Below are 46,568 nucleotides of genomic sequence, written 5' to 3'. Positions count from 1 at the left end.
CTCCTTCTGCTGAGTTTACGCTCGTATTTTGGCACTTAGATGCCGTCAACGTTGGAGCGTCCATCTCATTATCCGTGGCCGATTGCCCCTGGCACCGGTGCCTTGCTCGGCAGCCCAAGATGCGCGCTTATACCCTTCATACTTCGAGCTGCAGGTGCGTTGGCTTTCCTCGCTCACCCCAGTCACTTACTGGAGTAAGCTCCTGGGGATTCGCTGCGTTGCCGCCTTCCTGCAACTCGAATTATTTTGGGTGTAGCCTTATAGCCTCATTCATTGATTTTATGAAAAGCAATGTCATTGGTGAGTGGAGCACGGGTGTTGAAGCCATTGAAGGCGACAAAAAACGACCGAGTTATAGCGACCGAAACCCTCTCGGTCAGGGCAAAGAACGTTGCCGAAACAATACCCTGCCACCGCAGGCATAAAAAAACCCCCCCACCGGCCGACTAATAACCATCTATACTGAAAGGATATTTATTTTGTTGCGTCTGCACTGACATCAAGCCTGCTTCGGCCTGATCCCCACTGCATTGCACCTTGCTATCAGTTTACATATCTGCACAATGACGCGCTTTTCAGGCGGCCAGAGACGCCAGCCTGATAATAATAAAAAAGCATAGGAAGCCAATATGAGTATAACTCGTCGTGATTTTCTCAATGGAGTAGCGATAACCATCGCCGCCGGGCTAACGCCGATGCAGGCGCTGCGCGCTGCACCGCAAACAGCCCGGCAAACGCTGTACTACCCGCCGGCATTAACCGGCTTGCGTGGCAACCACCCCGGCTCGTTCGAACATGCGCACCAGCTTGGCCGCGATGGCCGGCAGTTTGACTTCGGCGCGGTGCCCGCAACCGAAGAGTTTGATTTAGTGGTGGTGGGGGCCGGGATCAGCGGCTTGGCCGCCGCCTGCTTCTGGCAACAGATGAAAGGCACGCAGCAGCGTATCCTGATCATCGACAACCATGATGACTTCGGCGGCCATGCCAAGCGCAACGAATTCGGCAGCGACAAGAATATGATACTGGGTTACGGCGGCAGCGAATCGCTCCAGTCACCCCGTTCCAACTTTAGCCCGGTGGCCATCGGGTTGTTGAAAACGCTCGGCGTCAGTATCGACGGGCTGGAAAACACCTTCGACAAAACCTTTTACCCCGATCTGAATCTGAGCCGCGGCGTTTATTTCGATCGCAAAAACTTTGGCGTGGATAAAGTGGTCAGCGGCGATCCGGGCCGCATGGTGGCGGATGACATCCCGCGCGATCGGCTCAACGGCCGTTCTTATCAGGCGTTTATCGGTGATTTCCCGCTGCCGGAAAGCGATCGTCAGGCCCTGATTGCGCTGCACATGGTGGAGAAGGACTATCTGCCGGGGCTAAGCGTAGACGAAAAGGTGAAGTGGCTGGATAGCCACAGCTATGAACAGTTCCTGCGTGAAAAGGTGGGGCTGAGCGAAATGGCAATACGCTATTTCCAGCAGACGACCAGCGATTTTCAGGCGGTGGGCATTGATGCCACCTCCTGCAGCGATGCGCGGATTTGCGATTTGCCTGGGTTAGACGGCATGAACCTGCCGCCGTTGGATGCCGAATCACAGGCGGATTTGGACGATCCTTACGTGTTTCACTTTCCGGACGGCAACGCAACGCTGGCACGTCTGATGGTGCGCCATCTGATCCCGGCCGTGGCGCCTGCCGGCAAAGACATGAACGATATCGTGTTGGCCCGGTTTGATTATGCCCAGCTCGATCGCCCCGAATCGCTGGTGAAGCTTCGCTTGAACAGCACCGGCTTGCATGCGGCCAACGTGGGCGATCGGGTGGAAGTCACCTATATGACCGGCGAGAAAATGACCAAAGTGAGTGCCGGGCAGGTGGTGATGGCCGGCTACAACATGATGATCCCGTACCTGGTGCCGGAGATGTCGCCGGCGCAACAGGAAGCGCTGAAGCAAAACGTGAAGGCACCGCTGGTGTACAGCAAAGTGGTGATCCGCAACTGGCGGCCATTCCTCAAACTTGGCGTACACGAAGTGTATTCGCCCACCGCGCCGTATTGCCGCGTGAAGCTGGATTACCCGGTGAGCATGGGCGGCTACGCCCACCCGCACGATCCCGACAGCCCAATCGGTCTGCATATGGTGTATGTGCCGGTATTGCCGGGCAGCGGCCTGAGCCCGCGCGAGCAGTCGCGCAAAGGGCGGGCGTTACTGCTGGGCACGCCGTTTGAGGTGCATGAAAATATGATCCGGGAACAGCTGCAGGGCATGCTGGGCGCCGCCGGCTTTGATCACCAGCGTGATATTCAGGCGATCACCGTCAACCGCTGGTCCCACGGCTATTCCTATTTCCTCAACGGCCTGTTCGACGATGAAGACGAAGCGCAGCAGATTATCGCCACGGCCCGCCGGCCGATCGGCAAAATCGCGATTGCCAACTCCGATGCGGACTGGAGCCCATATGCCAATTCGGCGATCGATCAGGCATGGCGTGCGGTGAATGAATTGGCTTACGGCAAGATTGCCGCCAGGGAAGGGGTATAACGATGCGTAAATATTATCTTGGCCTGCTGTTGGCCTTGGCCGGCACCGTTAACGCCATGCCTGCCGGTGAATACGTGGCGAAAGCGGGCGACTGCACCGCCTGCCACACCAGCGAGAATGGCGCACCGCTTGCCGGCGGCCGGCGTTTTTCCACGCCGATCGGCGATATCTATGCCACCAATATTACCCCGGACAAGCAGCACGGCATTGGCGCCTATTCGTTTGAGGATTTCGACCGTGCGATGCGCCAGGGGATCGCCAAAGACGGGCATCATCTCTACCCGGCGATGCCATATACCGCCTATGCCAGGATGAGCGCCGCAGACATGCATGCGCTCTACGACTACCTGATGCATGATGTGGATCCCAACTCCACCGCCAACCGCCGCAGCGACATCCCCTGGCCGCTGTCGATGCGTTGGCCGCTGGCCGCCTGGAACCTTTTGTTCCACGATGACACGCCTTACCAACCGGATGCCCGGCAGAGCGCTGAATGGAACCGCGGAGCTTATCTGGTACAAGGGCTTGGCCACTGCGGCAGTTGCCATACGCCGCGCGGTTTGGCGATGCAGGAAAAGGCGCTGGATAACGCCTCGCCGCTGTATTTGAGCGGGGCGGAACTGGATGGCTGGTATGCAACCGGGCTGCGTGGTCTGGAGCCGGGCGCCGTGGCGGCATTGTTGAAAACCGGCCGCAGCCAGCATGCGGCGGTAGCTGGCCCAATGGCCGAGGTGGTCACGCACAGTACCCAGTACCTGAACGATGCGGATCTGCAGAGCATTGGGCTGTATCTGCATAGCCTGGCATCGGCGGCGCCAGTGGTTCAATCGGCGGGCGCCGCGGACGGTTCATCCGGCAAACAGACCTACGCCATGTACTGCTCTACTTGCCACGGCAATCAGGGCGAGGGCACCGACAACGCCATTCCCGCCCTGGCGGGCAACCCCAGCGTAACGGCAAGCAACCCACTGACGGCCCTGCGCGTGGTGTTGGAAGGGGCGCAGACGCCCATTACCGAACATGGCGCGGCGCTCAGCATGCCCGGTTATGCCTGGGCACTGGACGATCGTCAGGTGGCTGATTTGATGAACTATCTGCGCGGCAGTTGGGGCAACCAGGCGGCGCCGGTCACTGCCGGGCAGGTGAAGGAGACGCGCAAACTGGCCGGGCAGTAAGCGCCTGTAAACACGAGCCACTTCCACCATTGGGAAGCGGTTCGTGAGAATTACAGGATCTTATGCGGGCCAAAGCATTCGTAATGAAGGCGTTCCGCCGCCACTCCCCGCTCCAGCAATTGTTGCGCGATAAATTGCATAAATGCCACCGGCCCGCAGAAGTAGAATTGCATCTGTGGATCGGCCAGCGCGCTGCCTAATTGATCGAGCGCCATCAACCCACGGTGCTGGTAGTCCTGGCCAGCGACATCGTTCGCCCCCGGTTCACGGTACCAAACGTGGCGGCTCAGGTTTGGCATCTGGCCGGCAATCGCCGCCACTTCATCAGCAAAGGCGTGTACCGCGCCATTTTCCGCCGCATGCAGCCAATACACCGGCGCCGTGTGCCGTTGGTTATGCAGGGTGTGAAGCATGCTGAGCATCGGCGTTTGGCCAACGCCGGCCGAAATCAGCGCAATCGGCGTGCCGGGCTGCTCATCAAGGAAAAAATCACCGTGCGGCGCGGCCAGTTCAATCACATCGCCTGGTTGGCTATGCTGGTGCAGAAAGCCAGAGACGGCGCCGTGATCCTCACGTTTTACCGCGATGCGATAATACTTGCCGTTAGGGGCGGTGGTCAGTGAATACTGGCGGATCTCCTGTTGCGGCAGGCTAGGGTGGCGCAGGTAGACCGCCAGATATTGCCCCGGTTGGTAGTCTGCCACGCGGCGGCCGTCAACCGGCGCCAGCGTCAGGCTGCAGATCGCTTCGCTTTGCATCTGCTTGCTGACAATACGGAACGGCCGCAGGCCGCGCCAGCCGCCGTCGGCCCCGGCGCTTTCATCGTAGATTTGCCCTTCGCGCTGGATAAAAACGTTGGCCAGCACGCCATATGCTTTACCCCAGGCATCCAGCACCTGTTGGCCAGGGCTGAACATTTCATCCAGCGTCGCCAGCAAGTGTTGGCCGACAATCTGATATTGCTCCGGCTGAATATTGAAGCTGGCGTGCTTCTGGGCGATGCGCTCCACCGCCGGCAGCAACGCCGCCAGATTTTCCAGGTTGCTGGCATAGGCACAGATGGCATCGAACAATGCCTGGCGCTGATCGCCATTGCGTTGGTTGCTCATGTTGAAAATGTCTTTCAACTCGGGGTTATGGCTGAACATACGATCGTAGAAATGGGCGGTTAGCTTCGGCCCGGTTGCAGCCAGCAGGGGAATAGTGGATTGAACGGTGGCGATGGTTTGGCTATCTAGCATGGTGACGCTCCTTAAGGGATATACCTTTCATTCTTCCTGGCCGCAGCTACGTTGGCTCTGTTACCCGTCCTAGGGGGCAGGCGCTCACGCGGTTCAAAACGCATTGGCATGTTGTTCTGCGGCCCGAATGTATGGGGTAGGATTCCTGGTTGATTTAAATATTGTATTTTAAATGCATCTTATTGGGTGCGGCCGTGTTTGTAAATACCCCCAGAATCGTTATGGAGGTGCCAGGGCATGCAGAACATGAAAAACACGCATTCACGATATGAGGAAAAGTCCGTTGCCGGAATGGCGAATTTGGTGGGTGAAATCCTTGCGGGGCCTAAAGCCAATCGTTTGCGTAAAAACCTCTGTCAAGGCCTATCTTCAACGGGGGAAAACAGTTTACACTGTTAGCCAGAACCCAACCTGGGTAGGTATACCCTTCCTCTTTCTTGTTGCAGCGGTGTTGGCCCCGCGCCTTCATCCACAGTCACCTGGGTTAAACCGGCGCCTGAGGATTGATGCGTTTGCCGGCAGGCAACAACACAGAGTTGATGGGTATATTTTTGGTGATTTTTTTAGTTAGCTGATTGAAGTCAGGAGATGCCGGATGTTAAAGCGTGAAATGAACATTGCCGATTACGATGCCGAACTGTGGCGAGCAATGGAGCAGGAAGTGGTGCGTCAGGAAGAGCACATTGAGCTGATTGCTTCTGAAAACTACACCAGTCCGCGCGTTATGCAGGCACAGGGTTCCCAGTTGACCAACAAATACGCGGAAGGCTATCCAGGCAAGCGTTACTATGGCGGTTGCGAATACGTTGATATCGTTGAACAACTGGCGATTGATCGCGCAAAAGCGCTGTTCGGCGCAGATTATGCCAACGTTCAGCCGCACTCCGGCTCCCAGGCTAACTTTGCCGTCTATACCGCGCTGCTGCAGCCGGGCGACACCATCCTGGGCATGAGCCTGGCGCACGGCGGCCACCTGACCCACGGTTCCCCGGTCAACCTGTCCGGTAAACTGTACAACGTGATTTCTTACGGCATCGACGATAAAGGTCAGATTGACTATAACGAGCTGGCTGAACTGGCGAAAACCCATAAGCCAAAAATGATCGTGGGCGGTTTCTCTGCCTATTCCGGCGTGGTTGACTGGGCAAAAATGCGTGAAATCGCTGACAGCATCGGCGCTTACCTGTTTGTGGACATGGCCCACGTGGCCGGCCTGGTGGCAGCAGACGTTTACCCTAACCCGGTTCCCCATGCCCACATCGTGACCACCACCACCCACAAAACCCTGGCTGGCCCACGCGGTGGCCTGATCCTGGCGAAGGGTGGCGATGAAGATCTGTACAAAAAACTGAACTCCGCCGTGTTCCCTGGCGGCCAGGGCGGCCCGCTGATGCATGTGATCGCCGGTAAAGCGGTGGCGCTGAAAGAAGCCATGGAGCCAGAGTTTAAAGTTTACCAGCAGCAGGTTGCCAAAAACGCCAAGGCGATGGTTGAAGTGTTCCTGGAACGTGGTTACAACGTCGTTTCCGGCGGGACGCATAACCACCTGTTCCTGCTGGATCTGGTTGATAAAAACCTGACCGGTAAAGAAGCCGATGCCGCACTGGGCCGCGCTAACATCACGGTGAACAAAAACAGCGTGCCAAACGATCCGAAAAGCCCGTTCGTCACCTCCGGCGTGCGTATCGGTACGCCTTCCGTAACGCGCCGCGGCTTTAAAGAAGCGGACGTGCGTGAACTGGCCGGTTGGATCTGCGACGTGCTGGACAACATCAATGATGAAGCCACGATTGAACGCACCAAGAAGAAAGTGCTGGAAATCTGTGCGCGCCTGCCGGTTTATGCCTAAACATGGGCATCGCAGCGTCTGCTGACGCTGCGCAAAGACGGCGGTAAACGAACGGAGAATGCCTTTTGGCTATTCTCCGTTTTTTTATGCCAGAGCCGCCGCCCGGCGGGCAACATGAGCCTTGCGGGCTGGGGGGGCCTCTGTCAAAGTATTGCCCTTACACCGGAGGGTTCATGGTCCTGCAATCAACGCGTTGGCTCGCGCTCAGTTATTTCACCTACTTTTTTTCCTATGGCATTTTCTTGCCTTTCTGGGGCGTGTGGCTCAAGGGCGAAGGCCTGGCGCCGGACACCATCGGTATTCTGCTGGGCGCCGGCCTGGTGGCGCGTTTTCTGGGCAGCCTGCTGATTGCGCCGCGGGTGAAAGAGCCCACGCATTTGGTTAGCGCATTGCGCCTGCTGGCCCTGTTGGCGCTGGCCTTTGCGGTGGGGTTCTGTTTTGGTGACGGCTGGGCCTGGCTGATGCTGGTGATTGCCGGGTTTAACCTGTTTTTCTCGCCGCTGGTGCCGCTCACCGATGCCCTGTCGGCCACCTGGCAAAAGCAGATCGCCATGGATTATGGCCGGGTGCGGCTGTGGGGATCGCTGGCGTTTGTGATTGGCTCGGCGCTGACCGGCAAGCTGGTTTCGGTGTGGGGGCACAACGCCATTCTGTTTAGCCTGATCGCTAGCCTGTGCGTCATGCTGCTCGGCATGTTGCTCAAACCTAGCGTCATGCCGAAAGGGGAGGCGCGCGGCCCGGCGGGATCCACGCGCAGCTGGCGTGCTCTATTGACGCAGGGGCCGGTCTGGCGTTTCTTGCTTTGCGTTACCCTGTTGCAGGGCGCGCACGCCGGCTATTACAGCTTTGCCTCGATTTATTGGCAGGATGCCGGCTATTCTGCCGCAACCATCGGCTACCTGTGGTCACTGGGGGTGGTGGCGGAAATCGTCATTTTTGCCAGCAGCAATGTGCTGTTCCGCCGCTGGTGCGCCAGCCACCTGCTGTTGCTTTCCGCCTGCTGCGGCATTGTGCGCTGGAGCCTGATGGCGTCCTCAACCGAGCTGAGCTTGCTGGTGCTGATCCAGGTGCTGCACTGCGGGACGTTTACCGTCTGCCACCTGGCGGCGATGCGCTTTATCAGCGCCTATAAGGGCATCGAGGTGATTCGCCTGCAGGCGGTGTATTCCGGGTTGGCGATGGGCGGCGGCATTGCGGTGATGACGGTGCTTGCCGGCTTCCTGTTTGAACACTGGGGTGGTGGATTGTTCTGGGTGATGGCGGCGCTGGCGCTGCCTGCGTTGTTCATTCGCCCGGCGGTGGTGCGTTAAGTTGGGGCATCGCGCTGTGCCTGCGGCGTTTAACCGCCGTTTAGCCTCTGTTTATGTTGTTTTACACCAAGAGCGAATATGCTTTGATCATGAAGATACGTGGTTTACTGGCCGGATTATTCATGCTGTTCTGCGGTGGCGTTGCCGCCCATCCGCACAGTTTTATTGATATCAACACCACCTTGGTGGTGAAAGGCGGCAAGCTCCAGGGGCTGAAAATGGTATGGGTGATGGATGAGATTACGTCTGCCGATCTGCTCTACGATGCACAAAATGCCAAAAGCGATTCCGAAATTTGGAAAAAGCTGGCGGCAGAGGTGATGGCCAATGTGCTCGGCCAGCACTACTTTACCGACATCTATCGCGACGGCAAACCGGTGAAATACCTGAACCTGCCACCGGAATACCATCTTTCACGCCAGGGCAACCAGGCGGTGCTGGAATTTATCCTGCCGTTGGCCACGCCGCAACCGCTGGCCGGCAAGCCGTTTGAAATTTCCACCTACGATCCCACCTACTTTGTCGATATGAGCTACAAAGACGAGAAAGCGATCCATCTGCCGCCAGAAATCGCCCAGCAGTGCAAGTTTACGCTGAAGACGCCAAAGCCGGACGCCTCACTGCAGGCGTATGCGCTGTCTTTGGATAAAAACGACTCCCCCGGCGAAGATATGGCGCTGGGGCAACAATTTGCACAACGGATAACGCTGCAATGTCAATAAACCTTAGCCAGCCGCCTGCCCGCCAACGCCATTGGGCTTTCAGCCTGTGGCCGTTGGCGCTGTTCCTGCTGCTGTTGGCCGCCGGCGCGCAGATTGCGTGGCATTTCTGGCCGCAGATCGTGATGCAAAGCGTGATATGGCAGAAAAGCCTGCACCAGGAGATGGCTGGGCTGATGCAGCAGGTCAAGGCCGCGCCACGGCAGGCCGGGATAACGCTGCTGTTGTTCAGCCTGGGCTATGGCGTGCTGCATGCGCTGGGGCCGGGGCACGGCAAAGTGGTGATCGCCACCTATCTGGCGACGCACCCAGCACGGTTGAAAAGCAGCCTGAAACTGACTTTTATTTCTTCACTGGTTCAGGGATTGGTGGCCATCGGGCTGGTCACGCTGGTGCTGGTGGTATTACAGCTTTCTTCCCGCCAATTGCACCAGAGCAGCTTCTGGATGGAGAAGGGTAGTTTCCTGCTGGTGATTTTGTTGGGTGTAATGCTGAGCTGGCGGGCGTTGAAGCGGCTTTACCACACCATTAAGGCGCTAAAGCCGGCGCCGGGGCTGCAGATCAACCGTTTGCAACCGCTGCCGACGGGCCATGTGCACAGCGCCGACTGCGGCTGCGGCCACCGCCATATGCCCAATGATGCCGAACTGCAGGCGGGCGGTGACTGGCGCACCCAGGCCGCCATCGTATTGGCCATGGGGTTGCGGCCCTGTTCCGGCGCTATTTTGGTGCTGTTGTTTGCCAAAGTGCTCGGCGTGTATGTCTGGGGAGTAATTTCCGCGTTGGCGATGGCGTTGGGCACGTCGTTAACCATTTCTTTGCTGGCGCTGCTGGTGCATTACAGCCGCCAGATGGCGGAGCGCATTAGCCGCACGCGGGCGCCGGCCGCCTGGCGCTCGGTCGCCTGGGGGGCGTTGGCGCTGGCCGGCGGGCTGATCCTGCTGTTCGCCGGGGTGTTGCTTTATCTGAGTGCCCAGCCGGAGCTTGGCGGCGGCATCCGCCCGTTTTCCCGCTGAGCGCCAGTGCAGTACGCACCATAAAAAATGCCAGTCGGCGTGAGCGGACTGGCATAAATAAGGAGCTGCAACGGGCGGATTAGCGTTTTAGCGCTTCGCTTAACTCTTCACGCATGGTCGACAGCAGCCCTTTCACTACGCGCGGGTTGCCAGCCACCACATTGCCAGAGCTGAAATGGTTGTGGCCGCCAACAAAGTCGGTCACTACGCCGCCGGATTCACGCACCAGCAGTTCACCGGCGGCAAAATCCCATGGCTTCAGGCCAATTTCAAAGAAACCGTCAACGCGGCCGGCGGCAACATAGGCCAGATCCAGCGCGGCGGAGCCGGTGCGGCGGAAGTCTGCGCACTGGGTGAACAGTTTGCCCACCAGGTTGATGTAGGCCGGCGCATGCTGCTTGGCCTTGAACGGGAAGCCGGTCGCCAGGATGGTGCCATCCAGATCTTTGGCGTGGGTGCCGCGCAGGCGGTAACCGTTGAGCTGTGCGCCCTGGCCGCGGGTAGCGGTAAAGAGTTCGTTGCGCATGGGATCGTACACGACGGCGACTTCAGTGCGGCCTTTAATGCGTACGGCAATAGAAACGGAGAAATGAGGAAAACGTTTGATGAAGTTTGACGTGCCATCCAGTGGATCGATCACCCATTGTACATCCTGGTCTTCGCCAGCCAGTTCGCCGCGTTCTTCCGTAATAATGGTGTGCTGCGGGTAGGATTTGCGAATGACGTCGATGATCAGATGCTCTGCATCGCGATCGACGTTGGTGACGAAGTCGTTAGTCCCTTTCTGGCTCGCTTCTACAGCGTCCGGGGTTTCATAATTTTTGGCAATCAGGTTACCGGCCTTGCGCGCAGCGCGCACGGCGATAGTCAGCATCGGATGCATGGGTATCTTCCACTAGGATGTTAAAGAACAGGAAACGGCGCAGAGTATAGCAGGTGTTCGGCAAAATACCTATGCCTGTGTTAAGATGCTGCGATTTTCCGCTACGTTCAGAGTTTGTATGCTGCATAATATCCGCATTGTTCTGGTAGAAACCTCCCATACCGGCAACATGGGCTCCACAGCCAGAGCCATGAAAACCATGGGGTTGACCAACCTCTATCTGGTTAATCCCTTAGTCAAACCCGATTCCCAGGCGATTGCCCTGGCCGCCGGCGCCAGCGACGTGATCGGCCATGCCACCATTGTTGACAGTTTCGATCAGGCCATCGCCGGTTGTGGGTTGGTGGTGGGCACCAGTGCGCGTTCACGCACGCTGCCCTGGCCGATGCTGGAGCCGCGCGAGTGTGGCGTGCGCGCCGTGCAGGAAAGTGAACAGGCGCCGGTGGCGCTGGTCTTCGGCCGCGAACGCGTGGGCCTGACCAACGATGAGCTACAAAAGTGCCACTACCACGTCGCCATTCCCGCCAACCCGGAATACAGCTCGCTGAACCTGGCGATGGCGGTGCAGATCCTGGCGTACGAAGTACGCGTTGCTTACCTGGATCGCCAGCAGCAGGGCGCCGCGCCGCAGGAAGCCTCGCCTTATCCGTTGGTGGACGATCTGGAACGCTTTTATCAGCATCTGGAGCAGACGCTGCAAAAAACCGGCTTTATCCGCCCCGCTCACCCAGGGCAGGTGATGAACCGTTTGCGCCGTTTATTTGCCCGCGCGCGGCCAGAAGCCCAGGAGCTGAACATCCTGCGCGGCATGCTGACTTCGATTGAAAAACAGGATAAACATCAAGGAAATTAATTTAACGCGGCTTAACAAGAAAGGGTAATGGTATTTATTTTCAACGGGTTATAACATGCATTTGAAATGCTACCGTTAGGAAAAAACTCAAAAATGCTAATACTTGAGTAAATTACTCGGTTAAATAGTTGACTGATTTACTCGGGAATGTCAGACTCCGGCTATGTTTCACCAACAGGTAACCATTTAGCTATGAGACTGACATCCAAAGGCCGTTATGCCGTAACCGCAATGCTCGATGTGGCATTACATTCCCAGGACGGGCCAGTTCCTCTGGCGGATATTTCTGAGCGCCAGGGTATTTCGCTCTCCTATCTGGAACAACTCTTCTCGCGCCTGCGTAAAAATGGCTTGGTGGCCAGCGTACGTGGGCCAGGCGGTGGTTATCTGCTGGGCAAAGACGCTGGCGAAATTGCCGTCGGCGCCGTGATTACCGCCGTCGATGAATCCGTCGATGCTACCCGTTGCCAGGGCAAAGAAGGCTGCCAGGGCGGCGATCGCTGCCTGACGCATACCCTGTGGCGCGATCTGAGCGAGCGCATCAGCGGGTTCCTCAACAGCATTACGTTGGCTGAACTGGTCAACAATCAGGAAGTTCTTGATGTCGCGGATCGTCAAAACAACGATACGCGCCGCACGGCGACCAGCCGTTCGCAAGAAACGATCAACGTTAATCTGCGCGCATAAGCAGATAGCGGCAAGTTATTTTGTTTTTGGAAGTGATGTACGGAGCATAAGAGTAATGAAATTACCGATCTATCTGGATTACTCAGCAACGACGCCGGTTGATCCACGCGTTGCTGAGAAGATGATGCAGTTTTTGACCCTGGACGGCACCTTCGGTAACCCTGCTTCCCGCTCCCACCGTTTCGGGTGGCAGGCCGAAGAAGCCGTCGATATCGCACGTAATCAAATTGCAGAACTCGTCGGGGCCGATCCACGCGAGATCGTGTTCACCTCCGGCGCCACGGAATCCGACAACCTAGCGATCAAAGGTGCTGCCAATTTCTACCAGAAAAAGGGCAAGCACATCATCACCTGTAAAACCGAACACAAAGCCGTACTGGACACTTGCCGCCAATTGGAGCGTGAAGGGTTCGAAGTCACTTATCTGGCGCCGCAGAGCAATGGCATTATTGATCTGCAGGCGTTGGAAGCGGCGCTGCGTGATGACACCATTTTGGTTTCCATCATGCACGTGAACAACGAAATCGGCGTGGTGCAGGATATCGCGGCTATCGGCGAAATGTGCCGCGCGCGCGGGATTATTTACCATGTCGACGCCACGCAAAGCGTGGGCAAACTGCCGATCGATCTGAGCAAGCTGAAAGTGGATCTGATGTCTTTCTCCGGCCATAAAATCTATGGGCCAAAAGGCATCGGCGCGCTGTACGTGCGCCGCAAACCGCGGATCCGCATTGAAGCGCAGATGCACGGCGGTGGGCACGAACGCGGCATGCGTTCCGGTACCCTGCCGGTGCACCAGATCGTCGGTATGGGCGAAGCCTACCGCATCGCCAAAGAAGAAATGACCACCGAAATGGAACGCTTGCGCGCCCTGCGCGATCGTCTGTGGAACGGTGTGAAAGATTTAGAAGAAGTTTACCTGAACGGCGATCTGCAACAGGGCGCTCCCAACATCCTGAATGTCAGCTTCAACTATGTTGAAGGTGAATCGCTGATCATGGCGCTGAAAGACTTGGCCGTTTCCTCCGGTTCCGCCTGCACCTCCGCCAGCCTGGAGCCTTCCTATGTGCTGCGTGCGCTGGGCATGAATGATGAACTCGCCCATAGCTCGATCCGTTTCTCTCTGGGGCGTTTCACCACCGAAGAAGAGATCGATTACGCCATTCAACTGGTGCGTAAATCCATCGGCCGTCTGCGCGATCTTTCCCCGCTGTGGGAAATGTTCAAGCAGGGCGTGGATATCAACAGCATTGAATGGGCACACCATTAAGTTCTCAGGATTTTAGGAGCAAAGGTCATGGCTTACAGCGAAAAAGTAATCGATCACTATGAAAACCCGCGTAACGTCGGTTCGTTCGACAATGCCGATCCTTCCGTGGGCAGCGGTATGGTGGGCGCACCGGCCTGCGGCGACGTAATGAAGCTGCAGATTAAGGTGAACCAGGCGGGCATCATTGAAGACGCGCGTTTCAAAACCTACGGTTGCGGTTCTGCTATCGCTTCCAGCTCGCTGGTCACCGAATGGATGAAAGGCAAGTCTCTTGAACAGGCCGAAGCGATCAAAAACACGCAGATCGCCGAAGAGCTGGAGCTGCCGCCGGTTAAAATCCACTGCTCGATTCTGGCGGAAGACGCCATCAAAGCAGCGATCGCCGACTACAAGAGCAAAAGCAGCGCCAAGTAGTTATTGTTGAATGATATCCCACGTTTTCAACGCTTGCCGCGGCGGTTGTATGCAATCGCCCGGCCGGGGTTGTGAACGCGGGAGGGTAAGTGTGAGGTTGTCATGTCGATTACGATGAGCGACAGCGCGGCGCAGCGGGTTCAGGCATTTTTGGCTCACCGTGGCAAAGGCCTTGGCCTGCGCCTTGGGGTGCGAACTTCCGGCTGCTCCGGGATGGCATACGTGCTGGAATTCGTTGACGAAGTTAACGGCGACGACGTGGTGTTTGAAGACAAGGGCGTTAAGGTGATCATTGACGGCAAAAGCCTGGTGTACCTTGATGGCACGGAGCTTGATTTCGTTAAGGAAGGCCTGAACGAAGGCTTCAAGTTCAATAACCCGAACGTTTCAAACGAGTGCGGCTGCGGCGAAAGTTTCAACGTCTGACGGCCAGTATCGTGTTCCACCGCAACCCGCTTGCGGTTTAATGACAAGCCCCCGGCGCAAGCGGGGGGGCCTCAAACCACCAGAGCACGCTATGGATTACTTTACTTTATTCGGGCTGCCGGTTCGCTATGCGCTGGACGGTAGCCTGCTTGCATCCCGTTTTCAGGATATGCAGCGCCAATTTCACCCCGACCGCAACGCCCTTCAGCCGGAGCGCGAACGCCTGATGGCGCTCACGCAGGCGGCGACCATCAACGAAGCCTATCAAACCCTGCGGCACCCGTTAAAACGCGCAGAGTATATGTTATCGTTGCACGGTTTTGATCTGAGCAATGAGCAACATACCCTGCGTGATACCGCGTTTCTGATGGAGCAGTTGGAACTGCGCGAAGCGCTGGACGCCATTGAACAGCAAGCGGATGAAAATGCGCTCGCCCGGTTTGCCGCGCAGTTGGCCGCGATGATCAAACAGCGCAGCGCAACGATGGTGGAACAGTTGGACGGCCAGCAGTGGCCCGTGGCCGCCGATACCGTCCGTAAACTGCGTTTTCTGGATAAGCTTCAGCAACAGGTTGAACAACTCGAAGAAAAATTGCTGGGTTTTGAATAACATACTCTAGACAATCCGCAGCCTGAGCGCGGCCGATGCACAGGCGACTTAACGGATGACGCGTATTACATTTTGCTTGTGGAAGCCTCAATATGGCCTTATTACAAATTAGTGAGCCCGGCCTGAGTTCAGCACCGCACCAGCGCCGTTTAGCTGCCGGTATAGACTTGGGCACCACCAATTCGCTGGTTGCCACCGTGCGCAGCGGGCAGGCTGAAACCCTGGCCGATGCCCAAGGGCAACACCTTTTGCCTTCCGTCGTGCACTACCAAGCCGGCGGCCACAACGTCGGCTGGGCGGCGCGCGCGCAAGCGGCGCAGGATCCGGCCAACACTATCAGTTCGATCAAGCGCATGATGGGCCGTTCATTGGCCGATGTTAGCGCCCGTTATCCCAATCTGCCGTACTCCTTTCAGGCCAGTGACAACGGTTTGCCGCTGATCGCCACCGCCGGCGGGCTGGTTAACCCGGTCAGCGTTTCGGCCGACATTCTCAAGGTGCTTGGCGCACAGGCGCAGGCGGCGTTGGCGGGGGAGCTTGACGGCGTTGTGATCACGGTGCCCGCCTATTTCGACGACGCGCAGCGCCAGGGCACCAAAGACGCCGCGCGCCTGGCCGGCCTGCAGGTGCTGCGTTTACTGAATGAACCGACCGCAGCGGCGATCGCCTACGGCCTGGATTCCGGCCATGAAGGGGTGATCGCCGTTTACGATTTGGGCGGTGGCACCTTTGATATTTCCATTCTGCGGCTGAGCCGCGGCGTATTTGAAGTGTTGGCGACCGGCGGCGACTCCGCGCTGGGCGGCGATGACTTTGATCACCTGCTGGCCGATTGGCTGCGTGAGCAAGCCGGCATCGCCGATCGCAGCGATCACGGCATACAGCGCCAGTTGTTGGACGCGGCCATCCAGGCAAAAATCGCCCTGAGCGAAGCCGATGTCGCCACAGTCACCGTTGCCGGCTGGCAGGGCAGCGTGACCCGCCAGCAGTTTGAGGCGCTGATCGCAACGCTGGTGAAACGCACGCTGGTGGCTTGCCGCCGCGCGCTAAAAGACGCTGGCGTTGCCACTGACGACGTGTTGCAAGTGGTGTTGGTCGGCGGCTCCACCCGCGTGCCGCTGGTGCGCGAACGGGTGGGTGAATTTTTTGGCCGCACGCCGCTGACATCGATCGATCCCGATAAAGTGGTCGCCATTGGTGCGGCAATCCAGGCCGATATTTTAGTGGGCAACAAGCCCGACAGCGATATGCTGCTGCTGGATGTGATCCCACTGTCGCTTGGGCTGGAAACCATGGGCGGGCTGGTGGAGAAAGTGATCCCGCGCAATACCACCATCCCGGTGGCGCGCGCGCAGGAGTTCACCACCTTCAAAGATGGCCAGAGCGCCATGATGATCCATGTCCTGCAGGGCGAGCGCGAACTGGTGCAGGATTGCCGTTCGCTGGCGCGTTTTACCCTGCGCGGCTTGCCGCCGCTGCCGGCGGGGGGGGCGCATATTCGCGTGACCTTCCAGGTGGACGCCGACGGCCTGCTGAGCGTCAGCGCGATGGAAAAATCCACCGGCGTGGCCGCTTCTATTCAGGTGAAGCCGTCTTACGGCCTTTCCGACACGGAAATTGCCGGCATGATCCAGGATTCCATGGCCAATGCGCAAAGCGACATCGGCGCACGCCGGCTGGCGGAACAGCGGGTGGAGGCCGCACGGGTGCTGGAAAGCCTGCACGGGGCATTGGCGAGCGACGCCGCGCTATTGAGCGAAGCCGAAAGCCAGGCGATCGCTACAGCGCAGCAAAGCCTGCAGCAAGCGGCGCAGGGCAGCGATCCCGCCGCGATCGAAGCCGCAATAAAAACACTTGATGCAACAACGCAAAATTTTGCCGCGCGCCGCATGGATGCTTCCATTCGCCGGGCGTTGGCCGGTCATTCTGTGGATGAGGTTTAACCATGGCTAAAATTGTTTTCCTGCCCCATCAGGATCTGTGCCCGGAGGGCGCCGTGCTGGAGGCGATGGAAGGGGAGTCTATCCTGAACGTCGCGCTGCGCAACGGGATCGAAATTGAGCACGCCTGCGAGAAATCCTGCGCCTGCACCACCTGCCACTGTATCGTGCGTGAAGGTTTTGATTCGCTGGAAGAAAGCAGCGAACTGGAAGACGACATGCTGGATAAAGCCTGGGGGCTGGAGCCGGAAAGCCGCCTGAGCTGCCAGGCATGTGTTGCCGATGAAGATCTGGTGGTGGAGATTCCACGCTATACCATTAACCATGCGCGCGAGCATTAAAACACGCCGCCTGACGGCGCGTTTTGCTTAATCAGGAGATCACGATGGGATTAAAATGGACCGACAGCCGCGAAATTGGCGAAGCGCTGTACGATAACTATCCGGACACCGATCCGAAAACCGTCCGTTTTACCGATATGCACCAGTGGATTTGCGATCTCGACGAGTTCGATGACGATCCACAGGCTTCCAATGAGAAAATACTGGAAGCCATTCTGCTGGTCTGGTTAGATGAAGCGGAGTGAATAGCGCGGGCTGCCTGGGGCGGCCCATTTATTTTGTATCCGACACGATAACAAAACTCCCCCATTGTTCCCCTGGCCGCAACGGCGAAGCGGGGAAAATGCAAGGGACAGCAAAACCGGAGTAAGGCTATGACAACCGATATTATGCAGGTCACGCTCTCTCATACCCCCGCCGATGCGCGCTGGGGCGAAAAAGCGCTGTTGAGCACCAATAGCGAAGGCATGGTTATCCACCTGACCGGCGCCGACGAACTGGCCGCCATCCAACGTGCGGGCCATAAAGTTGACGGCCAGGGCGTAAAAAAAGTGAAGCTGACCGGCGAGGGCTGGGGGCTGGAGCAAAGCTGGGCGTTTTGGCAAGGTTTCCGCGGGCCGAAGGGCCAGCGCAGCATTGAATGGGCCGAACTGCCGCAGAATGCGCGCCAGGAACTGGATCGGCGCCTGAAGATCGTCGACTGGGTGCGTGACACCATCAACCTGCCGGCAGAGCAATTGGGGCCAGAGCAACTGGCAACCCGTGCGGTGGATTTGTTGTGCGATGTTGGCGGCGATGCTGTCTCCTACCGGATCACCAAAGGTGAAGATCTGCGTTCGCAGGAGTATGCCGGCCTGCATACGGTAGGCCGCGGTTCCGATCGCGCGCCGGTGCTGCTGGCGCTGGATTTCAACCCGACCGGTGATGCGCAGGCCCCGGTCTTTGCCTGTCTGGTGGGTAAAGGCATCACCTTTGACAGCGGCGGTTACAGCCTGAAGCCCAGCGGCTTTATGGATTCGATGAAATCGGACATGGGCGGTGCCGCCACCGTCACCGGTGCGTTGGCGCTGGCCGTTTCGCGTGGGCTGAACAAGCGCGTGAAGCTCTATCTGTGCTGCGCCGACAATATGGTGAGTGGCAATGCGTTCAAGCTGGGCGATATCATCCGCTACCGCAACGGTAAAACCGTTGAAGTGATGAACACCGATGCCGAAGGGCGCCTGGTGTTGGCCGATGGCCTGATTGACGCTTCTGAGCAAAACCCAGGGCTGATTATCGACTGCGCCACCCTGACCGGTGCGGCGAAAACGGCGCTTGGCAACGACTATCACGCCTTGTTCAGCTTCGACGATGCATTGGCGCAGGAACTGCTGGCCAGTGCCCAGGCGGAGAATGAACCGTTCTGGCGCCTGCCGCTGGCCGAGTTCCACCGTAGCCAGTTGCCGTCTAACTTTGCCGAACTGAACAACGTGGCGGCGCCGGCCTACAGCGCCGGGGCCAGCACGGCGGCGGCTTTCCTGTCGCACTTCGTGAAAAACTACCGCCAGGGGTGGCTGCACATTGACTGTTCGGCCACTTACCGCAAAGGGGCGGTGGAACAATGGTCGGCCGGCGCCACTGGCTTGGGCGTGCGCACCCTGGCCAACCTGCTGCTGAACAAAGCTAACTAAACGGCGGCCTGGCCATCACGTTGACGGGGGCTCGGCGCAGGCCGGGCTCTTTGGCTGTGTTGATATTGGAGTAAGCAATGAGCGCCACCCATAACGATAGCGCGCCCGGTGAAAACGAACTGGAGCGTTTGTTGAAACTGGCGGCCACGGAATCGGCCTATCGGCCGGCCTTTTTCCAGACGCTGCTGGACGCTACGGTCTATATTCTCGGCGATCGTGAACAACTGCCGGAGGTGGGCGAAATCGCGCTGAATGCCGACACGCCGGTGAATATCCAGCATTGGGAAAAGCAGGGCGGCGGCAGCGTGATTCCGTTTTTCTCCTCGCTGGAAGCCTTGCGCCGGGCGGTCGAGACCGAACAGCCGTTTATCGCCATGCCGGCACGCGTGCTGTTTGAGCTGACCGAAGGGGCGGAGCTGTTTCTCAACCCTAAAGCGGAATACGGCAAAGAGTTCTACCCGGAAGAAGTGGCGATGCTGTTGGCCACCGGCGGCGTCGCCAAGCCGGTCGAGCACTATGTTGATCCGGAGACCCAGATCCTGCTGGGCCAGCCGGAGGTTTACCCTTCGGCGCTGGTCGATGCGTTGACCACGCTGTTCAGCCAGCGCAAACCGGTGCGCCGCGCGTTTTTGGCGCTGATGCACGATCGCGCGGTGGATGAGCGGCCTAATCTGCTGGTGGGGCTGGAGATTGACGGCGATACAACGGATATTGAGGCGTTAATCAATGAAGCGGGCAGCGTCGCCAGCGAAATCGTGCCTGACGATGAACCGGTGGATTTTTGCCTGGTGTCGGAGAAAGAACGTGGCGTCAGCCACTATCTGATCGGCCATACCCAGCCTTTTTATCAGCGCCGCTGGGGCAGTTGGTTGCGCAATATCATCCCTTCCACCGATAAAACCCAGTAATTTTTTTCCCCGGGATGCCGCCGCAGGCGGCGTCTTATCTGGCCTGCGCCGTTGAACGCTGGTGATTTAATGCGGCGCATTGCGCAAAGTCGGCGCAAAATATTTCGCCGCCCGCCGGCCTGCACGCTATTATTCTCCGCATATCTACCCAAAATAACTCGCGTTGCAGGCCGTGCGCCGCAGAGGCGTGGCTCAGCTATGGGCCGCGTAACTCCGGCAACGCACCGGCGAAGTGAGGTGTGGCGGGTATTCCGCGTTTTCGCCATCAGGACAGCGCTTATCGTGCCAGGGAGTTAAACGATGAAATTATGCCGTCGCCGGGCATTTGCATCAGGCAAATCGCTTTTGCAGGGCATCTTATTGGCGGGTGGGTTATGGCTGCTCGCCGCCTGTGATAATAATCCGCCTGCTATATCCGCCGCTACGGGGCAACCCACGGCCGCCGCCCCGGCGAAAACACCGGGTGCCGATGCACTGGCGGCGCTGGCACGGCGCGACGCCGGCAAACCGCTCAAACTGCTGGACGCGGCCGAACTACAGCTGGATGGCGCCAGCGCCATGGTGCTGACCTTCTCTATCCCGCTGGATCCAAACCAGGATTTTATGGCGCGCGTGCACCTGGTGGACAGCGCCAGCGGCAAAATTGACGGCGTTTGGGAGCTTGCCGATAACTTAACGGAGCTGCGCCTGCGGCATCTGCCGCCGAACCGCAAGCTGGTGCTGACCGTCGAGGGCGGCTTGAAAGCGCTCAACGGCGCCGAGTTAGGCGACCAACAGCAGCAAACCCTGACGACCCGCGACATTACGCCCAGCGTCGGCTTTGCCAGCAAAGGCTCTCTGTTGCCGACCAAGCTGGCTGCCGGGCTACCGGTCATGGCGCTTAACGTCGACAGCGTCGACGTGAATTTCTTTCGCATTAAAGCGGCTTCACTGCCCGCGTTTTTGGCCAATTGGGAATACCGTAGCGCGCTTTCCAGTTGGGAATCCGAAGATCTGCTGAAAATGGCGGATCTGGTCTATAGCGGGCGCTTTGATCTCAACCCCGCGCGCAATACCCGCGAGCGGCTGCTGTTGCCGCTGGCCGGCATCGAAAAACTGCAGCAGCCGGGGGTTTATCTGGCGGTGATGCAGCAGGCTGGGCACTACGGTTATAGTAATCCGGCTACCCTGTTTACCCTGAGCGACATTGGCGTTTCTCTACACAGCTACCACGATCGTCTTGATGTCTTCACTCAACGGTTGGAAAGCGGCGGGGCTCTGGAAGGGGTTGAACTGAGCGTGCTGGATGAAAAAGGCCGGGCGCTGGCGCAGGCGAGCACGGATCGCCAGGGCCATGCCCAACTGGAAAAAAGCGCCAAGGCACGGCTGCTTCTGGCGACCCAGCAGGGGCAAACCAGCATGATCGATCTGTCTGCGCCGGCGCTCGATCTGGCCGAGTTTGATATTGCGGGCCCGGCGGGCTATAGCAAACAGTTCTTTGCCTTTGGGCCGCGCGATATTTACCGGCCGGGTGAGACGCTGGTGGTCAACGGCCTGCTGCGCGATGCCGATGGTAAACCGCTGCCGGCCCAGCCGGTTAAGGTCGAGATCGTCAAACCTGACGATCAGGTGGCGCGCAGCTTTGTCTGGCAGCCACAAAACGGCCTGTATCAATACCAATATCCCATCGATCAAAACGCGCCGACCGGCACCTGGTCGCTGCGTTTCAATGTCGGTGACAATCAGCCGCGGTTATATCACTTCCGGGTGGAAGACTTTTTGCCGGAGCGCATGGCGCTGGCTATCAGTGCGCAGCCGCAGCCGTTGCGCCCGGATGAACCGTTGGCGTTTAGCGTCAGCGGCCATTACCTCTATGGCGCGCCCGCCGCCGGCAACGCGTTGCAGGGGCAGCTTTTTCTGCGGCCGCTGCGCGAAGCCGTCAGCAGCCTGCCGGGTTATGAGTTTGGCTCCGTCACGGAAGAAAACCTAGTGCGCAATATGGACGAGTTTGATCAGGCGCTGGATGCCGCCGGTAAGGCGCAGATAGCGTTAGACAGCACCTGGGGCGGGGTAAAATCCCCGCTGAAGGCGGTTATCCAGGCCAGCCTGCTGGAATCCGGCGGCCGCCCGGTAACGCGCCGGGCCGAGCAGGCCATCTGGCCCGCGGCAGCGCTGCCGGGTATCCGCCCGCTGTTCAGCAAACAGCCGGTGTATGACTACCGCACCGACAGCCAGCAAATGCAGGCGATGGTGGATGAAAATAGCCAGGCGGGCTTTGATATCGTGTATGCCAACATCGCCGGTGAAAGGCTAGCGGCCCACGGGCTGAAGGCGCGCCTGGTCCGTGAGCGGCGCGATTATTATTGGCAGTGGTCGGAAAGCGAAGGCTGGCAATCGCTGTACGATAAAAAGGATCTGCCGCTGGCGGAGCAAACCGTGGATATCGCCGCCAACGGCAGCGCCAGGGTCAGCTTCCCGGTTGAGTGGGGGGCGTATCGCCTGGAAGTGGTGGATCCGCAAAGCCACATGTTGAGCAGTGTGCGTTTCTGGGCCGGCTACCGTTGGCAAGACAACACCGGCGGCAGCGGCGTGGTGCGCCCGGACCAGGTGAAGTTGAAGCTGGATAAACCGGCCTACGCGCCGGGTGAAAAAGCCCGCGTGCGTATAGAAGCGCCGGCGGCAGGCAAAGGTTATCTGCTGGTCGAATCCAGCGATGGCCCATTGTGGTGGCAGGAACTGGACGTGCCGGAAAACGGCGCCGAGGTTGAGGTGCCGGTCAATCAGGCGTGGGCCCGTCACGATCTTTATCTGAGCGCCCTGGTGATCCGCCCCGGCGATAAGCAACAGCAGGCGCTGCCGAAACGGGCTGTCGGGCTGCTGCACCTGCCGCTGGCGGGGGCCGATCGCAAGTTGGCGCTGGCGCTGGATGCGCCGGCGCAAATACGGCCGAATAAAACGTTAACGGTAAAGGTTAAAGCGGCGCGCGGTAGCGGCGAGTTGCCAAAACAGATCAACGTGCTGCTTTCCGCCGTTGACAGCGGCATCCTGAATATCACCGGCTACGCAACGCCGGATCCGTATCAGGCGTTCTTTGGCCGCAAGCGTTACGGCGCCGATCAATACGACGTTTACGGGCAACTGATCGAAGGCAAAGGGCGGTTGGCCAGCCTGCGCTATGGCGGCGATGGCGACGATGAAGATCCGCTGGCGCGCGGCGGCAAAAAGCCGATTAGCACGGTGACGATCGTGGCGCAACAGGCGCAACCCGTGGCGCTGGATGCCAACGGCGAAGGCCAAATCACGCTTGCGATTCCAGATTTTAACGGTGAACTGCGCCTGATGGCGCAGGCATGGAGCGATGAAGACTTCGGCAGAGCGGAAGGGAAAGTGATTGTGGCCGCACCGCTGGTGGCGGAGCTGGCAACGCCGCGCTTTCTGGCCGGCGGCGACAGCACGCAGTTGGCGTTGGATCTCAGCAACCTGACCGGCCAGCCGCAGGCCCTGCAAGTGAAGCTGGCGGCCAGTGGTTTGCTTAGCCTGCAGGGCGCCGGTGAACAGCAGGTTCAACTGGCCGCGGGCGAACGTAAAACGTTGCGGGTGCCGGTACAGGCGCTGGCGGGCTTCGGCCAGGGGGATGTGGCGCTGACCGTTAGCGGGTTAAATCTGCCGGGAGAGGACGTCGCGGATTATCAGCACCATTGGCCGATCGGCGTGCGCCCGGCTTATCCTGGCCAAACCCGCCACTTTTCGGCTGTGATGCGCCCCGGCGATAGCTGGGCATTGCCGCCGGAAGCCTATAGCGGGCTGGTGGTCTCCACGCTGGAAGGGCAGTGGGTATTGAGCAGCCGCCCGCCGATCAATCTGGCGCGTTACGTCCAAGAACTGTATGCCTATCCGTACGGCTGCCTGGAACAGACGACCAGCGGCCTGTTCCCTTCGCTGTATACCAACCGTGCGCAGCTTACCGCGCTGGGCATTAAAACTGGCAGTGATGAATCGCGCCGCCAAAGTATTGACGCCGGTATTGAGCATTTGCTCAGTATGCAGCGCTATAACGGCGGCTTTGGTTTATGGAGCCGCGAAAGCCAGGAGGAATTCTGGCTGACCGCCTACGCCACCGATTTCTTGGTTCGGGCCGGCGAGCAGGGCTACAGCGTGCCGGCGGATGCGCTGGCCAAGGCGAATGAACGTTTGCAGCGTTACCTGCAGGATAGCAACCAGATTGATGTGGCTTACAGTTCATTCCCGGATCATACCCGCCTGGCGGTGCAGGCTTATGCCGGGTTGGTTCTGGCGCGGCAGCAGAAAGCCCCGCTGGGGGCGCTGCGCCAACTGTATGAACGCCGTGCGGACGCACGCTCCGGCCTGCCGCTGGTGCAGATGGGCATTGCTCTGAAATTGATGGGCGATATGCCGCGTGCCAACCAGGCGCTCGAACAGGGGCTGGCGATCCAACGTAATGCCCGGGATTATCTGCTGGCCGATTACGGCAGCCCGCTGCGTGATGATGCGCTGATATTGGCGCTGCTGGCTGAAAACGACCTGCTGCCACCAACGCGCGATCGGCTGCTGTTGTCGCTGAGCGAACGCCTTGTCGGCCAGGAATACCTATCCACACAGGAAAGCAACGCGTTGTTCCTGGCAACTCGTAACCTGATCGGCAATACGCAAACGCACTGGCAGGCCCAGACGACCGAAGGCGACACGCTGGCGGGCGATCGGCCATGGGGGCAAACGCTGCCGGCAGATAAGCTGGTGGCCGGCATCCACCTGACCAATACCGGCGACGGTACGCTGTATGGCTTGCTTGATGTGGTGGGGTATCCGCAGCAGGCGCCGTTGCCCCATAGCAATGTGTTGAACATTGAGCGCGAGTTCCTGGGGCTTGATGGCAAGCCGTTGGCGCTTGATGCGTTGAAAAGCGGCCAACTGGTGGTGGTGCATTTAGACATCTCGGCCACCACTCACGTGCCGGATGCGCTAGTGGTTGACCTGTTGCCGGCCGGCCTGGAGCTGGAAAACCAAAACCTGGCCGACAGCAGCGCCAGCCTGGAAGAAAGCGCCAGCAACTTGGCGGAGCTGTTGCAGGATATGCAGCAGGCGGAAATCCGCCACCAGGAGTTCCGTGACGATCGCTACGTAGCGGCGGTGGATATTGACGGTTACCGGCATACAACGCTGGTCTATCTGGCCCGTGCGGTGACGCCCGGCGTTTACCGGATCCCGGCGCCGCAGGTGGAATCGATGTACGTGCCCAACTGGCGCGCGGTGGGGGAAACCCCGCAGCGGCTTGAGATTGGCCGCTAGGCTGGCCGCCCACGGCGGCGATGCTGCGCGCAGCGGGGCGTGAGGGTGCCATGAGCCGCCTGATCCGCTATCTGCGCCGCCGTTGGCCGCGGTGGCTGTTAGCTGTTTGCCTGCCACTGTTGTTGCTGTGGTGGGCGGATCGGCAGTGGCCGCTGCCGCTGGCGGAAGCGCAGATGGCGCGCGTCGTGACCGCAGAAGACGGCACCCCATTGTGGCGTTATGCCGACAGCGACGGGGTGTGGCGTTATCCGGTTACCCTGGCGGACGTTTCCCCCTATTATCTGCAAGCGTTGCTGACCTATGAGGATCGCTGGTTTTATCGCCACCCAGGGGTGAACCCGTTATCGCTGTTGCGGGCCGCCTGGCAGGATTTACTGGGCGGGCAGGTTATTTCTGGCGGCAGTACCCTGTCTATGCAGGTGGCGCGGCTCATCGATCCGCACCCCCGAACCCTTGGCGGCAAGCTGCACCAGGTTTGGCGCACGGCGCAGTTGGAATGGCACCTCTCGAAGGCGCAGATTCTGGAGATCTACCTGAACCGTGCGCCTTTCGGCGGCACGCTGCAAGGCGTGGGTGCGGCCAGTTGGGCTTACCTGGGAAAACCGCCGTCTGCGCTGACGCCGGGAGAGGCGGCCCTGCTGGCGGTATTACCGCAGGCGCCAAGCCGCCTGCGGCCTGATCGTTATCCGCTGCGGGCGCAGGCGGCCCGTGACAAAGTGCTGGCTCGGTTGGCCTATTACCACGTTTGGCCGCAACGGCAGGTGGCGGAAATCCGCCAGGAAGCCGTGTGGCTGGCGCCACGCCAGGTGCCGCAGTTGGCGCCGCTGCTGGCGCGCCGGATGTTGCAAGGCCAAAACCAACAGGTGATAACCACCACGTTGGATGCCACCTTGCAGCAGCGGCTGGAGGACTTGGCGCGCGTGTGGAAAAGCCAACTGCCGGAGAAAACCTCGGCCGGCGTGTTGGTGGTCGATCACACCAGCATGAAAGTGCGGGCTTATCTGGGCTCGCTTGACTTCAACGATGACAGCCGTTTTGGCCATGTGGACATGGTGGCCGCCTGGCGCTCGCCCGGTTCAACACTAAAACCGTTGCTGTATGGCTTGGCGCTGGATGACGGTTTAATCCACGCTGAATCCCTGTTGCAGGACGTGCCCCGGCGTTTCGGCGACTATCGGCCCGGCAATTTTGATACCGGGTTCCATGGCCCGGTCAGCGCCAGCGAAGCGCTGGCCCGTTCCCTTAATTTGCCGGCGGTGCAGCTACTGGAGGCCTACGGGCCGAAGCGTTTCGCCGCTAACTTGCGCAATGCGGGCATTGAACTGCGCCTGCCGCCGCATGCCGAGCCTAACCTGGCGGTGATCCTCGGCGGTGCAGGCGCCCGGCTGGATCAACTGGTGGCCGGCTTTAGCGCGCTGGCGCGCCAGGGGAAGGCCGCGCCGCTGCGCTTTACCCCAAACCAGGCGTTGCGCAATCGCCCGTTGTTGTCGCCGGGGGCGGCCTGGATCGTGCGCCGTATTTTGGCCGGGCAGGCCCGGCCGCTGCCGGATGACGCTTTATCCAACCGCGTGCCGCTGGCGTGGAAAACTGGCACTAGCTATGGCTACCGCGATGCCTGGGCGTTGGGCGTGAATGCCCGATACACCATTGGCATTTGGGTGGGGCGGCCGGATGGCACCCCGGTCGCTGGCCAGTTCGGCTTTGCCACGGCGGTGCCGATGCTGCATCAGGTCAATAACCTATTATTGGCCTCACTGCGCCAAAGCGGGCAGGGGATCCCGTTGGATCCGCGGCCGGCGAGCGTGAGCCGCGCGGTGATCTGTTGGCCGGGTGGGCAGCCGTTGCCGGCCGGCGACAGCAACTGCCGCCAGCGCCGGCTAGGCTGGGTGCTGGATGGCACCATGCCGCCTACGTTGCCCGCGCCGGGGCAGGAAAGCGCACAGGGTAGCCAGCCGCTGGTTTGGCTGAATGCCAACGGCGAGCGGGTTGCGGCGGATTGCCCAGGCGCCATGCCGCGCCGGGTGATGCTGTGGCCGTTGCCGCTTGAGCCCTGGCTGCCGCCGCAAGAGCGCCGGGCGCAGCGGTTGCCGCCGATAAGCAGCCAGTGCCCGCCGTTGCAACAGCAGGCGGTGGCGCCGCTCCTGTTGCTTGGGGTGAACGACGGCGCGATTCTGCGCCGTTTGCCGGGCCAGCATGCGGTCGCGCTGCGGGTGTCGGCGCAGGGCGGCAGTGGGCAACGCTGGTGGTTTCTTAACGGCCAACTGGTGGGCGAAGGCGATAGCCTGTTGCAAACGCTGGCGCAGCCGGGCCGCTATCAACTCAGCGTGTTGGATGAAGGCGGGCAGGTGGCGCTGAAAGCGTTCCGCCTGGAATAGCCGGCGGCGCTCGCCCATTTATGGCGATTTGGGTATAGAATGGGATTCACGCGTTGATTATGAGGAATAACGCTAACATTTTTTTAATGGAATGTTGATTTTCCCGTAGGCAAGCGTTAATGACACACATATAATCTGCGCCACTTGGAAGGCTGGCTCAGTTATGCCCCAAATACGTCAAGCTGCAGGAAGGGCAATACGCCTGCTTTGACCGATAAGGGGGATATTTGCGCCCGACCTGTTTTGGAAGTTAGACAGAGGCCATTATGACCGTAGAACGTACCTTCTCCATCGTAAAACCGAACGCCGTTGCTAATAACGATATCGGCGCTATCTATGCACGTTTCGAGCGCGCGGGCTTTAAAATCATCGCCGCTAAAATGCTCAAATTGACCCGTGAGCAGGCGGAAGGCTTCTATGCCGAGCACAAAGGCCGCCCATTCTTTGATGGCCTGGTTGAATTCATGACCTCTGGCCCGATCATGGTGCAGGTGCTGGAAGCGGAAAACGCCATCCAACGTAACCGCGACATCATGGGCGCGACTAACCCGGCAAACGCACTGGCCGGCACCCTGCGTGCTGACTACGCGGACAGCTTCACCGCCAATGCCGTACACGGTTCCGACTCTCCAGAGTCTGCGGCGCGTGAAATCGCTTACTTCTTTGACGAAAGCGAAATCTGCCCGCGTTGATAGCTTGTTCACCTGTGCTGCAGGGCGCTGTTTATCGGATGAAACAATAAAAATGCCCCGATAGCCTTTCAGACATGGAAACGCGCTACTAAAATTTGTACAATGCCGCGCCCCGGATAAGACGCCTTGTCCGGGGCCTGCTTTTCTACTCCCGGTTGCTGCATTGCCTGGGCAAACCTGGGGCGTGCCGCGGTGTAAACGCAGGCTAAATTGCAAACTTATTCTCTTCTTTTCGCGCCATAACGTGTAATAACGAGGCCATAGATCATCATGTTAGAACCCATCGCATCTGAGCATATCGTGTCTGAAAATAATTCGCTGACAAATCAAACCGTTAAAACGGAAAAACCGGCCGCGGCCAAAATTAACCTGCTGGATTTAAACCGTCAGCAAATGCGCGAGTTTTTCGCTGAAATGGGCGAAAAACCCTTCCGCGCCGATCAGGTCATGAAATGGATCTATCATTACTGCTGCGATGATTTCGAGCAGATGACCGATATCAACAAAGTTTTGCGGCAGAAGCTGCAAAACATCGCCGAGATCCGCGCGCCTGAAGTGGCTGAAGAACAACGCTCTTCCGACGGCACCATCAAATGGGCGATCAAGGTCGGCGATCAACAGGTTGAAACCGTCTATATCCCCGAAGCGGACCGTGCGACGCTGTGCGTCTCTTCCCAGGTGGGCTGTGCGCTGGAATGCCGTTTTTGCTCCACGGCGCAGCAGGGTTTCAACCGCAACCTGCGGGTTTCTGAAATTATCGGCCAGGTGTGGCGCGCGGCGAAAATCATCGGCGCCCAGAAAGTCACCGGCCAGCGCCCAATCACCAACGTGGTGATGATGGGCATGGGCGAGCCACTGCTTAATCTGACCAACGTAGTGCCGGCGATGGAAATCATGCTTGATGATTTCGGCTTCGGCCTGTCCAAACGCCGCGTAACGCTGTCGACTTCCGGCGTAGTGCCGGCGTTGGACAAGCTCGGCGATATGATCGATGTCGCGCTGGCGATTTCGCTGCATGCGCCAAATGATACGATCCGCGATGAGATCGTGCCGATCAACCGCAAATACAACATCGACACCTTCCTCTCCGCAGTGCGCCGCTATCTGGCTAAATCCAATGCCAACCAAGGGCGTGTGACGGTGGAGTATGTGATGCTGGATCACGTGAACGACAGCACCGACGACGCGCACCAATTGGCGGAGGTCTTGAAAGATACGCCATGCAAGATCAACCTGATCCCATGGAACCCGTTCCCGGGCGCACCATATGGCCGCAGCTCCAACAGCCGCGTAGACCGTTTCTCCAAGGTATTGATGGAATACGGCTTTACGACTATTGTTCGTAAAACCCGTGGCGACGATATCGATGCCGCCTGTGGGCAATTGGCCGGTGAAGTGATCGACCGCACCAAACGCACGCTGAAAAAGAAAATGGCCGGGGAACCTATCAACGTGCGGGCGGTCTGAACGCTGTAGTGTGATTTTGTTTTATCTAACAGCTAGTTATGCGTACAACTAATCCATAGCTAAATCAGATAAGGAATGAACACGGCATGAAGCTGAGACTGTGGGGTGTGGTGTTAGCGGCTGGCCTGCTGGCCGGTTGTTCAAGTTCGGGGCCAGAAAGCGCAAGCCAGCAAAACGGCTCGGCGGAAACGCGTTTGCAACTGGGCCTGGCCTATCTGAACCAGGGGGATCCGGCTGCGGCCAAGCCTAACCTGGAAAAGGCGCTACACGCGGCCCCACAGGATTACCGTACCCAATTGGGTATGGCGCTTTATTATCAGCGGGTGCAGGATAACGCCGCCGCCCAGCAGCATTACCAGCAGGCGCGCAAACTTGCACCAAACAATGGTACCGTGCTGAATAATTACGGTGCGTTTCTTTGCAGTTTAGGGCAGTATGTAGCGGCACAGCAGCAGTTTAGCGCCGCTGCGCGGGCTACAGATTACGGCCAGGTGGCTGACAGCCAGGAAAATGCAGGTTATTGTTTCTTAAAGGCTGGGCAGTTTGACGAAGCGCGCACGCTATTAACCCGCGCGCTGAAGGCCGATCCTGACAAAGGCGCGCCGTTGCTGGCGGAAGCCGAAAAACAATTTGGAGAAGGGAAGCGCGCACAGTCGCAACTTTTATTGAATGTTTATCAGCATGTTCTGCCGGCCAGCGCCAGCAGCTTATGGTTACAGATTCGTTTCGCCGCGTTAGCCGGCCGCCAGGACAGCGTCCAACGCTATGGCAGGCAGCTTGCGCGAAGTTTTCCACAATCCAAACAGTACCAGCAGTTCTTAGCTAATGAATACTGAAGCTTCCCAAGATAAAGCCGTATCGATGACGACAGGCGAGCGCCTGCGTCAAGCCCGTGAGCAACTCGGGATGAGCCAACAGGTGGTTGCAGAACGCCTGTGCCTAAAAATGTCCACCGTTCGTGATATTGAAGAAGACAATATTTCCGCCGATCTTGCCTCAACCTTTGTGCGTGGCTACATCCGTTCTTATGCCAAGCTGGTGCACGTGCCGGAAGAAGAACTGTTGCCGATGTTGGCCAAGCAGGCGCCGCTGAAAGCGGCAAAAGTGGCGCCCATGCAGAGTTTTTCTTTGGGCAAGCGCCGCAAAAAACGCGATGGCTGGTTGATGAGTTTCACCTGGCTGATTGGGTTTGTGGTGGTGGGGTTGACCGGCGCCTGGTGGTGGCAAAACCATAAGGCGCAGCAGGACGAAATCGCCACGATGGCGGTGCAATCCTCGGCGCAGCTTTCACAGGGGGAAGGGCAGTCAATACCGTTGAACGATGACAATGCGGATACCAGCACGCCGCCTGCCGATGACGGCAGCAGCAATGCGCAACCGCCAGCATCGGACAACGGCACCGCGCAGGCCCAGGCGCCGGCGGCAACGGCCCAACAGCCGGCGGTGGTTGCTCCCAGCCAGGCAACGATCCCTGCGCCAGCTGCCCCCGCGGCCCCTGAACCCGCTGCACCCGTTGCCGAGAGCGGCGTCGCAGCCGATCTGAACGCATTGGTGATGGATTTCAGCGCCGATTGCTGGCTGCAGGTGACGGACGCCAGTGGTAAAACGCTGTTCAGCGGCATTCAGAAAAGCGGTGGTAAACTGAGCTTGAACGGCACCGCGCCCTATAAGCTGACCATTGGCGCCCCGGCGGCAGTACAAATTCAGTATCAAGGTAAACCGGTGGATCTGAGCCGGTTTATTAAGTCAAACCGTGTTGCCCGCCTGACCGTAGCCGCGCAGTAAGTGCGCGGTTGCTTTTGCTTGTCAGAGCGGCAATGGAGAGTAAGTAATGCATAACCAAGCACCCATTAACCGCCGCAAATCAACACGTATTTACGTCGGCAAGGTGCCTATCGGTGATGGCGCCCCCATCGCCGTACAATCAATGACCAACACCCGCACTACCGACGTTGAAGCGACGGTAAACCAGATCAAGGCGCTTGAGCGTGTGGGGGTTGATATTGTCCGCGTTTCCGTTCCCACCATGGATGCCGCCGAGGCGTTCAAACTGATCAAACAGCAGGTCAACGTGCCGCTGGTTGCCGATATTCACTTTGATTACCGTATTGCTCTGCAGGTTGCCGAGTATGGGGTTGATTGCCTGCGCATCAACCCGGGCAACATCGGTAACGAATCCCGTATTCGTTCGGTGGTGGATTGCGCGCGCGACAAAAACATACCTATCCGTATCGGCGTTAACGGCGGTTCGCTGGAAAAGGATCTGCAGGAAAAATACGGTGAGCCAACGCCGGAAGCCTTGCTGGAATCGGCAATGCGCCATGTGGATATCCTGGATCGGCTGAACTTCGATCAGTTCAAGGTCAGCGTCAAGGCTTCGGACGTATTCCTGGCGGTGCAATCCTACCGCCTGCTGGCCGCGCGGATCGATCAACCGTTGCACCTCGGCATTACCGAAGCCGGCGGCGCGCGCAGCGGCGCGGTCAAATCGGCGATTGGCCTGGGGCTGTTGTTGTCGGAAGGTATCGGTGACACACTGCGTATCTCGCTGGCGGCGAACCCGGTAGAAGAGGTGAAAGTGGGGTTTGATATCCTCAAATCACTGCGTATCCGGGCGCGCGGCATCAACTTTATTGCCTGCCCAACCTGTTCGCGCCAGGAGTTTGACGTGATCGGCACGGTCAACGCGCTGGAGCAGCGCCTGGAAGACATCATCACGCCGATGGATATCTCCATCATCGGCTGCGTGGTCAACGGGCCGGGCGAAGCGCTGGTTTCCACCATGGGGGTGACCGGCGGCCATAAAAAAAGCGGCTTCTACGAAGACGGTGTGCGGCAGAAAGAGCGTTTTGACAACGAAGCGATGATCGATCAGTTGGAAGCGAAGATCCGCGCCAAGGCTGCGATGCTGGATGAAAAAAACCGCATTATTACCGTCAACCTGATGGAAAAGTAAGCACTAATTACCGATCGGCGGGCGTTAACGCCCGCTTGTTTGATAGGCCCGGGGGCCAGGCAGGGTTCGTCAATCGCCATCACGCTTCGGCTCGGCCGGGGGCGATGATTGAACACCGGCCGGCAAAGTCCCTATAATCGGGTTCATTTTTATCTAAAACGGACAGAGAATTCACGTGGCAAAGAATATTCAAGCCATCCGCGGCATGAACGATTACCTGCCGGCAGACACGGCATTGTGGCAGCGTATTGAAGGCACCCTGAAACAGGTGCTTGGCAGCTACGGTTACAGCGAAATACGGTTGCCGATTGTAGAGCAGACCCCTTTGTTTAAACGCGCCATCGGTGAAGTGACCGACGTCGTTGAAAAAGAGATGTACACCTTCGACGATCGCAACGGCGAAAGCCTGACGCTGCGCCCAGAAGGGACGGCGGGCTGCGTACGCGCCGGTATTGAACATGGTCTGCTGTACAATCAGGAACAGCGTCTGTGGTACATCGGCCCGATGTTCCGTTACGAGCGCCCGCAGAAAGGCCGTTACCGCCAATTCCATCAGTTGGGTGCCGAAGTCTTTGGCCTGCAAGGCCCGGATATCGACGCCGAGCTGATCCTGCTCACTGCGCGCTGGTGGAAAGCGCTTGGCATTGCTGAGCATGTGAGCCTGGAGCTGAACTCCATCGGTTCGCTGGAGGCGCGCGCCAACTACCGTGATGCGCTGGTGGCTTTCCTGGAACAGCACGTTGACGTGCTGGATGAAGACTGCAAACGCCGCATGTACAGCAACCCGCTGCGGGTGCTGGATTCCAAGAACCCGGATGTGCAGGCGCTGTTGAACGGTGCGCCGCGCCTGTCGGAATACCTGGATGAAGAATCCCGTGAGCATTTTAACGGCCTGTGTGAACTTTTATCGCAAGTCGGTATCCCATATACCATTAATGAGCGCCTGGTGCGCGGCCTGGACTACTATAACCGCACGGTCTTCGAGTGGGTGACGTCCAGCTTGGGCGCTCAGGGCACGGTATGCGCCGGCGGCCGTTACGATGGCCTGGTGGAACAACTGGGCGGGCGTGCAACCCCGGCGGTGGGTTTCGCTATGGGGCTGGAGCGCCTGGTGTTGCTGGTTCAGGCCGTTAACCCGGACTTCAAAGCGCCGGCTACCGTGGATGTGTATGTGATTTCTTCCGGCGCAGGTACGCAGAGTGCGGCGATGGCGCTGGCGGAAAGCGTGCGTGATGCGGCTCCGCAGTTAAAAGTGATGACGAACTACGGCGGCGGTAATTTCAAGAAACAGATGAGCCGCGCAGACAAATGGGGCGCTCGTGCCGCCCTGATCTTGGGCGAGAACGAAGTGGCAGCCCAGCAGGTAGTGGTAAAAGACCTGCGCAGCGGTGAACAAGAAACGCTGGCGCAAAGCGAAGTCGCAGCGCGCCTGGCTTCGATGTTAGGTTGAGGAGAAGGACACCGTGGAAGTCTATACCACAGAAAACGAACAACTCGACACCGTGCGCCGCTTCTTTGCCGAAAACGGCAAAGCGCTGGCGGTGGGTGTGGTACTTGGTATTGGTGCCCTGGTCGGCTGGCGCTACTGGCAGAACCACCAAAGCACCAGCATGATGGAAGCGTCGCAGTCCTACCAGCAGGTGAGTGAATCACTGGCCGGCGGGAAGGCGGAAGGCGTTGCTGCGGCGGAGAAATTCATCCAGGCTAACGGCAACAGCTATGGTGTGCTTGCCGCGCTGGAGCTGGCGAAGCACTTCGTGGGGCAAAATGATTTTGCCAAGGCGGAGCAGCAACTGCTGTTGGCGCTGGAGCAGGCGAAAGAGCCCAACCTGCAGGCAATGATTAGCTTGCGTCTGGCCAGTGTGCAACTGCAGGAAAAGAAATTGGATGACGCATTGAAAACGCTTGATGGCGTTAAAGGCGAAGGCTGGGTTGCGATGCAGCAAGATGTGCGCGGTGATATTTTGCTGGCGAAAAATGATGCCAAAGGGGCGCGTGAAGCCTATCAAAAGGGCATTAGCTCCAACGCCTCTCCGGCGCTGCAGGTTCTGCTGCGAATGAAATTGAATAATTTGGCCAGCTAAGGGGAATTCCCATGCAATTGCGTAAAACACTCTTGGTTGGGCTGATGTCCGTTGCCTTGCTGAGTGGCTGCTCGCTGTTCAACAGCGAAGAAGACGTGGTAACGATGTCGCCGTTGCCGAAGGTTGAAAATCAGTTCACGCCGAGCAAAGTATGGAGCACGTCGGTTGGTGACGGGATTGGCGAATACTATTCGCACCTGCGCCCTGCGTTCCAGGACAACACGATTTATGCTGCCGACCGCCATGGTATCGTGAAAGCGATCGATGCAGACAGCGGCAATGAAAAATGGAAAGTCGATCTTTCCGAAAAAACCGGTTTCTTCTCCAGCAACCGGCCTGCGCTGCTCTCTGGCGGCCTGACCGTCGCCGGCGCCCACGTTTACGTCGGCAGTGAGAAAGCGGTGGTGTATGCCCTGAATACCGGCGACGGCACCGTTGCCTGGCAGACCAAAGTGGCTGGCGAGGCGATTTCCCGCCCGGTCGTCAGCGACGGCCTGGTGCTGATCCACACTAGCAACGGCCAGTTGCAGGCGCTGAACGAAGCGGACGGCGCGGTGAAGTGGACGGTGAACCTGGATATGCCTTCACTCTCGCTGCGCGGTGAATCAGCGCCGGCAACGGCGTTCGGTGCGGCGATTGTCGGCGGCGATAACGGCCGCGTCAGCGCAGTGCTGATGCAGCAGGGTCAGCTGATTTGGCAGCAGCGTATTTCCCAGCCGAGCGGCGCGACCGAAATCGATCGCCTGAACGACGTAGACACCACCCCGGTGATTGTTGACGGCGTGGTCTATGCATTGGGTTACAATGGTAACCTGAGCGCATTGGATCTGCGTTCTGGCCAGATCATGTGGAAACGTGAGCTGGGCTCGGTGAATGATTTCATCGTTGATGCCGGCCGTATTTACCTGGTCGATCAAAACGACCGCGTGGTGGCGTTGAGCACCGATGGCGGTGTGACCGTATGGACGCAGAGCGAACTGCTGCACCGCAATTTAACCCCGCCGGTGATGTATAATAGCTACCTGGTGGTTGGCGATGCCGAAGGCTATCTGCACTGGCTCAACACCACAGATGGCCGGTTTGTCGCCCAGCAGGAAGTGGACAGCTCCGGCTTCCTTTCGGCACCGGTCGTCGCCAGCGATAAGCTGATTATCCAGGCCAAAGGCGGTAAAGTTTACGCCTTCAGCCGCTAACTGCGCACGTCCGCTGGTTGGTTTTGCAACGGCTCCTGAAGCATCAGGGGCCGTTTCGTATTTTTATAGCTGCGTTGCCGATATGAATCCGCTGCGTGGTAACGTATTGATTATTAAGTAATGAGGCTTCAACAATGATACCTGTCGTCGCGCTGGTCGGGCGCCCGAATGTGGGTAAATCCACTTTGTTTAACCGTTTAACACGTACGCGCGATGCGCTGGTGGCGGATTTTCCCGGGCTAACGCGAGATCGCAAGTATGGTCGTGCTGAAGTTGAGGGTAATGAATTTATCATTATCGATACCGGCGGTATCGATGGCACCGAAGACGGTGTTGAAACCCGCATGGCGGGCCAATCGCTGATGGCCATCGAAGAGGCCGATATCGTGCTGTTTATGGTTGACGCTCGTGCCGGGCTGATGCCAGCCGATCAGGCGATTGCCAAACACCTGCGCAGCCGCCAGAAGGCGACTTTCCTGGTGGCCAACAAGACGGACGGTATCGATCCGGACATGGCCGCCGCTGATTTCTATTCGCTGGGTCTGGGGGATGTGCATGCTATCGCCGCCTCCCACGGCCGCGGCGTAACGCAGCTGATCGAGCATGTGCTGGTGCCGTTCATTCCTGCGAAGGAAGAAGAAGTTGAACTGACCGAAGAGGAAGCCAATGCGGCTTACTGGGCGGAACAGAGCGGTGAGCTGGCCGAAGATGAAGCTGGCGAAGCGCCAGAAGATGACTTCAACCCGCAGGATTTGCCGATCAAGCTGGCTATCGTCGGGCGCCCGAACGTCGGTAAGTCTACACTTACCAACCGTATTCTGGGCGAAGAGCGTGTGGTGGTTTACGACATGCCGGGCACGACGCGCGACAGCATTTACATCCCGATGGTGCGCGACGAACGTGAATACGTGCTGATCGACACCGCCGGGGTGCGCAAGCGCGGTAAAGTCACCGAAACCGTGGAAAAATTTTCGGTGATCAAAACGCTGCAGGCGATTGAAGACGCCAACGTGGTGCTGCTGGTGATCGACGCGCGTGAAGGGATTTCCGATCAGGATCTGTCGCTGTTGGGCTTTATCCTCAATAGTGGGCGCTCACTGGTGATTGCCGTCAACAAATGGGACGGCATGAGCGAAGAAGACCGCGAACACGTCAAGGAAATGCTGGATCTGCGCCTGGGCTTCGTTGATTTCGCCCGCGTGCACTTCATTTCCGCCCTGCATGGCAGCGGCGTCGGTAACCTGTTCGAATCCGTACAGGAAGCCTATGAGTGCGCCACCCGCCGTGTGAACACCTCCATGCTGACCAAAATCATGAACATGGCCGCTGAAGATCACCAGCCGCCGTTGGTGCGTGGCCGCCGCGTGAAGCTGAAATACGCGCATGCCGGGGGCTATAACCCGCCGATTGTGGTGATCCACGGCAACCAGGTGACCGATCTGGCCGATTCTTACAAGCGCTATCTGATGAACTACTTCCGCCGTTCATTGAACGTGATGGGCACCCCCATTCGTATCCAGTTCAAAGAAGGGGAAAACCCGTTTGCCGGCAAGCGCAACACGCTGACGCCAAATCAACTGCGCAAACGTAAACGCCTGATGAGCCATCTGAAGAAAAGCAAATAATCATGCGTCGGCGCCCGCCCAGTGGCTTAAGCCGCGGGTGGGCGTGAAACGGGAGGAAAAATGGAAGCGCTTTGCCCACAGTGTGGCCAGCCGATGCACTGGGTGAATGGTCACTATCATTGTGAGGGCTGCAACAGCAGCTACCAGCAGTTTGCATACTGCCCGGACTGCGGCCAGCCGTTACAGGCGCTGAAGGCCTGTGGCGCGGTGGATTATCTGTGCCAGAACGGCCATGGATTGATCTCGAAAAAGCGGGTGCGGTTCAGTTATCAGCCGCTGTAAGTATTCACTCTCTGCATTTTTGCTGCGGCTGAAACGCCGCCTTGCATCGCGCCACACATCGCCGCCGGGCGCCATACCCGGCAATGCAACGTTATTCCCTGATTAACACGCTAGCCGCCGGCTATTTTTCCGCACGTTTCTTGCGGGGCTTTTTCGCCACCGTGATGCTCTTCACTTCGCTTTCAACCCAGCCATCCTGCAGGCGCGTGGTCAGCAGTTCGCCAACCTGGGCTTGTTTGGTGGTTTTCAACAAGGTGCCGGCCGGCGTTTGCGTCACGCTGTAGCCGCGCGCCAGCGTGGCCAACGGGCTGACGGCCTCTAGCTGGCTGCAGGCTACGCCAAAGCGCTGCCGGTAGCCGTTTAGCTGGCGCTCAAGCACCTGCTGCAGGCGATATTCCTGCTGCTGCAGGCGCTGCTGGCCGCGATGGATACGCCCCAGCGGCTGCGCCTGGGCCAGCCGTTGCTGGGCACGCTCATTGCGGCGGCCCGCGCCGCGCAGTTGCAGCTGCATACCTTCTTCCAACCGGCGCTGTAGTTTGAGCAGCAGCGTTTGCTGGCGGGCCAGCCGCAGGTGCGGGTGCTGTTGCTGCAAGCGATGGTTGATACGGGTAAAGTGCTGTTGGCGCTGTACCAGATAGTAGTCCATCGCCATTTCTAGCCGCTGCTGCTGCGATTGCAACTGGCGCACCAGCTCAAGCTGGTTGCGGCTGACCAGTTCGGCGGCGGCGGAAGGGGTTGGCGCCCGCAGATCGCCGACAAAATCGGCGATGGTGATGTCCGTCTCATGGCCGACGGCGCTGACGATCGGGATCTGGCTGGCGAAGATAGCGCGCGCCACCCGCTCATCGTTAAAGCTCCACAGATCCTCCAGCGAGCCGCCGCCGCGCCCAACGATTAAGACATCGCATTCCGCACGGCGGTTGGCGGTGGCTATCGCATTAACGATTTGCATCGGCGCTTCTGCGCCCTGCACCGCTGTGGGGTAGATGATGACCGGCAGCGAAGGATCGCGCCGTTGCAATACTTGCAGGATATCGTGCAAGGCCGCGCCGCTGGCGGAGGTGATCACCCCCACGCACTTCGCCGGGCTGGGCAACGCTTGCTTCGCCTGTTGGGCGAATAGCCCTTCCGCGGCCAGCTTTTGCTTGAGCTGCTCAAATTGCTGTTGCAGCAGGCCATCACCGGCCGGCTGCATGCTCTCGGCTATCAGCTGATAGTCGCCGCGCGGTTCATACAGGGTGATATTGGCGCGCACCAGCACCTGTTGGCCGTTTTGCGGGCGGAAGGTGGTGCGGCGGTTGCTGTTGCGGAACATCGCGCAGCGCACCTGGGCGCGATCGTCTTTCAGCGTGAAATACCAGTGGCCGGAGGCCGGTTGGGTAAAGTTGGAGATCTCGGCGGAAAGCCAAATCTGCCCCATCTCCATTTCCAACAGTTGACGAACCGTCTGGTTCAGGCGGCTTACGGTAAAAATGGGCGGTGAGGTAGGTAGTGACATGTGACCCAGATCAAATTCCAAAACAACCACTTAATTGGTCGATACTACATGGCTGAAACAGGTAATCAAGAGTTTTTGTAAGAAAGTGCTGGAGGCAAGCGATTACGCTCTGTATAATGCCGCGGCAATATTTTATCTTTTCTGCATCCACCCTGGTGAGATATTGCCCATGCTACGTATCGCTAAAGAAGCTCTAACGTTTGATGACGTTCTCTTGGTTCCAGCCCATTCTACCGTTCTGCCTAACACCGCAGAATTGGGCACGCAACTGACCAAAAACATCCGCCTGAATATTCCAATGCTGTCTGCGGCAATGGATACCGTAACCGAATCCGCCCTGGCTATTGCGCTGGCGCAGGAAGGCGGTTTGGGTTTCATCCACAAAAATATGTCCATTGAGCGCCAGGCTGAAGAAGTCATGCGCGTGAAAAAACACGAAAGCGGCGTGGTTACCGATCCACAAACCGTTACCCCGAACACCACCCTGCAGGAAGTCAAAGAGCTGACCGCGCGTAACGGCTTTGCCGGCTACCCGGTGGTTACCGACGATAACGAACTGGTGGGGATTATTACCGGCCGTGACGTGCGCTTCGTGACCGATCTCTCCAAACCCGTTAGCGCGGTGATGACGCCGAAAGAGCGCCTGGTTACCGTGAAAGACGCGGAAGCACGTGAAGTTGTGCTGCACAAAATGCACGAAAAACGCGTTGAGAAAGCGCTGGTGGTGGACGATAGCTTCCACCTGCTGGGCATGATCACCGTGAAAGATTTCCAGAAAGCCGAACGCAAGCCTAACGCCTGTAAAGACGACCAGGGCCGCCTGCGCGTTGGCGCTGCCGTTGGCGCCGGCGCCGGCAACGAAGAGCGTATCGACGCGCTGGTTGCCGCTGGTGTGGACGTGCTGCTGATCGACTCCTCTCACGGCCACTCCGAAGGCGTGCTGCAGCGCATTCGTGAAACCCGCGCCAAATACCCGAATCTGGAAATCGTCGGCGGCAACGTTGCCACCGCCGCAGGCGCCAAAGCGCTGGCGGATGCCGGTGTGAGCGCAGTGAAAGTGGGTATCGGCCCTGGCTCTATCTGTACCACCCGCATCGTAACCGGCGTTGGCGTACCGCAGATTACCGCTATCGCCGATGCCGTAGACGCGCTGGAAGGCACCGGTATCCCGGTTATCGCCGACGGCGGTATCCGTTTCTCCGGTGATATCGCCAAGGCTATCGCCGCCGGCGCATCCTGTGTGATGGTAGGCTCCATGCTGGCCGGTACTGAAGAATCCCCGGGCGAAATCGAACTGTACCAGGGCCGTTCTTTCAAATCTTACCGCGGCATGGGCTCACTGGGCGCGATGTCCAAAGGCTCTTCCGACCGTTATTTCCAAACCGATAACGCGGCGGATAAACTGGTGCCGGAAGGGATCGAAGGCCGTGTGGCTTACAAAGGCATGCTGAAAGCCATTGTGCACCAGCAGATGGGCGGTTTGCGTTCCTGCATGGGCCTGACCGGCTGCGCGACCATTGATGAATTGCGCACCAAGGCAGAGTTTGTGCGCATCAGCGGCGCCGGTATTCAGGAAAGCCATGTGCACGATGTGACCATCACCAAAGAGTCGCCAAACTACCGTATGGGTTGATGCTGGCCGGGGGCCTGTGCATTAGGCCGCCGTCCGTTGCCCGCGCACATTGGCTTGATGCCAGCCGCGCATGCAGGGCTTCGGGCGGCACCCCATTGCCCGGCCTTGCCACTGGAATCAATCCTGTCGAATTGATTTTTCTTTTTTCTCTGTTGCTGGAATTTGCCTTACATGACAAAAAACATCCATAAGCATCGCATTCTTATTCTGGACTTCGGTTCGCAATACACGCAGTTGGTTGCTCGCCGTGTGCGTGAAATCGGCGTTTACTGTGAACTCTGGGCCTGGGACGTTAGCGAAGAGCAAATTCGCGCCTTCAACCCAAGCGGCATCATCCTTTCCGGCGGCCCGGAAAGCACCACGGAAGAAAACAGCCCGCGCGCGCCTGAATATGTGTTTACCGCAGGGGTGCCGGTGCTGGGTGTCTGCTACGGTATGCAGACCATGGCGATGCAACTGGGCGGTCATGTGCAGGGCTCGAATGAGCGCGAATTTGGCTATGCGCAGGTAGAGGTGAAGACCAACAGCGCGCTGGTGCAAGGTATCGAAGATGCCCTGAGCGCCGCCGGTAACCCGTTGCTGGACGTGTGGATGAGCCATGGCGATAAAGTCACCGCCATCCCGCAAGGTTTTGAAACCGTTGCCAGCACCGATACCTGCCCGTTCGCCATTATGGCTAACGAGGAAAAACGCTTTTACGGCGTGCAGTTCCACCCGGAAGTGACCCATACCCGCCAGGGCCAGCGCATGCTGGAGCGCTTCGTGCTGGATATCTGCGGCTGTGAAGCGCTGTGGACCCCGGCGACGATCATTGAAGACGCGGTTGCGCGTATTCGCGAACAGGTGGGTGAAGATCACGTGATCCTTGGCCTGTCTGGTGGCGTGGATTCTTCTGTTACCGCTATGTTGCTGCACCGTGCGATCGGTAAACGCCTGACCTGCGTATTCGTGGATAACGGCCTGCTGCGCCTGAACGAAGCCGATCAGGTGCTGGAAATGTTTGGCGATCACTTCGGGTTGAACATCGTGCACGTGCCGGCGGAAGATCGCTTCCTGAGCGCGCTGGCCGGCGTGGACGAACCGGAAGCCAAACGCAAAATCATCGGCCGCGTGTTTGTTGAAGTGTTTGATGAAGAAGCCTGCAAGCAAACCGAAGTGAAGTGGCTGGCGCAGGGCACCATTTACCCGGACGTTATCGAATCCGCCGCTTCCGCCACCGGTAAAGCGCACGTGATCAAATCGCACCACAACGTGGGCGGCCTGCCGAAAGAAATGAAGCTGGGCCTGGTTGAACCGCTGAAAGAGCTGTTCAAGGATGAGGTGCGTAAAATCGGCCTGGAGCTGGGCTTGCCGTACGACATGTTGTATCGCCACCCGTTCCCAGGCCCAGGCCTTGGCGTGCGTGTGCTGGGCGAAGTGAAGAAGGAGTATTGCGATCTGCTGCGCCGCGCCGATGCCATCTTCATTGAAGAATTGCACAAGGCCGATTTGTACAACAAGGTCAGCCAGGCGTTCACCGTGTTCCTGCCGGTGCGTTCCGTCGGCGTGATGGGCGACGGCCGCAAATACGACTGGGTAGTTTCACTGCGTGCGGTGGAAACCATTGATTTCATGACCGCACACTGGGCGCACCTGCCGTATGAGTTCCTCGGCCGAGTCTCCAACCGCATCATTAATGAAATTGATGGCATTTCGCGGGTGGTGTATGACATCAGCGGCAAGCCACCAGCGACGATCGAGTGGGAGTGATCCAAGGTTCTTCAAGAACTATCGCCAACTATTGAAAAATCGCCATAACAGTTTGATTTATAATTAAATAGGTTTTGGCGACTATCGGTGACTATCGCCGGCCAGCGGAACAGGCTGGCGGTAGACGCGACGGTAAATCAAGAGACCCGGATTATGACCCTCCCGTTGATGATTGATTCTTTTTCGGTCATGACGGTAAAAATCCCCGCCAAAAGCTAGACGTGATGCGGCTTTCGGGGCATCTTCAGACTTCCTGACCCCTGACGGTAAAAACCGCCATTGAACAGGAGGAAAAGCGCGATGCTCACCGACACCGCACTACGCAATCTCAAGCCCAAAGCCAGACCGTACAAGGTTTCCGACCGGGATGGCATGTATGTCATGGTATCCGTCGCCGGTACCGTTACCTTCCGCTACGATTACCGTCTTAACGGACGTCGCGAAACCCTCACTATTGGCCGTTACGGCCCTGCCGGTATTTCTCTGGCGCTGGCCCGCGAAAAGCTGCTGGATGCCAAGCGTGCAATTAGTGAAGGGCGTTCCCCGGCACATGAAAAACAGCGTGAGAAACGCCGTTTGACCGCTGCCAAACATTTTGATGATATGGCGGCCCGCTGGCTGGTGGACGCGCGCATGGCCGACAGCACCCGCGCTATGCGCAAAAGTATCATGGAGCGCGATATCCTGCCGGTTTACCGTAACCGGCTACTCACTGAAATCAGCCCAGATGATTTACGTGCCTTGTGCAACAAGGTTAAGGCGCGTGGCGCCCCGGCGACGGCGGTGCATATCCGCGATATCGTTAAACAGATTTATGGTTTTGCCATTTTGCATGGGGAGAAAGTCACTAACCCGGCCGATGAGGTCAAAGCCGCCTCGATTGCCACTTTCGCGCCGAAGGAAAGGGCGCTCTCGCCAACCGAGATCCGCCTGGCGTTCCATCAACTCGAGTCTGTGGCTTCTTACCCGACCATCCGTCTGGCCCTACGTCTGGTTTTGTTGACCCTGGTGCGCAAAAGCGAGCTGGTGGAGGCCACCTGGAATGAAATCGATTTCGAGAACGCTACCTGGACTATCCCTAAAGAACGGATGAAGCGACGAAACCCACACGTCGTTTATTTGTCCCGACAAATGCTGGATATTTTTGTGGCGCTGCATACCTGTGCTTCCGGCTCAAGGTTCGTGCTGCCTTCACGTTATGACGGTCATCGCAGCATGTCGCACGCCACGCTTAATCGGGTCACGCAGCTTGTGGTTCAGCGTGCTCAGGCCAACGGTTTACCATTGGATCCGTTTACCGTTCACGATTTGCGCCGCACCGGCTCTACATTGCTTAATGAAGTGGGGTTCAACCGGGACTGGATTGAAAAATGCTTGGCGCATGAAGAAGGTCGCTCCTCGCGCTCGATCTACAACAAGGCTGAGTATGCGGAGCAGCGTCGACATATGCTGCAAGAAGGTTGTTAAGTATCAGCGAGATGTTCGGGAAGTCGCGCAGGCGCTCGAACTCAATCCTGATCATTTGCGCAAATGGATACGGCTTTATAAGCAGGAACTTCAGGGTATTGAGTCCACTGGTAATGCGATTACACCTGAACAACGTGAAATTCAGCAGCTTAAAGCGCAGATGAAGCGTCTTGAGATGGAAAAAGAAATACTAAAGCAGGCTGCCGTGCTGATGAGCGAAGTCCCCGGAAAGCTATCGCGCTAATCACACGGCTGAAAGCAAAGTGGCCTGTGTTGGTTCTTTGTCATTTATTCGGTGTTCACTGCAGCGTTTATTACGCGCAGATGAAACGTCCTGTTAATGTGCAACGAATTGAATTACGAAGTCGGGTGAGAGCATTTCATGCTCTCAGTCGTGGCGCTGCGGGGAGTCGGGCAATCAGCCAGATGCTGCGCCAGAGTGGCGTTGATGCAGGCCGGTGGCTGGCGCGACGACTGATGCAGGAGTGCGGACTGACAAGTCGCCAGCCGGTTAAACATCGCTATCGGGTAAACGAAGACAACAGCCCGCCACTGCCAAACTTATTGAATCGGCAGTTTAACCCTGCCGCACCCAATCGCGTCTGGTGCGGCGACATCAGTTTTATTCGCCTGCAGGATAAATGGTGCTATCTCGCGCTTGTCGTTGATTTATATTCACGCCGGATTATCGGTTCAGCCCTCTCATTAACCGCTGATGCTGATTTGGTGTGCAGGGCGTTGTGTCATGCTTTGGAAACACGACCGCGTGATGGTCGTCTGCTGTTTCATTCAGATCAAGGGGTTCAATATAAAAGCAATAAATACAGAAGGTTACTCTGGCGTTATGGGGTAATACAAAGTATGAGTCGCCGGGGGAATTGCCTGGATAACTCGCCGATGGAAAGAGTTTTTCGTAGCCTTAAAAGTGAATGGCTTCCAAAAGTNACGCGATATAAACCAGTGGATAAATGGTTATTACAACGCATACCGCCCTCATACGAACAATGGTGGTTTATCGCCTTGCTTACATGAAGAAAAATGGAAACAGGTTATTCCGGTGTCTTGATTTTGTGACCCACTACAGACAGATACCTGTATAAATAACTGGTAACTGTCAGATCAGGTCTGAGCTAATACAACTAACCCGCACATAGTGAGTGCGGGTATTGTTTTTATTTATGAAGCGTTTGAATAATATTAAGTCTGTCGCCTTTTAGTACGACCTGGAATGTTGAGACATATGCTTTTCGTGTGGATTTTTTATCCTCACTATCTGCTCTTATATTCACTTCGATCTGAGTGAGATACTTCTGGCCCGTTTTAAACTTAAATTCACTAGGTAGAATGCAAAAAAGACCAGATTCTGGTTGCTTGTCAGAGGGGAAAATGATCTGTTCTAAGGGTTTTTCAATATTGTAAGTGATGGCTGATACCACAGTCTCATTGCTTTGTATTGGTAAGGAAAGACATACATCGCTATTTCTCATGTGAGCAGGAACTAATGTTTCTTTAGTATATCGATGTTCCAGGTGGTCACCCAGTGTGCAACCACTCAGAAGGACGATTAATGAGATTAAGGATTTGTTTAAAATGGTCATTTGAATGGAAATCCTTCAAGAACTCTTTGATAATTTGCATTAAGCTGATCGTCCACAGGCCCTACATAGGAAACTTCACGATCTTCAGCTCTTCTTGCCAACCAAAGCTTAAGCCCGAATTTACGCAGTAAAAAGTAATCAGCTATGATCTGTGCTTGTTGTTCTAATCTATAGTCAAGTAGTTTTTTATTGTTCTCAAACGAATATTCGTAGCTAATAAAGCCACTGACAAGACCTCTCATTCTGACCCATACACCCCGTTGATACTGCCAGACATGTGACATTTCATGGATAAAAAGATGTTGATGTTGAAATGACTTGGTCGAAAAGTCTTCACAATACCAGTCTCGGAAATAAAGTTCGCCGTTAGGGCTCATCGCAGTATTCCTTCCCTGAAGTTTGAATGGAAAGTAACTGGCATGATGAATCCAGACGTGTGGATAGACTATGGAGCTTCCGAAAACCGTTCTCGCTAACGCTATTTCACCGGGGGTCAGGAGCCTTAAACTTCCTTCAGTATCACTCACGCACTCCTCCATAACCTTTTAATTTCAATGAGTTATGATAAGTCCTTGGTTAAGGCTGTTACTGGTAGAACATATCTGGATTCTTAAACATTGTAGATTTTAGCAAAAATAAAAGATTTGGACCTGTATGACCAGCTTCCCGTAATCAAATGGCGCTATGAAGTGGTCAACTAAAACTGGCCACCGCTTTAGAGTTTTTCCAGTATCGGTTTTCCGATTCGTTTGGTGGTAACCCACCGTTATATTCGTGTGGCCTGAGTGCACTGTAATACCCAACGATATAG

General features: G+C 57.7%; 37 protein-coding genes and 1 pseudogene. 33 read left to right on the top strand and 5 right to left on the bottom strand.

What is annotated here, in order from left to right:
- Positions 1 to 629: 629 nt before the first annotated feature.
- Positions 630 to 2,540, top strand: a complete 1,911-nt coding sequence (locus AC559G_RS13005) for an NAD(P)-binding protein (RefSeq protein WP_498912809.1) — start codon at positions 630 to 632, stop codon at positions 2,538 to 2,540.
- 2 nt (positions 2,541 to 2,542) lie between these two features.
- Entirely contained in the window at positions 2,543 to 3,715 is a 1,173-nt protein-coding gene (locus AC559G_RS13000) for a c-type cytochrome (protein ID WP_498912808.1), read from the top strand.
- Positions 3,716 to 3,765: 50 nt separating this feature from the next.
- Here AC559G_RS13000 and hmpA read toward each other — a convergent pair whose 3' ends face one another.
- On the bottom strand, positions 3,766 to 4,956 hold the full coding sequence (gene hmpA / locus AC559G_RS12995; protein ID WP_498912807.1) for an NO-inducible flavohemoprotein: 1,191 nt from the start codon (positions 4,954 to 4,956) through the stop codon (positions 3,766 to 3,768).
- 595 nt (positions 4,957 to 5,551) lie between these two features.
- On the opposite strand from hmpA, the gene glyA reads away from it, so the two are divergent.
- From glyA to AC559G_RS12975, 4 genes are all read left to right on the top strand, one after another.
- On the top strand, positions 5,552 to 6,805 hold the full coding sequence (gene glyA, locus AC559G_RS12990; RefSeq protein WP_095847591.1) for a serine hydroxymethyltransferase: 1,254 nt from the start codon (positions 5,552 to 5,554) through the stop codon (positions 6,803 to 6,805).
- Between the two features lie 173 nt (positions 6,806 to 6,978).
- Positions 6,979 to 8,115: an MFS transporter gene (locus AC559G_RS12985; RefSeq protein ID WP_498912806.1), complete on the top strand. Its 1,137-nt coding sequence runs from the start codon at positions 6,979 to 6,981 to the stop codon at positions 8,113 to 8,115.
- A 53-nt stretch (positions 8,116 to 8,168) separates the two neighbouring features.
- Positions 8,169 to 8,837, top strand: a complete 669-nt coding sequence (locus tag AC559G_RS12980; RefSeq protein WP_498912805.1) for a DUF1007 family protein — start codon at positions 8,169 to 8,171, stop codon at positions 8,835 to 8,837.
- Positions 8,828 to 9,850: a nickel/cobalt transporter gene (locus tag AC559G_RS12975; RefSeq protein ID WP_498912804.1), complete on the top strand. Its 1,023-nt coding sequence runs from the start codon at positions 8,828 to 8,830 to the stop codon at positions 9,848 to 9,850. The genes AC559G_RS12980 and AC559G_RS12975 overlap by 10 nt, the downstream gene beginning before the upstream one ends.
- Before the next feature lie 79 nt (positions 9,851 to 9,929).
- Here AC559G_RS12975 and suhB read toward each other — a convergent pair whose 3' ends face one another.
- Positions 9,930 to 10,733, bottom strand: coding sequence for an inositol-1-monophosphatase (gene suhB / locus AC559G_RS12970; protein ID WP_438599555.1), 804 nt, complete (start codon positions 10,731 to 10,733; stop codon positions 9,930 to 9,932).
- Between the two features lie 118 nt (positions 10,734 to 10,851).
- Here suhB and trmJ point away from each other — a divergent pair, with 118 nt between their 5' ends.
- From trmJ to AC559G_RS12855, 23 genes are all read left to right on the top strand, one after another.
- Positions 10,852 to 11,586: a tRNA (cytosine(32)/uridine(32)-2'-O)-methyltransferase TrmJ gene (trmJ, locus tag AC559G_RS12965; RefSeq protein WP_095847596.1), complete on the top strand. Its 735-nt coding sequence runs from the start codon at positions 10,852 to 10,854 to the stop codon at positions 11,584 to 11,586.
- A gap of 192 nt (positions 11,587 to 11,778) precedes the next feature.
- A complete protein-coding gene (iscR, locus tag AC559G_RS12960) occupies positions 11,779 to 12,273 on the top strand; it encodes a Fe-S cluster assembly transcriptional regulator IscR (RefSeq protein WP_095847597.1) in 495 nt (164 codons plus the stop codon).
- A gap of 55 nt (positions 12,274 to 12,328) precedes the next feature.
- Positions 12,329 to 13,543: a cysteine desulfurase gene (iscS, locus tag AC559G_RS12955; RefSeq protein WP_095847598.1), complete on the top strand. Its 1,215-nt coding sequence runs from the start codon at positions 12,329 to 12,331 to the stop codon at positions 13,541 to 13,543.
- 27 nt (positions 13,544 to 13,570) lie between these two features.
- Positions 13,571 to 13,957: a Fe-S cluster assembly scaffold IscU gene (gene iscU, locus AC559G_RS12950; RefSeq protein ID WP_095847599.1), complete on the top strand. Its 387-nt coding sequence runs from the start codon at positions 13,571 to 13,573 to the stop codon at positions 13,955 to 13,957.
- 102 nt (positions 13,958 to 14,059) lie between these two features.
- Positions 14,060 to 14,383, top strand: coding sequence for an iron-sulfur cluster assembly protein IscA (gene iscA, locus AC559G_RS12945; RefSeq protein WP_438599557.1), 324 nt, complete (start codon positions 14,060 to 14,062; stop codon positions 14,381 to 14,383).
- Between the two features lie 91 nt (positions 14,384 to 14,474).
- Positions 14,475 to 14,993 (top strand): co-chaperone HscB, encoded by a 519-nt coding sequence (gene hscB / locus AC559G_RS12940; RefSeq protein ID WP_416260748.1) that lies wholly within the window; start codon positions 14,475 to 14,477, stop codon positions 14,991 to 14,993.
- A 92-nt stretch (positions 14,994 to 15,085) separates the two neighbouring features.
- The gene (hscA, locus tag AC559G_RS12935; RefSeq protein ID WP_498912803.1) at positions 15,086 to 16,936 is read left to right on the top strand and encodes a molecular chaperone HscA; all 1,851 of its coding nucleotides are present in this window, start codon (positions 15,086 to 15,088) and stop codon (positions 16,934 to 16,936) included.
- Between the two features lie 2 nt (positions 16,937 to 16,938).
- Positions 16,939 to 17,274: an ISC system 2Fe-2S type ferredoxin gene (fdx, locus tag AC559G_RS12930; RefSeq protein ID WP_438599560.1), complete on the top strand. Its 336-nt coding sequence runs from the start codon at positions 16,939 to 16,941 to the stop codon at positions 17,272 to 17,274.
- Positions 17,275 to 17,318: 44 nt separating this feature from the next.
- Positions 17,319 to 17,519, top strand: coding sequence for a Fe-S cluster assembly protein IscX (iscX, locus tag AC559G_RS12925; protein WP_095847604.1), 201 nt, complete (start codon positions 17,319 to 17,321; stop codon positions 17,517 to 17,519).
- A 129-nt stretch (positions 17,520 to 17,648) separates the two neighbouring features.
- Positions 17,649 to 18,944, top strand: a complete 1,296-nt coding sequence (pepB, locus tag AC559G_RS12920) for an aminopeptidase PepB (RefSeq protein ID WP_498912802.1) — start codon at positions 17,649 to 17,651, stop codon at positions 18,942 to 18,944.
- Positions 18,945 to 19,021: 77 nt separating this feature from the next.
- Entirely contained in the window at positions 19,022 to 19,852 is an 831-nt protein-coding gene (gene sseB / locus AC559G_RS12915) for an enhanced serine sensitivity protein SseB (RefSeq protein ID WP_498912801.1), read from the top strand.
- Positions 19,853 to 20,152: 300 nt separating this feature from the next.
- Positions 20,153 to 25,138 (top strand): alpha-2-macroglobulin family protein, encoded by a 4,986-nt coding sequence (locus tag AC559G_RS12910; protein ID WP_498912800.1) that lies wholly within the window; start codon positions 20,153 to 20,155, stop codon positions 25,136 to 25,138.
- Between the two features lie 50 nt (positions 25,139 to 25,188).
- Positions 25,189 to 27,513, top strand: coding sequence for a penicillin-binding protein 1C (pbpC, locus tag AC559G_RS12905; protein WP_498912799.1), 2,325 nt, complete (start codon positions 25,189 to 25,191; stop codon positions 27,511 to 27,513).
- A gap of 266 nt (positions 27,514 to 27,779) precedes the next feature.
- Positions 27,780 to 28,205: a nucleoside-diphosphate kinase gene (gene ndk, locus AC559G_RS12900; protein ID WP_095847608.1), complete on the top strand. Its 426-nt coding sequence runs from the start codon at positions 27,780 to 27,782 to the stop codon at positions 28,203 to 28,205.
- Between the two features lie 270 nt (positions 28,206 to 28,475).
- Entirely contained in the window at positions 28,476 to 29,672 is a 1,197-nt protein-coding gene (gene rlmN, locus AC559G_RS12895) for a dual-specificity RNA methyltransferase RlmN (RefSeq protein ID WP_438596910.1), read from the top strand.
- An 86-nt stretch (positions 29,673 to 29,758) separates the two neighbouring features.
- Positions 29,759 to 30,508, top strand: a complete 750-nt coding sequence (gene pilW / locus AC559G_RS12890; protein ID WP_498912798.1) for a type IV pilus biogenesis/stability protein PilF/PilW — start codon at positions 29,759 to 29,761, stop codon at positions 30,506 to 30,508.
- Positions 30,498 to 31,457: a helix-turn-helix domain-containing protein gene (rodZ, locus tag AC559G_RS12885; RefSeq protein WP_498912797.1), complete on the top strand. Its 960-nt coding sequence runs from the start codon at positions 30,498 to 30,500 to the stop codon at positions 31,455 to 31,457. Before pilW ends, rodZ begins: the two co-directional genes overlap by 11 nt.
- 46 nt (positions 31,458 to 31,503) lie before the next feature.
- A complete protein-coding gene (gene ispG, locus AC559G_RS12880; RefSeq protein WP_462614215.1) occupies positions 31,504 to 32,628 on the top strand; it encodes a flavodoxin-dependent (E)-4-hydroxy-3-methylbut-2-enyl-diphosphate synthase in 1,125 nt (374 codons plus the stop codon).
- A 175-nt stretch (positions 32,629 to 32,803) separates the two neighbouring features.
- Positions 32,804 to 34,078 (top strand): histidine--tRNA ligase, encoded by a 1,275-nt coding sequence (gene hisS / locus AC559G_RS12875; protein WP_498912796.1) that lies wholly within the window; start codon positions 32,804 to 32,806, stop codon positions 34,076 to 34,078.
- A gap of 13 nt (positions 34,079 to 34,091) precedes the next feature.
- Positions 34,092 to 34,712 (top strand): YfgM family protein, encoded by a 621-nt coding sequence (locus AC559G_RS12870; RefSeq protein WP_498912795.1) that lies wholly within the window; start codon positions 34,092 to 34,094, stop codon positions 34,710 to 34,712.
- Between the two features lie 11 nt (positions 34,713 to 34,723).
- Complete coding sequence (gene bamB, locus AC559G_RS12865) at positions 34,724 to 35,905, top strand: outer membrane protein assembly factor BamB (protein WP_438597258.1); 1,182 nt, start codon at positions 34,724 to 34,726, stop codon at positions 35,903 to 35,905.
- Between the two features lie 134 nt (positions 35,906 to 36,039).
- A complete protein-coding gene (der, locus tag AC559G_RS12860; protein ID WP_279029660.1) occupies positions 36,040 to 37,530 on the top strand; it encodes a ribosome biogenesis GTPase Der in 1,491 nt (496 codons plus the stop codon).
- A gap of 60 nt (positions 37,531 to 37,590) precedes the next feature.
- A complete protein-coding gene (locus AC559G_RS12855; RefSeq protein ID WP_498912794.1) occupies positions 37,591 to 37,812 on the top strand; it encodes a zinc ribbon domain-containing protein in 222 nt (73 codons plus the stop codon).
- 121 nt (positions 37,813 to 37,933) lie between these two features.
- Here the strand turns inward: AC559G_RS12855 and xseA are convergent, their stop codons facing one another.
- Positions 37,934 to 39,310 carry an exodeoxyribonuclease VII large subunit gene (gene xseA, locus AC559G_RS12850; RefSeq protein WP_498912793.1) on the bottom strand — a complete coding sequence of 459 codons (1,377 nt, stop codon included), beginning with the start codon at positions 39,308 to 39,310 and terminating at the stop codon, positions 37,934 to 37,936.
- A gap of 169 nt (positions 39,311 to 39,479) precedes the next feature.
- Between xseA and guaB the strand changes: the two genes are divergently transcribed.
- From guaB to AC559G_RS12830, 4 genes and pseudogenes are all read left to right on the top strand, one after another.
- Positions 39,480 to 40,943 (top strand): IMP dehydrogenase, encoded by a 1,464-nt coding sequence (gene guaB / locus AC559G_RS12845; protein WP_145957820.1) that lies wholly within the window; start codon positions 39,480 to 39,482, stop codon positions 40,941 to 40,943.
- Between the two features lie 171 nt (positions 40,944 to 41,114).
- Positions 41,115 to 42,692, top strand: coding sequence for a glutamine-hydrolyzing GMP synthase (guaA, locus tag AC559G_RS12840; protein ID WP_279025150.1), 1,578 nt, complete (start codon positions 41,115 to 41,117; stop codon positions 42,690 to 42,692).
- A gap of 300 nt (positions 42,693 to 42,992) precedes the next feature.
- Positions 42,993 to 44,159, top strand: coding sequence for a tyrosine-type recombinase/integrase (locus AC559G_RS12835; RefSeq protein WP_498912792.1), 1,167 nt, complete (start codon positions 42,993 to 42,995; stop codon positions 44,157 to 44,159).
- Positions 44,119 to 45,225 (top strand): annotated as a pseudogene (locus tag AC559G_RS12830) (IS3 family transposase). The gene AC559G_RS12835 and the pseudogene AC559G_RS12830 overlap by 41 nt, the downstream one beginning before the upstream one ends.
- A gap of 106 nt (positions 45,226 to 45,331) precedes the next feature.
- On the opposite strand, the gene AC559G_RS12825 reads toward AC559G_RS12830, so the two are convergent.
- Both AC559G_RS12825 and AC559G_RS12820 read right to left on the bottom strand, forming a co-directional pair.
- On the bottom strand, positions 45,332 to 45,757 hold the full coding sequence (locus AC559G_RS12825; protein WP_498912791.1) for a putative T6SS immunity periplasmic lipoprotein: 426 nt from the start codon (positions 45,755 to 45,757) through the stop codon (positions 45,332 to 45,334).
- Complete coding sequence (locus AC559G_RS12820; protein WP_498912790.1) at positions 45,754 to 46,284, bottom strand: type IV secretion protein Rhs; 531 nt, start codon at positions 46,282 to 46,284, stop codon at positions 45,754 to 45,756. The genes AC559G_RS12825 and AC559G_RS12820 overlap by 4 nt, the downstream gene beginning before the upstream one ends.
- Between the last annotated feature and the right edge of the window lie 284 nt (positions 46,285 to 46,568).

The organism is Gibbsiella greigii (genome assembly GCF_039540155.1).
In the GTDB taxonomy this organism is placed as follows: Bacteria; Pseudomonadota; Gammaproteobacteria; order Enterobacterales; family Enterobacteriaceae; genus Gibbsiella; species Gibbsiella quercinecans.
The sequence above is the reverse complement of the archived record's forward strand: the minus strand, read 5'-3'. Positions and strand labels throughout refer to the sequence as shown.

Coding starts and splice junctions, on each gene's coding strand:
- guaB (WP_145957820.1), top strand. CDS start 39,480: ATGCTACGTATCGCTAAAGAAGCTCTAACGTTTGATGACGTTCTCTTG.
- rodZ (WP_498912797.1), top strand. CDS start 30,498: ATGAATACTGAAGCTTCCCAAGATAAAGCCGTATCGATGACGACAGGC.
- glyA (WP_095847591.1), top strand. CDS start 5,552: ATGTTAAAGCGTGAAATGAACATTGCCGATTACGATGCCGAACTGTGG.
- pbpC (WP_498912799.1), top strand. CDS start 25,189: ATGAGCCGCCTGATCCGCTATCTGCGCCGCCGTTGGCCGCGGTGGCTG.
- sseB (WP_498912801.1), top strand. CDS start 19,022: ATGAGCGCCACCCATAACGATAGCGCGCCCGGTGAAAACGAACTGGAG.
- trmJ (WP_095847596.1), top strand. CDS start 10,852: ATGCTGCATAATATCCGCATTGTTCTGGTAGAAACCTCCCATACCGGC.
- AC559G_RS12835 (WP_498912792.1), top strand. CDS start 42,993: ATGCTCACCGACACCGCACTACGCAATCTCAAGCCCAAAGCCAGACCG.
- AC559G_RS13005 (WP_498912809.1), top strand. CDS start 630: ATGAGTATAACTCGTCGTGATTTTCTCAATGGAGTAGCGATAACCATC.
- AC559G_RS12985 (WP_498912806.1), top strand. CDS start 6,979: ATGGTCCTGCAATCAACGCGTTGGCTCGCGCTCAGTTATTTCACCTAC.
- pepB (WP_498912802.1), top strand. CDS start 17,649: ATGACAACCGATATTATGCAGGTCACGCTCTCTCATACCCCCGCCGAT.
- ispG (WP_462614215.1), top strand. CDS start 31,504: ATGCATAACCAAGCACCCATTAACCGCCGCAAATCAACACGTATTTAC.
- rlmN (WP_438596910.1), top strand. CDS start 28,476: ATGTTAGAACCCATCGCATCTGAGCATATCGTGTCTGAAAATAATTCG.
- hmpA (WP_498912807.1), bottom strand. CDS start 4,956: ATGCTAGATAGCCAAACCATCGCCACCGTTCAATCCACTATTCCCCTG.
- guaA (WP_279025150.1), top strand. CDS start 41,115: ATGACAAAAAACATCCATAAGCATCGCATTCTTATTCTGGACTTCGGT.
- AC559G_RS12975 (WP_498912804.1), top strand. CDS start 8,828: ATGTCAATAAACCTTAGCCAGCCGCCTGCCCGCCAACGCCATTGGGCT.
- ndk (WP_095847608.1), top strand. CDS start 27,780: ATGACCGTAGAACGTACCTTCTCCATCGTAAAACCGAACGCCGTTGCT.
- iscA (WP_438599557.1), top strand. CDS start 14,060: ATGTCGATTACGATGAGCGACAGCGCGGCGCAGCGGGTTCAGGCATTT.
- pilW (WP_498912798.1), top strand. CDS start 29,759: ATGAAGCTGAGACTGTGGGGTGTGGTGTTAGCGGCTGGCCTGCTGGCC.
- hscB (WP_416260748.1), top strand. CDS start 14,475: ATGGATTACTTTACTTTATTCGGGCTGCCGGTTCGCTATGCGCTGGAC.
- iscS (WP_095847598.1), top strand. CDS start 12,329: ATGAAATTACCGATCTATCTGGATTACTCAGCAACGACGCCGGTTGAT.
- iscR (WP_095847597.1), top strand. CDS start 11,779: ATGAGACTGACATCCAAAGGCCGTTATGCCGTAACCGCAATGCTCGAT.
- hscA (WP_498912803.1), top strand. CDS start 15,086: ATGGCCTTATTACAAATTAGTGAGCCCGGCCTGAGTTCAGCACCGCAC.
- AC559G_RS12980 (WP_498912805.1), top strand. CDS start 8,169: ATGTTGTTTTACACCAAGAGCGAATATGCTTTGATCATGAAGATACGT.
- der (WP_279029660.1), top strand. CDS start 36,040: ATGATACCTGTCGTCGCGCTGGTCGGGCGCCCGAATGTGGGTAAATCC.
- iscU (WP_095847599.1), top strand. CDS start 13,571: ATGGCTTACAGCGAAAAAGTAATCGATCACTATGAAAACCCGCGTAAC.
- AC559G_RS12855 (WP_498912794.1), top strand. CDS start 37,591: ATGGAAGCGCTTTGCCCACAGTGTGGCCAGCCGATGCACTGGGTGAAT.
- fdx (WP_438599560.1), top strand. CDS start 16,939: ATGGCTAAAATTGTTTTCCTGCCCCATCAGGATCTGTGCCCGGAGGGC.
- suhB (WP_438599555.1), bottom strand. CDS start 10,733: ATGCATCCGATGCTGACTATCGCCGTGCGCGCTGCGCGCAAGGCCGGT.
- xseA (WP_498912793.1), bottom strand. CDS start 39,310: ATGTCACTACCTACCTCACCGCCCATTTTTACCGTAAGCCGCCTGAAC.
- AC559G_RS12910 (WP_498912800.1), top strand. CDS start 20,153: ATGAAATTATGCCGTCGCCGGGCATTTGCATCAGGCAAATCGCTTTTG.
- AC559G_RS13000 (WP_498912808.1), top strand. CDS start 2,543: ATGCGTAAATATTATCTTGGCCTGCTGTTGGCCTTGGCCGGCACCGTT.
- bamB (WP_438597258.1), top strand. CDS start 34,724: ATGCAATTGCGTAAAACACTCTTGGTTGGGCTGATGTCCGTTGCCTTG.
- iscX (WP_095847604.1), top strand. CDS start 17,319: ATGGGATTAAAATGGACCGACAGCCGCGAAATTGGCGAAGCGCTGTAC.
- AC559G_RS12825 (WP_498912791.1), bottom strand. CDS start 45,757: ATGACCATTTTAAACAAATCCTTAATCTCATTAATCGTCCTTCTGAGT.